Here is a 56,485-nt window from a genome sequence, read left to right on the forward strand (position 1 = left end):
TCAAACTATGCACGTCTCCCCGGCAAAGCCGGGGGATTTCCCAATAGATTAAACGCCTAGCCCCCTGGAAGAACGCTGATGTCAGCAAGGTGGTTTTTTTGCCCGCCCATCGGCTTCACGTTCGGCGGCCACTAGGCCATCCAACACGGTTTCCAGCAGGCTGGGCTGGTCGGCATGCGGCTTGGCCGCCCATTGCCGGAAAGTGGTGTGGACCGTGTGATGGGGCGGGAAATCATGTGGCAAGGCCCGCCACTGGCTGCCGGTCTTCAGGACATACAGCACGCCGCAGACAACATCGTACAGGTCATGGGTGCGCGGTTTGGTGCGGCGGCGAAAGCTTTCCAGGTGGCAACCGATGGCTTCAAATGGTTCCCGGCTGATGTCGCTGGGGTAGGGGTGGCGTTCGGTCATCGCTGGTGCTCAAAAATACCTTGAGTCTAACACCCAAAAAGATTATGAGCAGGTTCTTAGATATTATACAAACAGTTGCCCCCGTCCATGATCTAGCAGGACTTGGCAAAACTTAGCAGCTAATCAGGTTACTTAATTCCCTCATGGAGTCTATCACAGCATCCGGTTCATAGTGACGAATATCTTCACCATGATTGTAGCCGTAGGTCATGCAGATAATCTGGAAACCGGCTGCCCGCGCGGCTTTCACATCCGATTTGGAATCGCCAATCATGACGGATTCTGCCGGGGTCACGCCCAGCATTTCGGCGGCATGCAGCAATGGCAGCGGGTGCGGCTTCTTTTCGGGGAGGGTGTCACCGCTGATGATGATTTCAAAGCGGTCGAAAATGCCCAGGTCTTTCAGCAACGGGTGGGTGAACTGCGCTGCTTTGTTGGTCACACAACCGATTTTCAAGCCTTTGCAGCTGTGCAGAAAATCCAACCCTTCCAACACGCCGTCATACAGGCGGCTGCGTTTGGAGGTGTTTTCCGCATACAGCCCCATGAAAATGGGCATGGCCTGGGCAAATGCCCCGGCGTCTGGGTGGGCATCCATATCATTGGCCAACGCGCGTTCCACCAGCCGTTGCACACCGTTGCCGACCCACTGGCGTACAGCCGTTTCACCCCGTACCGGCATGTCCAGTTGCTGCATCATTTCATCAACACAAAACGCCAGGTCAGGAACACTGTCGACCAATGTGCCATCCACGTCGATCAGCACCATTTTCGGCTTGAACATGATCACTTGCTCCGTTGCTTGCACCCTTCCCCCATGCAAGGGAAGGGTAGGGATGGGGGTAAGAAAGGGTTTTAAACGTTGGCTTCCGCCAATTGTGCGCGGAATTCGGCCAATATACTGTTGTAGTGCTGTGGGTCAGCCGTTTTGGCGGCGCTAAAGATCGCTGAACCGGCGACGAAAGTGTCCGCACCCGCTTCCTTGATTTCACGGATATTGCCCGCTTTGACACCACCGTCAATTTCCAGGCGGATGTCGAGGCCGGATTCGTCAATCATCTTGCGCGCCTGCCGCAGTTTGTCCAGCGCGGAAGGGATGAAGCTCTGGCCGCCGAAACCGGGGTTGACCGACATCAGCAGGATCATGTCCACCTTATCCATCACGTATTCCAGATAAGTGAGCGGCGTGGCCGGGTTGAACACCAAGCCGGATTTGCAGCCTTCACTGCGGATCAATTGCAGGGTGCGGTCAACATGTTCGGAGGCTTCCGGGTGGAAAGTGATGTAGGTCGCGCCCGCTTTCGCAAAATCAGGGATGATGCGGTCTACCGGCTTCACCATCAGATGCACGTCGATAGGTGCAGTCACGCCATGCTTGCGCAGCGCCTCACACACCAGCGGGCCGATGGTCAGGTTGGGGACATAGTGGTTGTCCATGACATCAAAGTGCACAATGTCAGCACCGGATGTCAGCACATTGACGACTTCCTCCCCCAGGCGGGCAAAGTCGGCGGACAGGATGGATGGTGCAATGAAATCAACTTGACGCGCCATATTAATTTTCTCCTCAAAACTGTGGCATCAATATCGGAAGCCACTCTACCGGAAAGGCTGGGGTAATACAGCCCTTCCGGGGGAGATAGGTTTTCAGAGTGTGGAATAGCTCACGCCGACGGAATAAAGGTCGGCGTCCGTTTCATAGGCGGAATCGGAGCCGATATTGAACATGTGCTCCCATTCGCCGCGCAGGAACAGGTTGCTGTTGAGCTGGTACTGCGCGCCGCCGCCCAGCAAGGCGCTAGTCCCACTTTCGGCGGATTGGGATGCCGTGGTGCCGGAAAGCTTGCTGTGCTTCTGGTCCCAGGCGATGGCACCAGCCTTGCCAAATGCCTCAATCTGGGATGTCAGCGGCACATAGCCGACGCCAGTGATGGCGGTTCCGGTCGTGCTGGTTTCCAATTTGGCGGGGGCACCGCCAGTGGAGCCGTTCAGGCTGCTGTCGCCCAGGTCGTAATAACCAAGTTCCGCCCCGAACATTGGGTTGAACCGGACGCCGCCAAACGCTTTCCAGGCGAGGTCCTGATTATTGCAGCCGCCCTCGAAAAAAGGGTCGTTGCAGGTATCCCCCTGTTTGGAGCTGCCGACGCTGGTGCCGACATACATCTTGGGGCCAGTGCTGAAGTCGCCGCCCATCATCATGGCGTCATCCGCCTGCGCAGCCCCCATCAACCCCAGCAGCAGGCACAGGGCCAATCTGTTGTTCATGTTGTTACGCCATTATGTCAAAGGGTGGAGAAAACAGCTCCCAAGCTGTAAAGCCCCGCATCCGATTCGTAGGGGGTGTCTTTGGCTGTGCCGAAGACATGCTCGTATTCCCCGCGCACCGACAAGTTTTCATTGATCTTGTACTGTGCACCGCCGCCCAGCAGCAAGCCAGTCCCGCTGTTGGAGGTTTCGATGTTCAGGTCAGTGTCCTGCGGCACTTCGCGCTTGCCATTCTGCTTCCAGAACGCCACGCCCGCCTTGCCCAACAGTTCGGTGCGGGGCGCGACCTGCATATACCCCACCCCAGCCAGATAGCTGGCTGACAGGTCGCTGCTGGATTTTGCATCGTAAATGTTGGTGCGGCCTGCCTTGCCATCAGAAGAGCCGCCGCCCAGATCCATATACCCGGCTTCCACCCCCAATGTCGGCAAAGCGGCGGCTGGCATCACGACACCCGGTGTCACTATATAATTGCCCGTCTGGGGCGCTATCTTGGCTCCGGCGAACACCTTGTAGCCGCTGGCGGAATCGTCGCAATTGCTGGAAACATTGGCGGCGCTGCAAGCCCCGTCGTGATTGGCCATGCCAGCGCTGGCACCGGCGTACAGTGAAACATTGGATGGGATGCCGTAACCTTCCATCCCGCCTGCATTGGCGGCATTCGCCAATAGCGTAAGTCCTGCCAAAGAGCAGGAGATAATAGTTTTCATACAAGCCCCTTTATGTATGTTTTCCCGCTATGCGGGATAATTTATAACGATGAAAAAGTCAGTCCAAGACTCATCAGGTCTATATCGCCCCCCCGTCCTGTTTTGCCGCCCACATCCTTGAAACGCTCCCATTCCGCCCGCACCCCCATGTTGTCGCCCAGGTCGTAATTGGCGCCAACGCCGACCAGCACATCAGCGCTGCTGGTTTTGGCGGAGCCGGTGCTGTCGGCTTGCTCCACTGTCCAGCGCGCCAGCCCGGCCTTGCCGAACACCTCAATCTGGTCGCTGATGGGCACGCCTGCAACGCCTGCTACGGTGAATGCCGACGCCTGTTGGGAAACTTCGCCATTGGTGCCAGCGCCGGTCTGTTTGCCGAAATCAACATAGCCGCCTTCCAGCACCAAATTGTCGTTCATGCGTATGCCTGCATAGGCCTTCCAGCTCTTGTCACTATTGTCGCAATTGGCCAACCCATCGCAGAACCCGGCAGTGGTGGTGGAACCTAGGCTGGCTCCCAGGTAATTGGGTGCTTTTTCATTCTCCGACGCGCCGATGGGCGTCATGGGCTTGAGTTTGGAAAAAGGTGAAGCGGAGGATTCAGCCAGCGCAGCGCCTGTCAGCAATAACAGGAAACATCCAATCGCCATGGCTGTTCTGGAAGTGGTCATGATTGATAGCCCCTTTGTAATTATTTTCGTGATGGCTTTTATTATTGGTGACTGTAAAGGAGGGTGGGACTAACTGCCAGTATTAACCGATAACCGGAAGGCATGCATGAATTACGCACCCCTTTCTCTGGATGGAAGGGGTGCGAGGGAAGGTTTGGTCAGCGCAGCTCTGCTTTCAATGCCGCAGCGCGTTGGGGGAAGTTCAGCTCCAGCACCCGCATATTGTCGGCGGCCAAGTCAGGCTTGCCCAGGTTGTGGGCAGCCCTGACCTTGATTTCCAGCGCCTCGATAATGGCCGGGGAGCCTTCGTAATGTTTGATGGCGTATTCGGCGCGGTTGAAGGCGGCCAGCCATGCGCCCCGTTGTATGTAGTATTTCGCCACATTCACTTCGGATTCGGCCAAGCTGTTGCGCAGGTGTTGGATGCGTTCCTTGGCGTCCGGCGCATATTTGCTGTTGGGGTAACGGGTGATGACGTGGGAAAAGTCCTGGAAGGATTCCTTCTGCCGCACGGTGTCCAGGTCAGCGATGCTGCGCGGGAAAATCTGGTCGACAACGCTGTGGCCGCGGTTGAAGTTGACCAGCCCGCGCAAATACCACGCGTAATCGGCGTCTTCGCTGGTGGGGTTCATGCGCAGGTAACGGTCAATGGCGTCCAGTGCGGAATCCGGCTCGTCATACTTGTAGTAGGCATAGGCGGTTTCCAGTTGCGCCTGTTGGGCGAAGCGGCCCAAGGGGTAACGGGCTTCCAGCGATTCATACAGGCTGATGGCGCGTTCGTAATCACCCGAATTCAGCGCCTCCTTAGCTGTTGTATAAATCTTGTTGGCTGACCAGCCCTCAGTCATATCTTTTTCAGTCTGGGAAAAGATTGAGCAGCCACTGAATCCGGCGGAAAGCGCCATGCCAACAACCAGCAACAGGCTGGCGCGAAGTCTTTTTGTATTTATCGACATTGCTTAACAACACATGATGATAGAATGAGGTGCAAGTATAGCGTATTCAACCGGATTAAGAATGCCCCTGAACCAACAGATAATTAACACGGTTCCTCCCGAAATGGGAGGACAACGCCTTGATCAGGCCGCCGCCAGTTTGTACCCCCAATTTTCCCGCAGCCAAATCCAGAAGTGGATCAAGGCCGGGCATATTCGTGTCGATGATAAAATCCTCAAACCCAAGGAACGCTTAACCGGCGGTGAAGAAATTGTGCTGAATGCGGTGCAGGAGGCGCAGACCGAATTTGCGCCGGAAGACATCCCGCTCGACATCGTATACGAAGACAGCGCCATCTTGGTGCTCAACAAGCCTGCCGGACTGGTGGCGCACCCGGCGGCGGGCAACTGGACTGGCACCTTGGTCAACGCCTTGCTGCATTACCATCCTGGCCTGGAAATGTTGCCGCGCGCCGGGATCGTCCATCGCCTCGACAAGGACACCACCGGCCTGATGGTGGTGGCCAAAACGCTGGAGGCGCATACCCGGCTGGTCGGGTTGTTGCAGGAGCGCGCTGTCAGCCGCGAGTATCTGGCGCTGGTTTCCGGGCAGGTGGTGGCAGGTTCCACCATTGAGGCCAATATCGGCCGCCATCCTGTTGACCGCAAGAAACAGGCCGTCACCGATGGCGGCAAGGAAGCCATCACGCATTACCGTGTGGAGGAGCGCTTTCCCCATCACACCCTGCTGCGCGTCTCATTGGAAACCGGGCGTACCCACCAGATCCGCGTCCACCTGAGCTGGAAGCACCTGCCGATCGTGGGCGACCAGACCTATGGTGGCCGTCCGCGCGTGCCTGCCGGGATCAGCGAGGAACTGCGCACGGCGCTGCAAACCTTTCCGCGCCAGGCCTTGCATGCGACCCGGTTGGGGCTGGTGCATCCTGAAAGCGGCGAATACCTGGAATGGGCGCGGCCCATGCCGGAGGACATGACGACATTGCTGGATTTGTTGCGTAAGGAAGTTGCATGAACCCGAACTGGATTACCCCCGCTTGGCCCGCCCCTGCCAATGTACGCGCCGTTTTCACCACCCGCCATGGCGGCGTGAGCGAGGCACCGTTCGATAGCCTCAACCTCGGCGACCACGTTGGTGACAACCCCTATGCCGTCGCCCGCAACCGCATGATGGTCGGTGATGCCCTGCAATTGCCGAGCGAACCCTTGTGGCTCAAACAGGTGCATGGCACCGATGTGTGCGGCATGGATGTGGGAACCTGCTACCCGACCGGCGACGCCTCCACTGCTTTCCGCAAAGGCCAAGTGTGCGTGGTGATGACGGCGGATTGCCTGCCCGTTCTGTTCTGCGACAAGGCTGGAACCCGCGTGGCTGCTGCCCATGCGGGCTGGCGTGGCCTGGAAGCGGGCGTGCTGGAGCGCACCATCGGTTCCCTGCAATGCGCGCCTGACGAATTGCTGGCGTGGCTGGGGCCTGCGATCGGCCCGGATGCGTTTGAAGTCGGCCCGGAAGTGCGGGCAGCCTTCATGCAGCACGATCCGGCGGCGGCAACCGCGTTCAAGCCTTCCGCTAACGACGGCAAATGGATGGCTGACATCTACGCGTTGGCCCGCCAGCGTTTGAGTGTTGCGGGTGTCAGCGCTGTCTTTGGCGGCGAATTCTGCACCTATGCCGACGCTGGGCGCTTTTTTTCCTACCGCCGTGATGGGCAGACCGGGCGCATGGCGGCGCTGGTCTGGATGGTTTGATGGATTCGCCGCTGCTCGCCGTCAATCATCTGGGCGTGCGTTTCCGCCTGAAAACCGGGCAGACGTTGCAGGCGCTGACGGATGTTTCCTTGACATTGCAGGCGGGGGAAACCTTGGGGGTGGTGGGTGAATCCGGCTGCGGAAAGTCCACGCTGGCGCGCGCCATCCTGCAACTGGTTGCGCCTGCGCAAGGCGAAATCCACTGGCTTGGCAAGCTGCTTGACCCGCATGACAGGGTCGGGATGAAGGCGTTCCGCCGGGCAGTCCAATGCATTTTCCAGGACCCGCTGGACGCCCTGAACCCCCGCATGACGGTCGGGAATAGCATTCAGGAGCCGTTGCTGGCGTTGCGCCCGGAACTGGGCAAGGCGGCCATCCGCCAGCGCGCCGATGAACTGTTGCAGGCGGTCGGGCTGGAAAGCGGGATGCGCAACCGTTACCCGCACGAGTTTTCTGGCGGCCAGTGCCAGCGCATCGGCATCGCCCGCGCCCTCAGCGTGGAGCCGCAACTGATTTTGTGCGACGAGCCGGTCAGCGCGCTGGATGTGTCGATCCAGCGGCAGATTGTCAAACTGCTGGCAGGTTTGCAGCGGGAGCGCCAGCTGGCGTTGCTGTTCATCTCCCACGATCTCGGCGTGGTGCGGGAACTCAGCGACCGGGTGCTGGTGCTGTACCTGGGGCGCATTATGGAAGTGGCGGATGCGGAAAGCCTGTACGCCACGCCTTTGCACCCTTACACGCGCATGCTGCTGGCGGCGGTTCCGCTGGCTGACCCACAGCAGGAGCGGGAGCGGTTGGCGAAAGTGAAAGTGGGCGCAGGGGAATTGCCTTCACCGCTGAACCCGCCGTCCGGTTGCGTGTTTCATACCCGCTGCTTGCAAGCGCAAGGCGTGTGCCGGGAACAAGCGCCGCAGCTGCGTGAGGCAGGCGGGCGGCAGGTCGCCTGCCATTTCGCATAAGTGATGCTAGTATCGTTCCATGGCCATGATTGATGGAGAATGCCATGCCTTCCCTGGCTGCAAAGCTTGAATACGTCAGCGTCGAAGACTTCCTTGCCGGTGAGCGTGCCAGCGAGGTCAAACACGAATATGTGGATGGCCAGGTATATGCCATGGCCGGTGCAAGCGTCAGGCACAACCTGATTGCAGGCAATATGTATGCATTGTTGTGGAACCATTTGCGTGGTGCCGCCTGTTTCCCCCTTACCAATGACATGTTGCTGAAGACCAGCAAAAGCAAATTCCGCTATCCCGATTTGATGGTGGTGTGCGAAGGTGATTCCTCTGACGATGACTATATCCGTGAGCAACCCGTGCTGGTGGTGGAAGTGCTGTCCCGCAGCACCCGCCGCCAAGACAAGACCGAAAAACGCGCGGAGTATCTCGCCTTGCCGAGCCTACAGGAATACGTGCTGATCGAGCAGGAATATGCCGAGGTCGAAGTCCAACGTCGCCGCAACCAGTGGCAGCCGGAATTTTTCTACCTGGGGCAGGCGTTTATGCTGGAGTCGGTCAATGCCAACCTAAGCGTCGAAGAACTGTATCAACGTGTTGACAACGACGATGTGAAAGCGTACTTGGAACAAAAGCAGCTTCAATCTGAGGGGTGATAACCCAGTTGCGCTGAAATCGCTTTCCCGGCTTCCTGCATCGCCTGCACCCATTCCATCCGCCGCCGCTCGATGGGCGCGGAAACCGACAAACCTGCGGCGACATTGCCATTGCTGTCGTGGATCAACACCCCGATGCAGCCAACATCAATTTCCGCCTCTTCATTGTCCAGCGAATAGCCATGGGTGGCGGCAGTGCGGCAGTCCGCCAGCAAATCCGGCAGGTTCGACAAGGTGTTGCGGGTGTAGGCGGGCAGGTTGGTGCGTTGCGCATAGCCACGGATTTCGTCTTCACCACCCGCGCCCAGCATCAGTTTGCCGACAGCCGTCACATGCAGGGGCGCGCGGCTGCCGATGATCTGTTGCACATGCATCATGCGGTTGGGGGTGGCCTTTTCGATGTAAACCACCATGTCGCCTTCGCGGATGGTCAGGTTGACCGATTCATTCAACTGGTCACGCAGTTTTTCCATGTAGGGCAGGGCAATGGAGCGCAGGTCAATATTACGGTGCAGGCGCACCCCCAGTTGCAACAGGCGCATGCCTAGCTTGTAACGGCCTCCCGGTTCGCGCTCCACAAAGCGGTTGTCGATCAGCGAGGCGAGGATGCGGTGCGCTGTGGAAGCATGCAGCCCGGTTTCGGCGCTGAGGATTTTCAGGCTGACTGGTTCGGGGTAGCGGGCAATGGCGTCCAGCAGGGCGGCGGCGCGGTCAATGACCTGGATGCGGGAAGAATCAGTGTCTTGTTTCATGCTTACAGTATAGCAATAAATTTTTCACAATATGAAACCTAATGCCAAAAAACACCACCATACAAAAAATTGCTTGTAAGACAGTGGCTTAGTGAAAAGGTCGGCAATTATTGTGTGGATCAGATACAATTTACCACATTGTGAAAAATATCCTGTATTGCGGTAAGTCGGTGCGTCTCCTATTGTGGCTGGACGGCGGTTCAAAACCCGCCAAGTTGATCCAACCGCAGGAGAACCATTATGACCGCAGTGAGCCACAGCACCATTACCTACCCTGCCTTTTGTGAAGGCATTCTTCATTTCGGCGATACGCCGCAAGGTTTCGATGCATTGGGCAGTAGCCCGGTTATTGGCGAAGGGCAGTCATCCATTGCCAATATCGACGACAAAGCAGTGTTCCAGTGCCGTTTGCTGGTCGATGCGTTGCGTTACGCGACTTTGCAGTTGTGCGCTTCGAAAGAGTCCGGACACCCCGGTGGTTTCGCCAGTTCCGCTGATGCTTACGCCGCGCTGGTGATGCTGGGGCATACCAATATCGTGACGGAAGTCGGGCACCATGCACCGGGCTTTTACAGCGCGATGTTCCTGGATGGCTCGCTGGAAGACATGGGCATTTACACCATGAATGACCTTCAGGCGCGCTTCCGCGAACGGGACGGTTTGCTGGGGCATTTGTCCGGTGCGATTCCAGGTTTGCTGGCACCGGCAGGGCCGTTGGGGCAAGGGCAGCATTTCGCCATGGCAGGGGCCTATCTGAACCGGGATAAACTGTTCCCGTGCACCATTGGCGATGGCGGGTTGGGCGAGCCGTATATCCTTTCCGCGTTCAAGCATTTCCACACCAGCTACCCGGATGTCACCAACTTCCTGCCAGTCTTGGTCTGGAATGGTTTCAGCCAGGAACATCACTCGATGGTGTCGCTGATGAATAATCAGCAGATGCACGATTACTGGAAGGCGCATGATTTCGCAACGATTGTGCTGATTGACGCCAAAGATTTCGACGATGCCGGGCAAGATGGTGCCTATGTCGACAGCACCTTGTTCAGCGTTTCAGCGCGCACGGCTTTCACCCGGGCGGTGCTGGAAGGGGCGAAACAAGCCGCCGACGCAGCCATGAACGGCTCTATGTCCGTGCTCATCATCAAGCAGCTCAAGGGCGCAGGCGTCCATGCCAAGGGGGCGAAATCACACAACCTTTACCCCGGTGACACGTCGCAGAAAGACAATATTGCGGCGGCGCTGCAACGCGGCGCGCTGGCTCCGGAAGCCTGGGAACTGGTGCGCACCAATATGCAACGTGCAGGCGGTGGCACGGCCAGCCGCACCGTGGTCACCGAGTTCGAGCGGCCAGTGGCAGACATTGGCGCACTGCCCAAACAGGATTTCCAGGTTGGCGACAAAGCTGTACCTGCCACCAGCATGGCGCATATGGTCGCGGAATTGGGCAAGCGCGACCCGACTTTCGTCGTCACCAATGCGGATGGCAATGAAGCCTCCAATATGAAAGTGATCAATGACGTCCTGAAAATCCGCCATCCGACCGAAGACGCACTCTACAACCAAAGTCCCAATGGACAGGTATACGAGCCGCTCAACGAAGACGCCTGCGCCGGGTTTGCGGCGGGGCTGGCGCTGTTCGGCGGGCGTTCCCTATGGCTGTCGTATGAAAGTTTCGCCATCAATGGCTGGCCGATCATCCAGACGGTCGGGCAGGCAATGGCTGAATTGCGGCGCAAGACCCCGGCGATGGTTTCCATGTTCACTGCCGGTGCGTTGGAACAGGGCCGTAACGGCTGGACGCATCAGCGCCCTGAAATCGAAAACTACATCGGCGGGCAGATGCGTAATGGCAATGTTTACCTGCTGTATCCGGCGGACGCCAATATGATCCAGGCGGCTTACGGCTGGGCGGTCGGGCAACATAACAAGAACATCAGCATTATCGCCTCCAAGTCGGCGCTGCCGGTTTATACCACTCCGGCGCAGGCCAAGGCTGCCATTGAGCAGGGTGCTGTCACCTTGTATGAATCGCGTGATGGCAGTTGGGAAACCATCGTGTTCGCCGTCACTGGCGACATGATTTACCTGCCGGTGTTTGCAGCGAAAGATCAGTTGGAAGCCGCCGGTTACCGGGTGCGCATCGTCTGCGTCGCCAACCCGCGCAGGCTTTACCGGCCAACCGATGTGGCTTGGCAGCATGCCGCCGAAGCCGATGACAAGTTCATGCATGACGCCGATTTCCAGCGCCTGTTCGATGGCGATGCGCTGGTCTGTGTCAGCGGCGGCGGCACCATTGCACTGGAGCCGGTCATGTTGCGCAGCCGTGCGCCCGCCCGTGAACTGTTCGGCTGGCAACGGGGCGAAACGACCGCCAGCCCGGCGGAAATCATGGCCTACAACGGCATTACCGCTGCACAACTGGCAGCCCGCGCGTTGGGGATGCTGGAAAGTGAACCGTCAGAACTGAGTGAAGCCGCTTGAAGGAGTTTAGCCATGCACAATACAGTCCTGCCGTTTTCCGCCCTGTTTCCGCATGCCGGGGAAGGGCGCAGCCAGACGCTCACCAAGATTATCGCCATTGATGACGACCCGACCGGCTCGCAGACGGTGCATTCCTGCCTGTTGCTGACCCGCTGGGATGTCCCCACCCTGCGGGAGGCGCTGGCTGACGCATCGCCGCTGTTTTTCATCCTCAGCAATACGCGCGGGATGGACGCCGCCCGTGCCGCCGCCGTCACGCGGGAAATCTGCGTCAACCTGCGTGAGGCGCTGGCGCTGGCCGAAGGTGACGGCCTGGGCATCCTCCCCGTGATTGTCAGCCGCTCCGACTCCACCCTGCGCGGCCATTATCCGGTGGAAACCGATGTGATCGCGGCGGAACTGGGGCCGTTCGATGCGCATTTCCTGGTTCCGGCTTTTTTTGAGGGCGGGCGCATCACCCGTGATGGCGTGCACTACCTGCTGGTGGACGGCAAGCCGGTGCCGGTGCATGAAACCGAGTTTGCGCGCGACTCGGTGTTCGCTTTCAGCACCGCTTTCCTGCCGGATTATGTGGCGGAAAAGACCGGCGGGCGCATTCCGGCCAGCGCTGTCCAGCGTTTCAATCTGGCGGACGTGCGTGGCGATATGGGCGACCGGCTATGGCGCTTGCAGGGGAACGCCTGTTGTGTGGTGGACGCCGAACAGCAGTCTGACCTCGACAGCTTCACCCGGCAGGTGTTGGCGGCGGCGCAACGCGGCAAGCGTTTCCTGTTCCGCAGCGCCGCCAGCTTGTTGACGGCGTTTGCCGGGCTGCCGCCGCAGCCGGTTGCGCCAGAGGAAATGTCCCGTTTCGTGCGCAACGGCAAACCGGGCGTGATCCTGATGGGTTCGCACGTCGACAAGTCGACCCGGCAGTTGCATTACGTGAAGGAATTCACCAACGCGTTGCCGGTGCATATTGACCTCGACCGTATGTTGGAGAATGAAGATGCCTTGCTGGCTGGCGTCCTGCAGAAAGTCAGGCTGGCGGGTGGGCAGGGGCGCGGCGCGGTGTTGTTCACCAGCCGGGGGGAACGGCGGTTCGCCAGCAAGGAACAGCGGCTGGCCTTCGGCGAGCAGGTGGCCGCTTTTCTGGTGCGGATTGTGCAGAACCTGCCGGAAGACATCGGCTTCCTGATCAGCAAGGGCGGGATCACTTCCAACGATACGTTAAGCCGGGGGTTGGCGTTGCGCACCGCGCGGGTGCTGGGGCAGATTCACCCAGGGTGTTCGGTGGTGCGCTGCCCGGATGACCATCCGCGCTTTCCCGGCCTGCCGGTGGTGATTTTTCCCGGCAATGTGGGCGGGGATACCGCGCTGGGTGATGTGTACAAAATTTTGGCTATGTGATCGGGGCAAAGGTCACCCAGCCGCAGGGCACGCCGCCCCGTGCACAGTTTTACGCAGCGCCTCCACATCCGCCGCTTCGATGAATTCCGGGATATTGCTGAAAAATTCGTGGAACCCATAGCCGCCATTTTCCATTTCCGCGATTGCCTGCTGCTTGCTCCAGCCCTGGCAGACGATGCGGTACATGGCGACCACCAGCCCGGTGCGGTCGGAACCGTGCAGGCAATGCACCAGCACCGGCCCTTTGGCGTTGGCGATGGTTTGCAGGGCTTTGGTGAGATACCAGGGGTTGATATTGCCCGGCGACAACGGTGCCTGCTGTAAAACCAGGGCGGCGTCCGCCTCGGGTGCATCCCGGTGGTACAGGCGCAAATCCAGGACTTCGCTGACGCCACGCTGTTGCAGTTCGCGGAAATCTTCCGGCAGGGGCTGGGCGGAGCGGTACAGCATCGGGCTTACCTGATAAAAATTTTCCAGATGGCTGGCGGTGACCGGCTGCGCCCATTCCGGCGGGCGTTCAGGTGGTGCGGCGGCGGCCAGCCCCGGCACCAGCAGCAGGTAAAGGAGCATGTCACGCATATTTTGCATTTACCTCAATTTTATTGTTTCGTAATTGCTATGGTGCAGCATATTGGCCGATACTTCACGCCTCACGTTCAGCAAGGACTAGGCAGGATCATGAGCCAACCGGAGTCTACCCCCCCTTCCGCACCATCCAAACCCGGCAGTCGGCGGCTTAAGGCGCTGACCCTGCTGTTGCTGTTTTTTGGCAGCATCGGCGTCGTTTGGTTCATCTGGTGGTTTGCCATCGCCCAATGGCGGGAAGATACGGACAATGCCTACGTCGTCGGCAATGTTGTGCAGGTGACGCCGCAAACAACCGGCACGGTGGTGGCGGTGAACGTCAATAATACCGACCGTGTCGCCAAAGGCCAGTTGCTGGCGCAATTGGATGAAACGGACGCCAAGGTGGCGCTTCAGTCTGCGGAAGCGGCACTGGCGGATGCGGTGCGCAGCGTCCGTGGCCTTTACGCCAGCACCAGCCAAAGCGACGCCGGGATTGTGCAGGCCAACGCCGACCTCAACCGCGCCCGCCACCAAGCGGAACAGGCGGAAGCGCAACGCCGTAACGCCGAGGACGAATACAACCGCCTCGCCAATTTGCGCCAGCAGAAATTCGTCTCGGTGGAATCGCTGAACCAAGCGCAAACCGCCTTGCAAGCCGCTGAAGCCAGCTTGGCCGCCGCCCAGTCCGCCGTCAACGCCGCCAAGGCCGCCTTGCAGAAAGCGCAGGCGCAACAGGCGGGTGCCGCCGGGCAGACCGAAAACACCTCTATCGAAGGGCATCCGAAAGTGCAGGCCGCCGCTGCCCAGGTGCGGCAGGCGTATCTGGCGTTGGCGCGCACCCGCATCCTGGCCCCTGTCGGCGGCGACGTGGCGCAACGCTCGGCGCAAGTGGGGGCAAGGGTGGCTCCCGGCACGGCGCTGATGGCGATTGTCCCGCCCGAACAAATGTGGGTGGACGCCAATTTCAAGGAAACCCAACTGGATGATGTGCGTATCGGCCAGCCGGTTAAGCTGACCGCCGACCTGTATGGCGGATCGGTGCAATATCACGGCAAGGTCGCCGGGTTCGCTGCCGGGACTGGCAGCGCCTTCGCTTTGTTGCCTGCGCAGAATGCTTCCGGCAACTGGATCAAGATTGTGCAACGGGTGCCGGTGCGCATTGAGCTGGAGCCGGAAACGGTGCGGCAGCATCCTTTACGCATCGGGCTTTCCATGCGGGTGGTGGTGGACACGCATGACCGCAGCGGCCCCGTCATCGCCAGCGGCAGTGGTGAAGACAAGGCGACCCTCAGCAGCACGGACGTGTTCGCCCAGCAGGCGCAACAGGCGGATGCGGTGATTGCGCAAGTCATTGCGGACAATAGCGGCAAGGCAGTGCAGTGAGCGCCGCCGCGAACCCACCACAACCCCGCCCGATGAGCGCCGGTACGCTGGCGCTGTCGACCTTGGTGCTGGGGCTGGGGTCGTTCATGAACATCCTCGACCTGTCGATCGCCAATGTGTCGGTGCCGTCGATTGCGGGCGATCTGGCGGTCAGCTATACGCAAGGCACCTGGGTGATCACCTCCTATGCAGTGTCCGAGGCGATCATGCTGCCGCTGACCGGTTGGCTGGTGTTGCGGTTTGGGCAGGTGCGGATGTTCGTGATGGCGACGTTGCTGTTCACGCTGGCATCCATGCTGTGCGGGTTGGCGCCATCGTTCGAGGTGCTGGTGGCGGCGCGGGTGTTGCAGGGCATGGTCGGCGCGTCGATGATCCCGCTGTCGCAAACCTTGCTGACGGCCATTTACCCGCCGCATCAACGCGGGTTGGCGCTGGGCATGTGGTCGATGACAACCGTGCTGGCGCCGGTGGTGGGGCCGTTGGCTGGTGGCTGGCTGACGGAAAATTTATCCTGGCATTGGGTGTTCCTGGTCAACCTGCCGGTTGGCCTGAGCGTGGCGCTGCTGGCCAATATCCTGGTGAAGGATTACGAAAGCCCGCGCCGCACCTTGCCGGTGGATTATGTCGGGCTGGCGCTGCTGGCCTGTGGGGTTGGGGCGATGCAGATCGTGCTGGACAAAGGCAATGAGCTGGACTGGTTTGAATCGCCCTTCATTGTTGCGCTGGCCTGCGTTTCGGTGGTGGCGCTGTCATTGTTCATCGCCTGGGAGTTGACCGAGGAACATCCGATTGTGGATCTGCGCCTGTTTGCGCGGCGGAATTTTCTGGTCGGGGCGGTTTGCCTGATGGTGGGGTCGATGGCGTTTTTCGGCATTGTGGTGACGCTGCCGTTGTGGTTGCAGAGTTTCCAGGGGTATACGCCGCTGTGGGCAGGCAAAGTGGTGGCGTTCGGCGGAATGCTGGCGCTGCTGATGGGGCCTATCGTGGGGGCCAATATCCACCGTGTCGATGCGCGGGCGATCGCCACCTTTGGTTTCGTGGTGGCAGCAGGGGTGTCGGTGTGGAGTTCGTTTTTCACCCCGGATGTGGATTTCTGGTCGGTGGCACTGACCCGCCTGTTCATGGGGATCGGCATCAGCTGCTTTTTCTTGCCGCTGGTGACGATCAACTTGTCGGGGCTGGAAGGGCGGCAAATTGCGGCGGCTTCCGGGCTTTCCAGTTTCATGCGCAATCTTGGCTCCAGCTTCGGCACGGCGGTGATGGTGTCGCTTTGGAGCCACCGCGCCACCTTGCACCAGTCACAATTGGTGGAGCATATTACCGATTACAGCGCGCCGACACAGACGGCGCTGGATACCTTGGCGGGTCTTGGGTTGCCGCACCAGGGCGCGTTGCTGTGGATCAACAACCAGATCCAGGTGCAGGCGTATCTGCTGGCGACCAATGACACCATGTTGCTCAGTGGCTTGATGATGCTGTCGCTGACGTTGCTGATCTGGTGGGCGAAGCCGCCGTTTACGCTCAAACGGGCGGGCCGCTAACGTATTGGATCATTGCCGGAACCTATACCTCATGTCTGAAAAATTGCCGATTATTGATTGCCGTACTTTTGATGCCTTTTGCTGTGGGCATCTTGCAGGGGCAAGCTCCATCCCTGCGGCGGAAATGCCCGCACGCATGCACGAATTGCCCAAAACCACCCAGCCGGTCGCCTTGTGCGGGGACGCCGCCAGCCTGCGGGCGGCCAGGGAATTTCTTGCCCGCAAAGGCTATCAGGTGGCGGGGCAGACCGAATGGACGCCGCAACTGGCCGCTGGCCTGCAAGCGCAAGGGCTGCTGGAAAGTGGTGAAGCGTCCCCGCGTCTGTGGCGGCCTGCGCCGTTGATTGCCCGTTTCGTGGATGAAATCGCCCCCACCCACGGCGTCATACCCGGCCAAGGGCTGGACATCGGCTGCGGTTCGGGCCGTGACATGACGTACTTGGCCATCCACGGCTGGGAAATGACCGGCATCGACGCCAGTGCGGAGGCGTTGCAGCGTGCCCAGGCGCTGGCCGTGAGCCAAGGCGTCGTTATCCGGACGGAATGCCGTGACCTGGAAACCGGCGCCGACCCGTTTGCGGATGTCGCCGCCGCCAGTGTTGATTTGGTTTGCGTCGCCCGCTACCTGCACCGCCCGCTGTTCCCCTGGATGCAGCGCCTGCTCAAACCGGGCGGCGTGGTGATTTACCAGACCTTTATGCAAGGCTGCGAACACAGCGTGGTTGGCCGTCCGCGCAACCCCAATTTCCTGCTCAGGCCGGGGGAGCTGGCGGAACATTTCGCCGGGGCGGAAATCCTGCTGGATGAAGTGGAAATCCTCGCCGACGGGCGCCCGGTTTCCGCTTTCATTTGCCGTTGGCGGGGTTGAACGATGAAGCGTTTGCAATGGATGAAATTTTTGCCGCTCATCCTGCTGTGGGCAGCAGTGCAGACGCCAGCATGGGCGGCTGATGCTGGCATTGCCACCGCCCACCCGCTGGCGACCGCCGCCGCCAAGGAAACGCTCGGCCAAGGCGGCAACGCCTTTGATGCGGCAGTGGCGGCGGCTGCCGCCTTGAGCGTGGTTGAACCATCCGGTTCCGGGTTGGGCGGCGGCGGCTTCTGGCTGCTGCATCGCGCTGAAGATGGCTTTGAAACCATGCTGGACGGGCGTGAAACTGCCCCCGCCGCCGCTACCCGCGATATGTATCTGGACGCCAAAGGCGAACCCGTTCCCAATGCTTCCCTGGAAGGGCCGCTGTCCGCCGGGATTCCGGGCGTGCCTGCCGCATTGGATCACCTCGCCCGCCATTACGGCAAACTGCCGTTGTGCCAGTCGCTGGCTCCCGCCATCCGGTTGGCGCGGGACGGGTTTCCGGTGGACGAACCCATGCTTCGTCATCTGAGGTTCCGGGAGGAACTCCTGCGCCGTTACCCGGAAACCAGCCGTATCCTGCTGCCCGGCGGCAAACTGCCGGAAACCGGCCAGATTATCCGCCAGCCCGAGCTTGCCGCTACCCTGGAATTGCTGGCGGACAAAGGCCGCGCCGGGTTTTACGACGGTAAATTCGCAACAGAAATGGTTGCGGCGGTCAGGCAGGCGGGCGGCATTTGGTCGGTGGAGGATCTCAATCGCTACCAAGTGAAGGAGCGCGAACCCGTGCGCGGCGAATACCATGGTGTCAAGGTCACCAGCGCCGCGCCGCCTTCATCCGGCGGGGTGGTGTTGCTGGAAATGCTCAATATCCTTTCCGCCTACGACCTGCCAAAAGCGCCAGAGGCCCGGCGAGTGCATTGGGAAGCCGAAGCCATGCGCCGTGCCTACCGCGACCGCGCCGACTATCTCGGCGACCCGGATGTTGTCACCCTGCCGCTCAAGCGCTTGCTCAACCCGGATTACGCCGCCAGCCTGCGCGCCACCATCCAGGATGATGCCGCCACCCCCAGCGCCACGTTGCCGCTTGTGCCGGAAGCTGCCTCTGGCAAAGGCGTGGACACCACCCACTTTTCGGTTCTGGATCAGGACGGCAATCGCGTGGCCGCCACCTTGTCCATTAACTATCCGTTCGGTTCCGGCTTCATGCCGCCGGGAACGGGCGTGTTGCTGAACAATGAAATGGATGATTTCTCGATTCGCCCCGGTACGCCCAATGTCTACGGGCTGGTGGGGACGGAAGCCAACGCCATTGCGCCGGGCAAACGGATGCTGTCCAGCATGACGCCCACCTTCCTTGAGGACGGCAAGCGCGTCGCCATTCTCGGCACGCCAGGGGGCAGCCGCATCACCACCATGTTGCTGCTGGGGACGCTGGCGTTTGCTGAGGGGGAAAACGCCAGCCGCATCGTCAACCGCAGCCGTTTCCACCATCAGTACCTGCCCGATGTCATCCAGTATGAGCCGGATGCGCTGGACAGCGGCGTCCTGTCAGCCTTGCGGGGCATGGGGCATACGCTGGAGCCAAAGCAGGATGTCTGGGGCAATATGCAGGCAGTGATTCTGGACAAGCAGACCGGTGCCGTGGATGCCGCCTCTGACGCGCGCGGCATCGGGCAGGCGCTCAGTATTACGCATTAGGCCAAGGGGCGGGCGGCGGCGGAACATGCTATAACGGCGTCAACCCTCTAACCCCAATAGCGAGATTGGCCTGCCATGTCATTGCTCAACCTGCAAAGCCTGCTTGGATTTTTTGTTTTATTGTTGATCGCGTGGCTGTTCAGCGAAAACCGCCGGGTGGTGGATTGGCGTCTGTTGCTGGCCGGTTCGCTGCTGCAATTTGCGCTGGCGGCGTTGCTGCTGAAGTGGCAGGCGCTGCATCAGGTGTTGTCCGGCCTGAATGGTGCGGTGCTGGCGTTGCAGGCTGCGACGGAACAGGCGACTGCCTTCACGTTCGGATACCTGGGCGGTGCGCCGTTGCCGTTTGAGGAAACCCAGCCGGGGGCGAGTTTTATCCTGGCCTTCCACGCCTTGCCGCTGGTGATTGTGGTCAGCGCCCTGACATCCATCCTGACCTATTGGCGGGTGTTGCCGCGCATTATCCAGGTGTTTTCGCTGCTGTTGGAGCGGTCACTTGGCGTTTCCGGCAGCGTTGGCTTGAGCACGGCGGCCAATATTTTCGTCGGCATGGTGGAAGCGCCGCTGTTTATCCGCCCGTGGCTGGGGCGCTTGAGCCGCAGTGAGTTGTTCATTGTCATGACGGCGGGGATGGCGACCATCGCCGGTACGGTGCTGGTGCTGTACGCCAGCATTCTGGGGCAGGTTTTGCCGGATGCGGTCGGGCATCTGTTGATCGCCTCACTGATCAGCGCGCCCGCTGCGATTGTGGTGGCACGCCTGATGACGCCGGAAACCGGCATGGGCCATACGGTGGACATTGACATTCCCCAGACCGCCAGCAGCACCATGGATGCCTTGACCCAGGGCGCACAGAGCGGCCTGCAATTGTTCCTCAACATTATCGCTATGCTGTTGGTGTTGGTGGCGCTGGTGCATTTGGCCAACGGCATGCTGGGGTTGCTGCCGGAGGTGGGGGGAGCGGCAATTACCCTGGAGCGTTTGTTGGGGTATGTGATGGCTCCGGTGGTTTGGCTGATGGGTGTGCCGTGGTCAGAGGCGCAAGCCGCTGGCGCGCTGATGGGCGTCAAGACTGTGCTCAACGAACTCATCGCCTACCTGCAACTGGCGCAGTTGCCGCCGGATGCGCTCAGTCTGCGTTCGCGTCTGATCATGACTTATGCGCTGTGCGGGTTCGCCAATTTCGGCAGCCTTGGCATCATGATTGCGGGCCTGACCACCATGGCTCCCGAACGCCGGGATGAAGTGCTGGCGTTGGGGGGCAGGAGCATCATCGCCGGTACGCTGGCGACCTGCTGCACCGGTGCCGTGGTCGGGGCGCTTACCAGCGCTTGAAGCGGTGGGTCTAGCGGTTTTGTTTGCCTTTTGTCGAAAGCCCTTCGTCGATCACATCCAACGGCACCTCGATCAGGTTGGGCACGTCCGGTGTAAAGGTGTTGCCATTGCCGCTGGCGTTGGCAGGCACTTCAAAGGTGACGGTTTTCGGGGGCGCGGCGGGTGTGGGCGCAGGCGGGGTGTCGAGCCGTACCGGCGGCAATTCTGTCGTGACCGGCGCGGGGGTCACCCTTGTTCCTGGCGGAATCTCCCGTGCGCTTTGGACGGGGATGTCAGCGGGCACATGAATTTCCACTGGGGCAGCCTGTGCAGCGGCTTCGGCAGCTTCCGGGTTTTCCGTTTCATGCGTTGGCTCCGCCGCTGTTGGGGAACGCCTGATCGTGTTGGTTGCGGGTTCTGCGCTGGTTTCTGCGGGAGCCTGGGGGCGGCTGGTCACGCTATTGGAGGCGGCTCCCGAGGTGGTGGGCGCAGGTTTGCTGGCGGTTGCCGAGGCGGGTGTGCCTGCATCCTCCTCCGGTTCTGAGCCTGGTTTGAAAACGCCCATCGCCAGTGTGTCGCGGAAACGTTTTTCCAGGGCGATCTGTTCTTCCACCAAGCCTTCCAGCTTGTACTTGCTGATGAGGGACTGGCTGTGGTCCAGCCAAGTGCGGGCAGTGTCGGTGTCGCGCTTTTGCAGGGAGGAAACGGCTTTTTCCTGTTGCAGGGTGGCGACTTTCGTCATCAATGAGCGCGCTTCCGGCTGGTTGGGGGATTTGTCCAGCAGGGTGCTGAGGTAAGAGACAGCGCTTTCGCTGCGTTCATCGCTGTCGTTCAGGTTGCCCAGTTCAATGGCGTGCTGGGCGCGCTCCAGGTAGTCCGCGCTGTCTGCATCCACATTGTTTACGCCGGTGGTGGCGTTATCGGTGGCTTGCGCCGCCTCGCGTTGGGTTTGTTCCAGGCTGACTTGCCGTTTCAGGCTGTCGTTAAGGGTAAACTCGGTGATCAGCCGGTCGGTGGCGGCCAGCAATTTGCCCGCTTCTTCAGCTTTGCCAACCGCCAACTGGTTTTCGGCTTCCGTTTGCTGGTCGTTGACCATTTGCGCCAGCAGCTTGCGGGTTTTGATGTTGTCAGGTTCCAGCATCACGGCTTTGCGCAGGAAGTCAATGGCGGCGGGGCTGTTCGGGTCGGTGCTGGCCAGCTTGCCCTTGCGGATAGCGTCCGCTGCTTTTTCCTGTAGGCTGTTGAGGTCGTTGTCGCCATCAAGCGTTTGCCCGGCCACAGCGCTGTCAGCAGCAGGCTTGTCGCCATGCTGGGCGATGCTGGCTTGGTTTTCGGCGGTTCCAACCCCTTGTGTATTGAGTGGGGCAGTGTTTTCCGCGTCAGGGGAATGGCCCGTATTGCTTTCCTGCAACGGCAACGCTTGTTCCTCATGCTTGTTGGAGGGGCCAAGGCTGGATAGCAGGTGGTAGGTGCTGAAGGCGACAGCCCCAGCGGAAACCAGTGCAGCGATTGGCAGCAGCAGTTTGCGCTTTTGCTTGCGTTGCAGGGTGCGCAGCAGTGCCGCAGGATTTTTTTGCCGCGCACTGCGCTTCAGGTTTAGCCCCTGTTGCAGCGTCTGCCAGGCGTCAGGACGCAGTTTGCGGATGCTGACCGGCGAAATGTTGCGCACGGTGGCTTCCAATGTGCTTTGCTTGCCGAATGGTGTTTCGCCTTGTAACAGGTGGTAAGCGATACAGGCGATGGAAAAGGTGTCGTCTTCCGCCACCGGCAGGTCGCCCAGCAGCACTTCCGGGCTGATGTGGCCGGAATGCAGGGTGTGGCGGCTACGGTCAGTCGGGTTGCTGTTGTAAGCGGCCCGCAACGCCGCCACGACCGGGGCGGTCAGCAGGCAGGGGATTTTTCCGCCCAACAGCACGGAGCCTGGCTCCAGATAACCGTAGACGCCTTCCGGGCGCTGGTTGGCGATGGCGCTGGCAAGGCCGTCAAGCAATTCCATGGCGTCCGGCACCGGCATGCCGCGCTCATCCAGTTCGGACAGCCGCTCGGACAGCAGCATGCCGCCAATATTCCGCATCACCATCCAGCGGGAGCCATCAGCAGTTTTGCCATCATCGGTGACCTGCGGCATGGCGGGCATCGGTTTTTGGTAAGTTGGCAAAATGTGGCCGAACACTTGCTCAAACACCGGGTTTTGCGCCAGTGCGGGCAGCAAGATGAAAACCAATACATTGATCTGGTCGCCCTCATGGGCGGGTTTCAGATCCTGCGCCCAGTACAGTTTGCCAAGCGCTGTTTCCGCCATGCAGCGGCGTAGCGCATAGCGTTCCTGCAAGATTGGCAGATCCTGCGCCTTGCTGGTTTCCAAGGTGGGCTGGTTTGAGAATGGCATAATGCAAAAACTCCGCGATTCCGCCGCTGGTCATAAAAATTGGGTGATTATAGAGGATTACGCCGTTTGCGCACACTTTTATGACGCAATGCAGCAAATCCCTTGCCATGGTTTGGGAAGGGTTGTCATCAAAGCTTATACTAGATTATTTTTTATTCAAAACACTTTCATGGAATAGCTGCCCTACGGGTTCCAGCGCAATCAGTTCATCGGCACCACCACGGATGGTGGTGACCATATGGGGTGGGACGAACGCGCCTGCACCTTGCGCTTTCGGTGCCACGATCTGATGGGCGGCCTGTAATTCCGGAGCGATGGCGGCGCGGAACGCATCGTAGGTGGGGTAATTTTTGCGGATTTTTCCCACCAATGTATCAAACAGCATCACCAGTTGGGGGGGCGGCGGGTTGCTGCGGCTGAAACCCATCGAGTGGAAAATTCCCGGCCTCAACCACAGCAGCAGTTCCGCCTGTGCATTGGAGACATCCCAAGTTTCACGCCCTTGGCGCGGGATGGCGGTTTTGACGAAATGGTCGATCATGTCAGCCGTGTCCCATGGGCGGAACACCAACCCCCCGCCGGTCAGCGGCCTGCCCGGCAGGCGTTCCTTGAGCGGTTGCAGCCAATCAGGGGCAGGCTCCATCGCCACCAGCCGGTTCTGTTCGGCATTCTGCATATAGCCGTCAGGGCCGTTGCCGTAATAGTCCAGATGTTTGCCGTTTTTCCAGAAATCGGTGCCTTCGTTGAGCAGCGGTTTGACCTTGGCCCACTTGTCGGCCCCAAACAGCGCGTTGACGCCCGCTTGGTTCAGCGGTGCGTTCAGGCCGAGATTGAGGGAAAGGTGCATGCCTGCTTCGGAGCAATACACTTGTTCGGCTTGGCTGTGCAGCGTCGCCAGCGCATTGCGGTCGCCCAGCACGGCGTTGATGACGTGACCGCCGAATTCGACCACCTTGGCGTAGGTGTTGGTCATCAGATTGTCGTTGCCGTTGTAGTCGGGCGGGAATTTGGTCACTTTTTGCAGCAACATTGCCCAGGTGCGGATATTGTTGATATAGGCGCGCTGTTCGCCCGGCCCGAGGTCGCCGAGGAATTTCACCCGCCACAGCAGGGAAGGGTAATCCTGCGGGTTGACGTGCCCCGCCGAATGCTGGTTGGCGTAGCTGCGTGGGCTGTCGGTGGCAACCATGCCATCGTCCACGCCGATGTAGTTGCGGATGTGGGTGATGCTGAACTTGAGCATCTCCAGCCCTTTTTCCTCGTCCAGAAAAATGGGCTGGGCGATCTGCCGGTTGCCGGGGTTGTGGTGGGAGGAGCCGATATACCATTCGCCCGGCAGGATGAAGCGCAGCAGGTCGCGTTGCCGGGTTTTCCAGTCATTGTTGTAGGCGATCAGGCGCAGGTCGCTGTCGGTATGGATGTGGGTGGGGACTTCCTGCCACTGGCCGCCGACCTCGATCAGTTTGGTCACCAGGCTGCGGTTGGTCTTGAGGCCGCTGTCTTTCCACAGCGCCTGCGCCGCCGCCGGGTTGATGCCGTACAGGGATGGGGCCAGCGGACGGTCGTAACGTTCTTGCGGATGCTGGAGATACCAGTCATTGGCTTGCGCCAGGGTCATGGTGGTAAGTTGCGGGGCCATAGGAATCTCCCGTGTTTACTGTGGTTGCTGGGTGGCGGAATTGATGCGCTGATACTGGTTGACGTTGCCCGTGCCAGTCAGCAGGGACAGCTCCAGGGTTTCGCCGTCGGCGGTCAGGATGGCGTAGCACAGCATGTCTTTGCCCTGGACTTGCAGGCAAGGCGTTTCCTCCATTGTCTTGCCGCAGGCTTCAGGGCAGGAGGCCAGCACTTCATAGGCGCTGGAGTCGAGTTGCTTGCCGTCATAAATGTCGCGGTAACTGTTTTCATCAATGCTCAGATGGGCTTTGGGATCCTGGGTGGACTGCCAGTCGCCGATCAGGTTTTCACCCAGCATGGAAAGGTCGAGGCCATTGTCGCCATCACCGCTGCTGTTGCTTTGTTCGACGATGTCATTGGAGGTCTGTTCGGCGTTGGTGATCGCATCCTTGACATTGGCGCAGTCAGTTTCCTTTAAGACATCGGTAAATTGCAGGCTGGCGGGATCCTTGACCACCATGACGCCATTGTCTTCAACCAGTTCGCCGCTGCCTTGCAGGAGCCTGTCGCTTTCCAGTTTGAAGTAGGTTTCCTCGGTCTGGATGGTGCCTTCGATCATGTAGGTGTGGCTGGCCTTGATCAGGCCATCGCTGATTTCACCGTTGAGCACACCGTGGGAGCCATCTTTTTCAGATGGCTCCCACGCGTAATAGCCGGAAATGGCATTGCCGTCCTGCTGGATCTGGATGGCGGTGAGGTCTTTGCCCTCCAGCATGGAAAAGCAGCGGGTGCGCGCACTGGCTTCCTCCTTGTCCGGTGGCGCGCTGGCGGCAGGCTGTTCCGTCTTGCTGTCATCACAGGCGGCCAACAGGGCGGCTGCCCCCAATAGGATGGCGCGTATGGAATCTGTCATGGGTGTCTTCCTCACAATTTTGTTTGGTGGTTTTCAGCAATGCCAGGGGATCGAAAAGGTATCAGTCGTAATGATTGAGTATAGCGCAGAGTTGTTTATACGGGCCGCCAGCGGAAGCGTTTCAGGTTGATTTTGGCGTTGGCATCAAATTCCACGCCTTCCGCTTCCAGCAGGCGGCGCTGGTGCAGTTCACCACCGGGATAAGCGCGTCCGAGACTGATTGCACCCCGGGCGTTGATGACGCGCTGCCACGGCACATCGGAAAACTCCGTCAGGGCGTGCAGGGCGTAGCCAACCAGGCGGGCGTGGCCGGGCAAGCCCGCAAGGGCGGCCACATCGCCGTAAGTGGCGACATGGCCGGGAGGGATTTGCCGCACAATGGCGTAAATGCGCTGGTGTTTTCCGGGGAGCTCCATGCCTGCAATGTAGCATGAAGCCCTGTCACCAGCCAGTAAGGTGGGTTAGGGTCAGGCGGGCAAAGCTTCGGTTTCGCTTTCTTCCAGTGCATGCACCAGTTGGGGGATTTGGGAAAGGGCTGGCGCGCCATCCATCAACAGGGCGATGGGCATGACCTCGAAAATTTCTTCTGCGGTGGAGCCGAATTCACGCGCCGCCTTGACGTGCATCCTGATCAGATGGGCGTTTTGGTTCACCAGGGCGATGCCAAGGCCAACCAGTTCACGGCAACGGCGGTCGATGCAGCCTTTGCTCAGGGAAAATTCCCGCCAGGAGTCTGACCAAGCTTTCCACAATTCACCGGTATGGTGTTCCGGGCTGGCCTGCAAGTAGAGCGCCACCCGCCGGACTTGGCGCATCTCGGTTTCCGTGGCGCCCAGCTTGACAGCTGCTTCGGTGTGGATGTCAATGCAGCGGTGGCAGTCTTTGGCAAGCGCAATGCCCAAGGTGATCAGTTCTTTCTGTTTACGGTCAAGAACGCCTTTCTTGGTGCTTTCCTGCGAAAGTTCGCCAATAATTTCCAGAAACTCACCCAACCCATAGGTGCGGGCTTGTTTCAAGGAGTGGATAAAATCTGAATCTACCATGAAATTTTCCTTTTTGTTGCAGTGCAGCGAATGTTACCACAGCGTAAGGGCTTTACTGTGATTCCCCGCTGAACGTTATGCCATTAGCAGGCGTGAACATTCACTTTTGTGCGCGGCAAAAAACGTGCCGTATTTCGGAAGGAAGGGATGCGGTTATTGATTTTCCACACATTCGATAAAGCCATCATGCCGCCGTTGGGAAGGGCACCAATCCTGCATGGAGCGGATTTGGGCGTCCGGGCGGAACGTTTTGACGATTTCCAGGTATTTGTCCGCCAGTGTTTGGCTGTCCACAACGGCAATGCCAGCATAATAGCCCTTGCGCAAGTAGAGCCCTGTCGGTGAAATGCCCTTGCCAGCCGCCTGCCTGATGTCATCTTGTGCGGCCGCGATGTTTTTTTCATTGCCGAACAGCACCCCAAAATCACCGGCAGGGCCAGCACCGGAAGGCCGGACATGAACGACCCAATACCCACCCAGCACGATGGCCAAGACAAGCCCCGCCAGCATCAGCGGGAGCAGCAAGGGTTGCGGTTTCGCCCCGATGGATGCGCTGAGGTCGAAAGCATCCGCTGCTGCCATTATCGGTTCGGCAATGGGTTGGTCGGTGGTTGAGACGGAATTGGCGGCGAGTATTTCCCTGACATTGCTGATTAATTGCCCGAAATCCATGGGTTCAGCTGCTGGATTCCAACGGCTTAGATCAACTGCCGGAGTGTCGTGGAAGCCAGCCGGAGGCTCCACCGCATCCAGCAGGACGGGCACCAGGATGCCGCGTTGCTTGCCCTCGTCGGCCTCTTCATGCACCCAAGCTGACAGCGCGGAGCGTTGTGACCATGTCACAATAATGCAGCGCGCATCATTGAGGGCTTTGCCGATGTGGCTGCGCCAAGTTTTTCCGCTGGGAATGTGCTGATCCCAAAATACAGACCACCCTTCCTTTTCGAGGGCGCTGACCAAGGGCTGGATACGTTTTTCATCTTCCCGTGCATAGCTGATGAAAATTTGTGCCATTAACCGTTCTCTGCTGCTGATCGTCCGTTTTATTATAGGAAATGTCTATGAAAGTTTCAGTGGAAGGATTTTTGTCACTGTATCTTCATCCAGTGGAAGGCGGGTTTTCCGGGCTGGTTTTTTGCCGTTTGGCCGCTTTGGCGGTGCGTGATGGCAGGAAGCAGTCCGCATAGTCCCGCTGGATCTGGACGATCAGCTCTTCCAGTTTGTTGTTGCCCAGCAGCCTAACCAGATTCAGGGAAACCATCAGGGAAACGTAATTGGACGCCTTGATGGCCTGATGGATCAGGGCGGTAGGGTAACCCTGGCTGTGCCGGTGCATGACATGGATGCCGCCGTGGACATAGGAGCTGAGGGGTTTCCAGGAATGGTCCTTGAACTTGAGCAACAGGCGCATGTCTTCCGGCGGTGCCTTGCCTTCCAGTTCATTGAGCATTTCGGTCATCATGGGGAGGCGGTCGGCTTTTTTGGCAGTTTCCTGGTTGAACTCGCCCATCAGGCGGGCAGTCACTTTGTCGGGCGCGGCGTGCAGCAGCCACATCGCCCTCACCAGCGCTTCGAACTGCAAACGGAGCAGGCCGGTGGCGGAGGTGAAATTTCCACCTGTGATCAGCATCCTGATGCTTTCGGCGTGTTCGAAGGCGACGCCGCACATAATCCGGCTTGAGGCGGCCCGGTCTGAGCGGATGATGCGGCTTGCCTGCAGAAGCTTGAGCAGGTGCTCCTCCATTTCGACGGAGCGTTCCTGCAATTGTTGGAGTTCAGCGCTGATGGGCGTCATGTGTTTCCTTCCGATGCCTGGATTTGTGTATTTCACTGTTATAGGAAGGGATGGGCATGAACGCCAGCAATACCAGACCAGGCGCAGTCGCCCCGACGGACGCCGGGTTTAGACTTTTTTGACGAACTCCGACTTCAGGCTCATCGCGCCGATGCCGTCGATCTTGCAGTCAATGTCATGGTCGCCGTCAACCAGGCGGATGTTTTTGACCTTAGTCCCGACCTTGACAACCAGGGAGGAGCCTTTGACTTTGAGATCCTTGATCACGGTGATGGTGTCGCCATCCTGCAAGATGTTGCCGTTGGCGTCCTTGATGATGCGCTCATCGCTGTTGGCCGCTGCCGCTGTTTGCGGCCATTCGTGGCCACATTCGGGGCAGACGTACAGGTCACCATCTTCGTAGGTGTATTCGGAAGCGCATTGCGGGCATTTGGGAAGCGTGCTCATAAGCATTCCTGCGGGTGAAAACGGCGGATGTTAGCAGTTTATGCGGGTTTCCGCCTTCCCCTTGAACTTTCCGGGCTTGACGGGCATCAATCCGTTATGATGAAAACAAAATCATTGATGATGAGGTGTGCGCCATTTTCGCCCAATTCTTACGGCTTGCCAAAGGTGTCGACCCGCGTTATTACCAATTGGCGGTGCAATGCAGCCTGCTGTTGGTGGGGACGCTGACCCTGCAATTCACGGTTCCGTGGTGGAACATCGCCGCCGTGCTGGCGACGGCTCTGCTGACCCAATGGGGGTTCCTGCGCTGGTACGGTTTGCCGTTGCAAACCTTGAGCGCGCTCAACACCAGTTTTTCCATCATTATCCTGTTGTATGCCGCGCATTGGGGCTGGCTGGCGCTGGCGGCCGCTATCAGCATCGCCAGCAAGTTCCTGATCCGCATCCAGGGGCGGCATGTGTTCAACCCGTCGAATATCGGCATTGTCGCGGTGTTGCTGGCGACGGATTCCGCTTGGGTGGCGCATGGCAAGTGGGGGCATGCGCTGTGGCTGGGGTTGTTGCTGGCTGGTTTCGGGCTGGTGTGGCTGCTGGGTTGGCGGCAGATGCTGACCAGTCTGGCGTTCCTGGCGGCATACGCCGGTCTGCTGGCTGGCCGCGCGCTATGGCTGGGCGACCCGTGGGCGATTCCGCTGCATCAGTTGCAGAATGGGGCGTTGCTGATTTTCACATTCTTTATGCTGTCAGACCCGATGACCACGCCGCAGTCAACGGCGGGGCGTCTCCTGTTTGGCGTGTGGGTGGCGGTGCTGGGCTGGACGTTGCAGTTCCGGTTGTTCATTCCGAATGCGTTTTTGTACGCGCTGGCGGCGTCATCGCCACTGGTGCTGCTGATCAATGGGCGTTTTGCCGGTGCGCCGTTTCACTGGCCGGTCAGGAGTCAAACATGAAAAAAACAATGCTTGGGTTACTGGGGATGGCGGCGCTGCTGGGGGCGTCTTCCCAGGCCGCCGCCTTTTGCGGTTTTTATGTCGCCAAGGCGGACACCGGCTTGTTCAACGAGTCTTCACAAGTGGTGTATGTGCGTGATGAAAGCCGCAATGTGGTGACAATGGCCAGCGACTTCAAAGGCGACATGAAGGATTTCGCGCTGGTGGTGCCGGTGCCGACCGTGCTCCAGCGTGAGCAGATCAATGTCGCCAACAACGCCACCCTGAAACATCTGGATGATTATTCCGCCCCACGGCTGGTGGAGTATTTCGATGAAGACCCTTGTGCGCCGACGATGGACATGGCAATGCCTGCGCCCGCCATGATGGAAGCCGCGCCCATGCGGGGGCAGCAGCGCGCGACTGAACTGGGCGTCAAGATAGAAGCGCAATACACCGTGGCCGAGTATGACATCCTGCTGTTGTCGGCCAAGGAAAGCGGTGGCCTGATCACCTGGCTGACCGAACAGGGCTACAAACTGCCGCCCGGCGCGGAGCCTGTGGTCGGCAGTTACCTCAAGCAGAACATGAAATTCTTCGTCGCCAAGGTCAATTTGCAGGAATACAGCAAGTCCGGCTTTACCCGGCTGCGCCCGATCCAGATCGCCTACAACAACGACCGTTTCATGCTGCCGATCCGGCTCGGCACGGTCAACGCGCAGGGCAAGCAGGAACTGTTCGTCTACGCGCTGACCCGCAAGGGCCGGGTGGAAACCACCAACTACCGCACCGTCAAATTGCCCAGCGACCTGGACGTGCCCGAATACATCAAGGGCAAGGACGAATTCGCCAGTTTCTACCGCGACATGTTCCGCACCGCCGTCGACAAGGAAAACGGCAAGGCGGTGTTCCTCGAATACGCCTGGGACATGAACTGGTGCGACCCGTGCGCCGCCGACCCGCTGTCCGACAAGGAATTGCGTGAACTGGGCGTGTTCTGGGTGGGCGCTGATGGCGGCGCGCAGCCGCAAACGCGTGGGATCATGCCACCAGGGCAGGGGCGCGATGTGTACGTCACCCGCCTGCATGTGCGTTATGACCGCGCCAATTTCCCGGAAGACCTCATGTTCCAGGCCACGGGTGACCGCGAAAACTTCCAGGGGCGCTATATCATCCGCCATCCGTTCAAGGGCGAGGCGACCTGCGATGCCGGGAAGCAATATTTCCGCGAATTGCCCAAACGCCAAGGCAAGGTGGCGGAAACGCTGGCGCGCCTGACCAACCGCGATGTCAACGGCATCCGCACCAAAATGGGGTTGGGGCAAGGTGGTTCCGCTGGCAACAGCTCCGGTGGCGGCTCCAGCGGCGGCGGTGACGATGACTGGTGGAATTCCATGTGGGGTCAGCCAGTAAAGTGACATGAGGCAACGCAGCTGGGGCGTATGGCATGCGCCCCTGTCTGTGTATAATCCCGCTTTTGCCGCTTGCACACACCCCATGATACGCATCACCGAACTGCGCCTGCCGCTGGAGCAGGCCGCCGAAGCCCTGCCTGCCGCCATCGCGGAACGCTTGGGCATTGCGCCCACTGGACTGCTGGATTTCACCATTTTCAAACGCGGTTATGACGCCCGCAAGCGTGACGCCATTGTGCTGGTCTACACCATCGATGCCACTGTGGCGGATGAGGCTGCAATACTGGCGAAATTCAGCCAGGATCAGCATGTTAACCCCGCGCCGGATACCCGTTACAGGTTCGTTGCCCAGTTGCATGAGCCGCCTGCGGTGCGCCCGGTGGTGGTCGGGTTCGGCCCCTGCGGCATAATGGCCGGGCTGGTGCTGGCGCAAATGGGGTTTTGCCCCATCATCCTGGAGCGTGGCAAAAAAGTGCGCGAACGCACCAAGGACACCTGGGGCTTGTGGCGCAAGCATCAGCTCAACCCGGAATCCAACGTGCAGTTCGGCGAAGGCGGTGCCGGGACTTTCTCAGACGGCAAGCTCTACAGCCAGATCAAAGACCCGAAGCATTACGGGCGCAAGGTGCTGGCCGAATTCGTCAAGGCGGGCGCGCCGGAAGAGATCCTTTACGTCAGCAAGCCGCACATCGGCACGTTCCGGCTGGTCAAAATGGTGGAGAACATCCGCGCTGACATCGAGTCGTTGGGCGGCGAAATCCGTTTCCAGCAGCAGGTGGTGGATGTGTTGGTCGAAAATGGCCAGATGCGCGGCGTGGTGCTGGCGGATGGCGAACAAATCCGCACCGAGCATGTGATCCTGGCGTTGGGGCATAGTGCGCGCGACACTTTCCAGATGCTGTTTGAGCGTGGCGTGTTCATGGAGCCGAAGCCGTTCTCGGTCGGTTTCCGCATTGAACACCCGCAATCCCTGATCGATCAGGCGCGCTTCGGCCAATACGCGGGCAATAAGCTGCTGGGGGCGGCGGACTACAAGCTGGTGCACCATGCGGGCAATGGGCGTTCGGTGTACAGTTTCTGCATGTGCCCCGGCGGGCAGGTGGTGGCGGCGACTTCGGAACCGGGGCGGGTGGTCACCAACGGCATGAGCCAGTATTCACGCGCAGAACGCAACGCCAATGCTGGGATTGTGATCGGCGTCAGCCCACAGGACTACCCCGGCGGGCCGCTGGCGGGGATCGCCTTCCAGCGCCAGTGGGAGTCGCGCGCCTTCGAACTCGGCGGTGAAAACTACAACGCGCCCGCGCAATTGGCAGGGGATTTCATCAAGGGCATCCGCTCCACCCAGTTGGGGACGGTTGAGCCGTCCTACCAGCCGGGGGTGCGCCTGACGGACTTGTCGGCAGCCCTGCCTGCTTATGTGGTTGAAGCCATCCGTGAGGCGTTGCCCGCGTTTGAACGCCAGCTCAAGGGCTTTTCTTTATACGACGCCGTGCTGACCGGGGTGGAGACGCGCACCTCCTCACCCTTGCGCATCACCCGTGGGCAGGATTTGCAAAGCCTGAATGTGCAAGGGTTGTATCCGGCAGGGGAGGGCGCAGGCTACGCTGGCGGTATCCTGTCAGCGGGGGTGGATGGCGTCCGCGCTGCCGAAGCGGTGGCGGCGGCTTATAAACCCCGCATTCCGTAGGCGCACTATCAGCCGGATAGGCGAGCCGCTACACTTATTCCGACTAAATAACTTGGTATTTTGGGAGCGCAGGAATGACAGCCATCGTCCGCAGCAGTTGGGGCAACGCAGAAGTATTGCAGAATGATCAATGGAGCGAGCGCCTGTACAGCCTGCGCCTCAAGGTGGAGCTGATGCCGTTCCAGGCCGGGCAGTTCGTCACCCTGCGGCTGCCGGTGACGCTGGCGAATGGCGAAACCGAACTGGTGGCGAAATCCTATTCCCTGATTAATGCGCCGCATGAGCCGACCCCGGAAATTTTTTACAACATCGTGCCCAACGGCAAGCTCTCCAATGCGCTGGCGCGCCTGCGCCCCGGCGATAATCTGGAGATTTCCCAACCGGCCAAGGGCTTTTTTGTGCTGGATGAAGTGCCGGATGTTCCCAATCTGTGGTTGTTGGCGACCGGCACCGGCTTGGGGCCTTTTTTGTCGATCCTTAAAACGGAGCAGCCCTGGGCGCGTTTCGACAAGATTGTCCTGGCGCATGGCGTGCCGTTGCTGCGGGAGCTGGCTTACACCGACCTGATCCGGTCGTTTGCGGAGCGCTATCCGGCGCAATTCCGCTTCATTTCCTGCGTCACCCGCGAACCGAACCCGCAGGGGTTGGAAGGGCGCATCACCGGCAGTTTTGCGTCCGGCGCGCTGGAGGCGGCGGCGGGGGTGGAGATTGCCCCGGAAAACAGCCATGTCATGCTCTGCGGCAACCACAATATGCTGGATGAAATGAAGGCGTTGCTGGGGGAGCGTGGCATGCGCCGCCATCTGCGCCATAAGCCTGGCCATATCACGACGGAGCAGTATTTTTAAAGTCGTAATCTGGGGTCAAGCTATGTAAAATTAGCCGCTTCACTGGCACAGGGTGACGGATAAACAACAGGCATGAACCCGGATTTTCTTGATTTTGAACAACCTATCGCCGAGCTACAGGCGAAAATTGAAGAACTGCGCTATGTCGGCGACGCCGAAATCAACCTGAGCGAGGAAATCAGCAAGCTGGAGGAAAAGGCCAATTCGCTGACCCGCTCGATCTTTTCCAAGCTGACGCCCAGGCAGATTTCCCAGCTTGCCCGCCACCCCAAACGCCCGTATACGCTGGACTTGGTCAAGTACCTGTTCACCGATTTCCAGGAATTGCATGGCGACCGCGCCTTTGCCGATGACAAGGCCATTGTCGGCGGTTTGGCGCGTTTCCGCAGCCAGTCGGTGGTTGTGATCGGCCACCAGAAAGGCCGCGACACCAACGAAAACATCAAGCGCAATTTCGGCATGCCGCGCCCGGAAGGCTACCGCAAGGCGTTGCGCCTGATGCGGATGGCGGAGAAATTCCACCTGCCGGTCATCACCTTCATCGACACGCCCGGCGCCTACCCCGGCATCGGTGCCGAAGAGCGTGGCCAGAGCGAAGCCATCGCCCGCAACCTGTACGAAATGGCCCGGCTGCGCACCCCCGTCATCTGCACGGTGGTTGGCGAAGGCGGCTCCGGCGGCGCGCTGGCGATTGGCGTTGGCGACCGGGTGATGATGCTGCAATACGCCACCTATTCGGTCATTTCCCCGGAAGGCTGCGCCTCGATCCTGTGGAAAAGCGCCGACAAATCAGCGGACGCCGCCGACGCCATGGGCATCACCGCCGACCGCCTGAAATCCCTCGGCCTGATCGACCAGATCATCCCCGAACCGCTGGGCGGCGCGCACCGCGACATGGAAGCCACCGCCCATAACCTCGGCGTGGCGCTGGAAGCCAACCTGCGTGAACTGAATGCGATGAACATCGACAAGCTGCTGGACAAGCGTTACCAGCGCATCATGGGATTCGGCCAGTTCGAGGAATAAGGGCGGGCGGATGGGACACGCCCTTGCTGACCATCTGTTGACCTTCTTCCGGCACTATCCTGCCCCCGCTTACCTGATCGGCTACAGCGGCGGGATGGATTCCCACGTACTGCTGCACGCCTGTTCGCGGCTGCAACCGCAACTGCCGGACTTGCCATTCCGCGCCCTGCACATTGACCACGGGCTCCAGCCTGCTGCTGCGCAGTGGGCGCAGCATTGCCATGAAGTTTGCCAGCAATTGGGCGTGCCCCTGCTGACCGAGCGCCTGCAACTGGCGGTTCCGGCGGGGGAAAGCGTGGAGGCGGCGGCGCGCGATGCCCGTTACGCCGCCTTCAGCCGACATCTGCAAGCTGGGGAAATCCTGCTGACGGCGCACCACCAGCACGATCAGGCCGAAACTTTGCTGCTGCACCTGCTGCGTGGCAGCGGCGTGGATGGCCTGGCGGCGATGCCGCTGTTCAGGCCGTTGGCGCAGGGCGGTTTGGGGCGTCCGTTGTTGGCGTGCGGGCGGGCGGAGTTGCTGGATTACGCCGAACATCACCGGCTGGATTACATCGACGACCCCAGCAATCTGGATCGGCGTTTCGACCGCAATTTCCTGCGCCATCAGGTCATGCCTGTGTTGCAACAACGCTGGCCGTCGGCGCAGAAAACCCTGGCGCGCGCTGCCCGTTTGCAGGCCGAAAGCCGTGGGCTGCTGTCCGCTTTTCTGCAAGGCAAGCTGGCGGAGATGCGGGGCAGGCGGCCCGGCACCTTGTCAATCAGTCGCTTACTGGGGCAGGAAACCGCCCTGCAAAAGGCGCTGCTGCGCGAATGGTTGGCGGAGCGCGGCTTACGGGCACCGGAGGAACGGAGGCTGTTGCAGGTGTTGCATGACGTGCTGCTGTGCGCCCCTGACGCCATGCCCCGCGTGCAGTGGGAGGGCTGCGAAATCCGCCGCTACCGTGACGACCTGTATGCGCTGACGCCCTTGCCGCCGCACGATCCGGCACAGGTGCTGGCGTGGGATGTGCGTCAGCCGCTGTCCATTCCCTCGCTGCAACGCACCCTGTCGCCGGAACTGCTGGGCAGTTGGCGGGAATATTTACAGGCCAGCCCGGAACCCGTCACGGTGCGTTTCCGCCAAGGCGGGGAAAAAGTCTGGCTACGCCAGCGCGGCGGCCATCACAGCCTGAAAAAACTGTTGCAGGAAGCGGGCGTCGCGCCGTGGGAACGGGAGCGCCTGCCGTTGGTGTACGTGGGGACGCGGCTGGCCATCATTGCTGGCCTTTTGCATCTGGAGCCGGACGAATACATGGAAAAGCAGCATGGACGTGATTAAGGGCGGCTTGTGTGCAAGCCTGTTGACGGAATTATTGTGTGAGTGACGAATACTGGATGCGCCACGCCCTGACCCTGGCGGAAAACGCCTGGAGGCAGGGGGAAGTGCCGGTCGGGGCGGTGGTGGTGCGTGCTGGGCAAATCCTTGGCGAAGGCTGGAACCAGCCGATCACCTTGCACGACCCTTCCGCCCACGCCGAAATGCAGGCGTTGCGGGTGGCGGGAGCCACCACCGACAACTACCGGCTGCCCGGAGCCACCCTCTATGTCACGCTGGAGCCTTGCCTGATGTGCGTTGGCACCATGCTGCATGCACGGGTGGAACGGGTGGTGTTTGGCGCGTATGACCCGAAAACCGGCGCGGCGGGCAGCGCTTTCGACCTGCTGCAAGACCCGCGCCACTACCACAAGGTAGCGGCGGTGCAAGGGGGGGTGTTGCAGGCGGAATGCGCCGCGCTGTTGCAGGCGTTTTTCCGCGAACGGCGCGCCGCTGCTTCAGCCGCCAAACAAGGCGTTCAACAGGCGCCGCCACCAAGGCAGGGAAGCACTGGACGTTGATGCCGTCGTGCTGGGCGTGGTTGAACCAGACGCTGTTGTGCCGCCGGACGGTGCCGCCGTGCTGCCGCCTGTGGTTGAGGGGCTAGGCGTAGGTGTTGGTTGCGGCGTTGGCATTACGGCAGGTTCCGCGACTGGTGGTGGAACCGGGGTGGCAGGCTCGGGCGTCGCTGGGGTGGCTTCGCGCGCGGCGGTGTCCACTGCTGCCGCTGGGAAGGCGGTCTGTGTGCCGTTGGACAATTTGATGAGCTGTTCCACGATAACCGCCAGCGGTGCGCTCTGTTTGCTGGACGCCAGTTTCGCCGCCGCCCGCCAAGCGCTGGGGACTGCACCGCCCTGTGGCCAGGAGCCGGTCGCCTGTGGGTCGTAGGATGTTTTCGCAGTGGAGCCTTTGGCGGGCGTCCACAAGAAATCAGGGTGTTTGTTGTTGTACCACTCGCCGCCGACAATGTTGTTGGAAGCGTCCAGCTCCAGGTCGTAGTAGTAGGTCACCTGCTGGATGGCGTCACGGCTGGGGCTGTCGGTCTCATTCTGGCTGGGGCTGGTTTCCACCACATAGGAAACGTCCATGCGGACGCCCACCACCGACTTCGACTGCGCACCACGGAATGAGCGGAACTTGTCATTGGTGAACGCCGCCATGCTGACGGTCGCCGCCGCCAACGAACTGGCGTAAGTCATGGTCTGCGGGTTGAAGTAGCGGTATTCGTAAGCGTGGGTCGGTTGGTTCCAGACCTCATAGTCGAAGGTGACGTCCATCACCATGCTGCGTTTGGAAACGCCGATCTGGTTGACGATGGCGAGGTGCCAGGTGCCAGGGTTGGTGTCGAAGCACTGGCTGGACTTGACGCGCCCAGTGGTGGGGTCAGTCGCCGGTTCTTTGTCATTGCAGCGGCCACCGATGAAACGGTAGCGGCTGGGCGCTTTCGCCCACAGCAATGACCCCAGCGCCTTGATGTCGGAGGGGTAAAACTTGATGGAAACATTGTCCGGTGTTTTCAGCGTCACGCTTTTGGTCGGGCGCGCCAGCATATAGGCGGCGGGTGACCAGCCGTGGCAGATGCCCATCCAGGTTTCCACCGAGCCGTATTTGTCGTAGTAGCCTTTGCCTTCCTGCCACATGGCCAGGGTCAGGGAAAAGTTGCTGTCGCCGACCAGCGCGTCATATTTTTCTGCGGGCGACAACTGGTTGATCTTGGTGGCGTTGCCGCTGGCCAGGATGGTGGCGGCGAGATGGCTGCGGATGTAATCGGAATTTTCCTTCCAGTCAGGGGAGCTTGGGAAAGAGGGGTCGGCGTAACGCGCGCCCAGGATGCCTTTGTAAATGCCCCAGTAGTCGTCCGACCATGGCGACTCCGCCAACGACGCCTTCATCAGGTTGGCGCTTTCCATCTGGTCTAGCCGGGTGTATTTCAGCGTGTCCACCAAGTCGGCGGGTTTGTCGTTGGAGGCAATCGCCGCCCGGGTGGAGACGCCGCCCGGCTCGCCCTCGCCAGGTTGCAGGATGTGCATACGCTGTTCGTCATGGGCGTCAATAAAGCTTTTGTCGTCAATAGCCTCCTGTGAAAACAGGGTGGCACCCTCGACCGGGTTCCCTTGTGCATCTTTTTTTGGCGGTTGGCGGTCCATGAAGGTCTTCGGGTCAGCGGTGAACGCCGCCAGATCAGCATCTATCTGTTGTTCTATGGTGTTTGACATATAACGTCTCCTTGTTCCCTGGTGGGGTTGCCCTAGATTGATGGATGGATAATTTGATTGGAGGGAAATATTGTTCTTGGGCGGGTCATGACCCGCCCCCGCAGTTTAGGTCAGAAATTACCAGTTGTCGAAAAAGGCCGCCTGCCCACTGTAATTGCCTGCCGCGTCCCTGAGGTTCCAGACAATGGCGTTGCGGATCAGGAAGCGTTCGCCCGCGCTGGAGATGCGCACCCCGGAATAATGGCCGATATAGCCCTGGCGGTTGACGGTTTGCAGCAAATGTTCGCGTTCCTCGCGCGCCAGCGGTTCGGCGGAATAACGTGAAGGCAGGCGGGTCAGGGCGTTCCAGTCGAGGGCGAACAGCGCCAATGCCTGCCGGTTGCCATAGGTAAAGACGGGGTCGGCGGCAGTATTGTGTGACAGTAGGGCGAATGGTGCTTCCCACAGCGCCTGGGCGGTGGCGGTGCCTTCCCATTCCATATCGGCCAGATTGCGCCCGACATAATGGCGGAAGCTGCTGTGCAGCAGGTGCAGATGGTTTTCCAGGAAATGGTTGGCGCTATCAGGTGCAGGCAGCAAATTCATACGCTCGCCAGATTGCCTTTGGTTTCCAGCCAGTGCTTGCGGTCGGCGGCGCGTTTCTTCGCCAGCAGCATGTCCATCACCGCATCGGCGGCGTTGCTGTCGTCGATGCTCAGTTGCACCAGGCGGCGGGTGTCGGGGGAAATGGTGGTTTCGCGCAATTGCAGCGGGTTCATTTCCCCTAGCCCCTTGAAGCGGGTGACAGTCGGCGCGCCGCGTTTCTTTTCGGCGACGATAATGTCAAGGCGCGCCTGTTTTTCCGCTTCGTCCAGCGCGTAATAGACTTCCTTGCCGATGTCGATGCGGTACAGCGGCGGCATGGCGACGAAGACGTGCCCCGCCGCCACCAGTGGGCGGAAATGCTTCACAAACAGGGCGCACAACAAGGTGGCGATGTGCGCGCCGTCCGAATCCGCATCGGCCAGAATGCAGACTTTGCCGTAGCGCAACTGGCTCAAGTCCACATTGCCCGGCTCCACGCCAATGGCGACGGAAATGTCGTGCACTTCCTGCGAGGCCAGCACCTGTTCCGGGTCGACTTCCCAGGTGTTCAGGATTTTGCCGCGCAACGGCATGATGGCTTGGAATTCGCGGTCGCGCGCCTGCTTGGCCGAGCCGCCTGCGGAGTCGCCTTCCACCAGGAACAGTTCGGTGCGGGCGGTGTCCTGTGAGGAACAATCCGCCAGTTTGCCGGGCAGGGCGGGGCCTGCGGTGACTTTCTTGCGCACCACCTTTTTGCTGGCGCGCATGCGGCGGCCTGCGTTGCTGATCGCCATTTGCGCCAATTGTTCGCCGATGGCGGTGTGCTGGTTGAGGTAGAGGCTGAAGGCGTCCTTGATGGAGCCGCTGACGAAGCTGGCGGCTTCGCGTGAGGACAAACGTTCCTTGGTCTGCCCGGCGAACTGCGGCTCCTGCATCTTGAAGGAAAGCACGAAGGCGATGTTTTCCCACACGTCATCCGGCGTCAGCTTGAGGCCACGCGGCAGCAGGTTACGGAATTCACAGTATTCGCGTAATGCATCGGTCACGCCGGTGCGCAGGCCGTTGACATGCGTGCCGCCTTGCACGGTGGGGATCAGGTTGACGTAGCTTTCCTGCACTGTTTCGCCGCCTTCCGGCAGCCATGCCAACGCCCAGTCGAGGGCTTCACGCGGGCCTTTGAGCGCGCCGGTGAAGGGTTCTTCCGGCAGGGTGATGTATTCGTTGATGGCGTCGCGCAGATAGTCGCGCAGGCCGTTTTCGTAATACCACTCGGTAATGTCCGCTTCTGCCGCCGAAGCGTCGGCAAAGCGGATGCGCAAGCCAGGGCACAGCACGGCTTTGGCGCGCAACGTGTGCTTGAGGCGGTTGACGGCGAATTTCACCGTGTCGAAGTATTTGGCATCCGGCCAGAAATGCACGGTGGTGCCGGTGTCGCGTTTGCTGGTTTTGCCGCTGGCCACCAATTCACTGGCCTTGTCGCCGCCCGCGAACGCCATGTTGTAAACTTGGCCGTCGCGCTTGATGCTGACTTCCAGCCTGCGCGACAGGGCATTGACGACGGAGACGCCGACGCCATGCAAGCCGCCGGAGAACTGGTAGTTCTGGTCGGAAAACTTGCCGCCTGCGTGCAGGGTGCACAGGATCACTTCCACGCCCGGCTTGCCTTGCTGGGGGTGGATGTCAACCGGCATGCCGCGCCCGTTGTCCGCCACCGACAGTGAGCCATCTGCATACAAGGTGACATCGATCTGGTTGGCGTGCCCGGCGAGCGCTTCGTCCACACTGTTGTCGATCACTTCCTGCGCCAGATGATTGGGACGGGTGGTGTCGGTGTACATGCCGGGACGTTTGCGCACCGGGTCGAGGCCGGTGAGGACTTCAATGGCGGAGGCGTCGTAGGTGTTGTTGCTCATTGTCTCTTCTGTGTTGCTGGCTGCGCTATTGGTGCCGTTGCGGTTCATGCAAGCCCAATTGCGGGAACGCTTCGGCTATGCCTGCCCGCAATCACCACACCTTCTTGTAGGGTTTGACCGTGACCTGCCGGTATACACCCGCCGCCCGGTAAGGGTCGGCGTCGGCCCAGGTTTGCGCCGTTTCCAGCGAATCGAATTCGGCAATGATAATGCTGCCGCTAAAACCGGCTTCCCCTGGGTCGGCCGCATCAATGGCAGGGTTGGGGCCTGCTGTAAACAGGCGGCCTGCGTCACGCAGCGCCTGTAGGCGCTCCAGGTGTGCAGGGCGGGCGGCAAGCCGTTGCTCCAGGCTGTTTTCAACATCTTCGCCGATAATGACATACAACATGGCAATAGTGTCCTTAATGTTTTGTAACGGTTTCAGGTGGTTTCAATGGCGTGTTTTTGCAGGTAAACCACTTGGGCAATGATGAAGGCAAACGTCAGCCCCAATACCCCGAACAGTTTGAAGTCAACCCATATTTCCTCACTGAAGGAATAGGCCACGATCAGGTTGATGATGCCGATGGATGCAAAAAACACCGCCCACATCGTGTTGGTCTGCCGCCAGATATTGGCCGGAACCTGAATGGCGCTGGACATCATGCGTTCCGTCAGGGTTTTGCGTGAACCTACGTACTGGCTGATCAGGAAGGCGAGGGCAAAGCCCCAGTTGATGATGCTGACTTTCCACTTGATGAAAATTGGGTCTTTCATGAACAGCGTCAAGGTGCCGAACACCAGTAAGATAGCCAGCGTGATCAGGTGCATGCGCTCAAAACGCCGATGCATGAGGAAATATAATGCATTCTGGACAAGGGTCGCCAAGATGATCACCAACGTCGCCAGCAGGATGGCGTCCCGGGGTTCGCTTTGGTTCAGCGCCATCAGGGGAAGCTGGTTGGCGGCGTCGATCCAGCTTGCGGGTAGGTCACCGAAAAATTTGTAGACCAGGAAGAACAGCAAGACCGGGAAAAAATCAAACAGGAACTTCATACGTATTGGTATAATCCGCTAAAGTTAAACATTCTAAACGATAATTGAACAATGAGTCAGTATTTTCAAATTCACCCTGAAAACCCTCAAGTACGTTTAATCCGCCAGGCCGTCACCATCATCCGTGATGGCGGGGTCGTGGTGTTTCCAACGGATTCCAGCTACGCCATTGGTTGCCACCTGGGGGATAAATCGGCAATGGAACGTATCCAGCGCATCCGCCGGGTCGACAACAAACATAACTTCACCTTGGTTTGCCGTGATTTGTCAGAAATATCATTGTATGCGCAAGTGGACAACATCAATTACCGCCTGCTCAAGTCGCTGACGCCAGGGCCGTATACGTTTATCTTCCCTGCAACACGGGAAGTGCCGCGCCGTTTGCAAAACCCCAAGCGCAAGACCATTGGAATCCGGCTCCCTGACCATATTGTCACCCAGGCGCTTTTGCAAGAACTGAACGAGCCGTTAATGTCGAGCACCTTGATCCTGCCGGGCGAAGACCTACCGATGATTGACCCTTACCAAATACGTTTGTCGCTGGAGCACCAGGTGGATTTGATTATCGACGGCGGTTTTTGTGGACATGAACCCACCACTGTGGTGGATTTGATGGAAGAGCGGCCTGTTATCTTGCGCCAGGGCAAGGGCAGCATTGATTGGCTGGTGGAGCACTAAGCATGAGTTTTGACATCGACACATTTATGTACGGTTTGGCTACCTGGGCAATTCCGGTTCTGTTCGCCATCACTTTGCATGAAGTTGCGCATGGTTGGGTCGCCAATAAATTGGGCGACAGCACGGCCAAGATGCTCGGACGCTTGTCGCTGAACCCGATCAGGCATGTCGACCCGATTGGGACTGTCGCTGTGCCGGCCCTGTTGCTGCTGATAGGCTCCCCATACCTGTTTGGATGGGCGAAACCGGTGCCAGTTAATTTCCGCAACCTGAAACGTTACCGGCGCGACATGATTTTGGTGGCCGCCGCCGGGCCTGGTGCCAACCTGGTGATGGCGGTGATCTGGATCATGCTGCTGGTGATGTTCGCCAACCTCATTCCCGATGGCAATGTGGCGCGCGGTTTTATGACGATGAGCCAGCATGGCGTTGAAATCAACTTGGTGCTGTTGGTGTTCAATCTGTTGCCGATACCGCCGCTGGATGGCGGCAGAGTGTTGTCCGGGCTGTTGCCGCTGTCATTGTCACGTTATTTTGACCAGATTGAGCCGTATGGCCTGTTTATTGTGCTGGGTTTGCTATATTTTGGGGTGTTGAATCAGATCGTCATGCCCCTGGTAAGTATGCTGGCTCAAATACTGGGGCATATTTTCCTGTAGAATCCAACTCGAACCAACACATAACTCAAGGTATCCCGCGTGAGTACTTCGCCTTCGCAAAATCAGCGCGTTGTTTCTGGAATGCGCCCGACAGGATTGTTGCATCTGGGACATTATCACGGTGTCCTGAAAAACTGGGTGGAAATGCAGCTCAATTATGAGTGCTTCTTTTTTGTGGCCGATTGGCACGCCCTCACCACGCATTATGAAACGCCGGGTGGCATCGCCCAGTATGTGGAGGACATGGCCATCGATTGGCTGGCGGCGGGCATCAGCCCCAGTTCCGCCACGATTTTCACCCAGTCGCATGTGCCGGAGCACGCCGAGTTGCATCTGCTGCTGTCCATGATCACGCCGCTGGGTTGGCTGGAGCGCGTGCCAACTTACAAGGACCAGCAGGAAAAGCTGAAGGAACGTGACCTGTCAACCTACGGTTTTCTGGGTTACCCGCTATTGCAGTCGGCTGACATCCTGATCTACAAGGCTGACCGGGTGCCAGTGGGTGAAGATCAGGTGGCGCATATTGAGCTGACCCGCGAAGTGGCGCGCCGTTTCAACCACATCTATGGGCGTGAGCCGGATTTCGAGCAAAAAGCGGAACAGGCCGCCAATAAAATGGGCAAGAAACAGGCCAAGCTGTACCGCGAACTGCGCCGCAAGTATCAGGAGCAGGGCGACGGGGAAGCACTGGCGATAGGCCGCGCCTTGCTGGAGTCCCAGCAGAACCTTTCCCTCGGCGACCGTGAGCGCTTGTTTGGCTACCTGGAGGGTTCCGGCAAGATCATCCTGCCAGAGCCGCAGGCCGCATTGACCAAAGACTCCAAAATGCCGGGGCTAGATGGGCAAAAGATGTCCAAATCCTACCACAACACCATTTCCCTGCGCGAAAAGCCGGAAGATGTGGAAAAGAAAATCCGCACCATGCCGACCGACACCAACCGTGTGCGCCGCACTGACCCCGGCGATCCGGGGCGTTGCCCGGTCTGGCAGTTCCATGAAATCTATTCCAGCGACGCCACCCGGCAGTGGGTGCAGGAAGGTTGCCGCAGCGCGGGCATCGGTTGTCTCGAATGCAAGCAGCCGGTGATTGACGCCGTGCAGGCGGAACTGGCTCCGATCCAGCGCCGTGCCGCCGAGTTTGAGGACAATCGGGGGCGGGTGCGTGAAATCCTGCGGGAAGGCGCCGAAGCTGCCCGTCAGGTGGCGCGCGAAACGCTGGATGATGTCATGGAAGCGATGCGCTTTACGCATCACCTCTAAATGACCGCCATCCAGAAGGAAATCCCGCTGGCGATTGTGCGGGGCGAGAAATTCGTCGCCATGCCGGAGGATTTGTATATCCCGCCGGATGCCCTGGAAGTTTTTCTGGAAGCGTTTGAAGGGCCGCTGGATTTGCTGCTGTACCTGATCCGGCGGCAGAATTTCGACATCTGCGACATCCCGATTGCGCACATCACGGAGCAATACGTGGCCTATGTCGAACTGATGAAGGACTTCAAACTGGATTTGGCGGCGGAATACCTGCTGATGGCGGCGATGCTGGCGGAGATCAAATCACGCCTGTTGTTGCCGCGCCATGTGGCGGCGGAAGAGGAAGAAGACCCGCGCGCCCGGCTAATGCGCCAGTTGCAGGAATATGAGCAGTGCAAACAGGCTGCTGCTGACCTTGATGAGCTGCCGCGCCTGGGGCGTGAGCATCAGGTGGTGCAAACTGCCGCCGATTTTCCCAGCCCGCCGCGCCCACAGCCGCAAGTTTCCCTGCCGGAATTGTTGCTGGCATTCCAGAATGTGCTGAAACGCGCCGAGATGTTCAGCCATCACGAAATTCAGCGTGAACAGTTGTCCATCCGTGAACGCATGACGCAAGTGCTGGCGGTGTTGCAGACTTGCCGGTTTGCGCCGTTTGAAAACCTGTTCCGGCGGGAGGAAGGGCGGCGCGGCGCGGTGGTCACGCTGATGGCGGTGCTGGAGCTGCTGAAGGCGCATCTGGTGGATGTGACGCAAGGGGATGCGCCCTATACGCCTTTGTACATTCATCTGGCGGGCGGAATGGCGGAGGCGTGACCATGGAATTGGCGACCATTCTGCAAGCGATTCTGCTGACCGCTGACAAACCTTTGTCGGTTGAACAGTTGGAAACTTATTTCCTGCCGGAAGAAAAGGTTGCCCGCATGGCCATCCGCGTGGCCTTGCAGGATTTGCAGGACGTTTGCGCAGGGCAGAGTTTTGAACTCAAGGAAACGGCCAGCGGCTTCCGCCTGCAAACCCGGGCGGAATTCCAGCCATGGGTGCAACGTCACCATGAAGAAAAGCCGCAAAAATATTCCCGCGCCTTCCTCGAAACGCTGGCGTTGATTGCCTGGCGGCAACCGATTACCCGGGCGGAAATCGAGGAAATCCGCGGCGTTGCGGTTAACGCCAACATTATCAAAACCCTGCTGGAGCGGGATTGGGTGCGTGTGATCGGCCACAAGGAACTGCCCGGCAGGCCGGAAATGCTCGGCACCACCCGCCATTTCCTGGATCACTTCAACCTCAGGTCACTGGATGACCTGCCGAGCCTGGCGGCGGTGAAGGCGCTGGATATGGACAAGCTGCAACTGGAATTGCTGGGTTAAGATGGCCATGAGTTAACATTCTGTTTGTATTGTGTTTGTATTGTGTTAAAGCTCATCAGGGGTGTATAATCGCCGCCTTTTTAGCAACCCTTGAAATCTGGAGCTTTGGCGAATGTCTCTGAGTGCAGAAGAAAAGGCGGGTGTTGTAGCGCAATACCGCCAATCAGATACAGATACCGGGTCCCCGGAAGTGCAGGTTGCGCTGCTGACAGCGCGAATCAAGCATCTGACGGACCATTTTGCAACCCACAAACATGACCACCATTCCCGTCGTGGCATGCTGGCCATGGTAAACCAGCGCCGCAAACTGCTGGATTACCTCAAGCGCAAGGATCTGGGCCGTTACCAAGCCCTGATCAGCAGCCTCGGCCTGCGTCGCTAACCCGATGCAAGCCAGACAAGACACCGCCTTTGTGCGGTGTTTTGTTATCCGCCTCTTTAACTCTTAATGATATAGCTGTCACGCAGGAAGGTTGTTGAAAAGGGTTTTGCCTTCGCCTGCCGCCGAAAGCCTTTCTCAACAGCCTGCCCGTGACATTCCCACCATGAATAATCCTTACAAGGACATTGAACGTAATGGCTAAAATTAGCAAAACTTTCCAATACGGCTCCAACACCGTCACACTTGAACACGGCGAAATCGCCAAGCAGGCGACCGCCGCCGTCATGGTCAATATGGATGACACCTGTGTGCTGGTGTCGGTCGTGGGGCAGCGCACTGTCGAAGTCGCCCGTGATTTCTTTCCGCTGACGGTTGATTATCAGGAAAAATTCTACGCCGCCGGACGCATTCCGGGCGGTTTCTTCAAGCGTGAAGCCCGCGCCACCGAAGAGGAAACCCTGATTGCGCGCCTGATCGACCGCCCGCTGCGCCCGCTGTTCCCGGATGGCTTCACCAACGAAGTGCAGATCATCGCCCTGGTGGTGTCCATGAACCCTGCTGTTCCGGCGGACATCCCGGCCATGATCGGCGCATCCGCTGCGCTGGCGCTGTCCGGCATGCCGTTCCAGGGGCCGATTGGCGCTGCGCGTGTCGGCTACCGTGAAGGCCAGTACCTGCTGAACCCTTCTGCGGAAGATCTGAAAACCTCCAGCCTTGACTTGGTGATCGCGGGCACGGAAAGCGCCGTGCTGATGGTTGAATCAGAAGCCCGTGAGCTGAGTGAAGAGGTGATGCTGGGCGCGGTCATGTTCGGCCACGAACAGATGCAAGTCGCCATCAAGGCGATCAATGAAATGGCAGCGGAAGCGGGGACTGTTGCATGGGATTGGCAAGCACCGACCCCCGACGCAGCCTTGCAGGCGGCGGTGGCGGGTGCCTGTGAGGGCGATCTGCGCGAAGCGTTCCAGATTACCGAAAAGCAGAAGCGTTACGCCCGCATCGATGAAATCCTCAATGCCGCGCTGGAAAAATTGGCGGCGAAGGATGGCGAGGAAGGCGGCTTCAACCCTGAGCAGATCAAGGGCGAGTTCAAGAACGTCGAAAAGAAAGTGGTGCGTGGCAATATCCTCGACGGCAAGCCACGTATTGACGGGCGCGACCTGCAAACCGTGCGCCCGATCAGCGTGCGTCTGGGCGTGCTGCCGCGCGCCCATGGCTCCGCCCTGTTTACCCGTGGTGAAACCCAGGCGCTGGTTGTCACCACGCTGGGCACCGAACGCGATGCGCAGATCATTGACGCCATCACCGGCGAATACAAAGACCCATTCCTGTTCAACTACAACTTCCCGCCTTATTCCGTTGGCGAAGTGGGCCGTTTTGGCGCACCCAAACGCCGTGAAATCGGCCATGGCCGTTTGGCCAAACGCGGCGTGAAATCCATGTTGCCCAACATCGATGATTTCCCGTATGTCATCCGTTGCGTGTCCGAAATCACCGAGTCCAACGGCTCCAGCTCCATGGCGAGCGTGTGCGGCAGTTCATTGGCGATGATGGACGCTGGCGTCCCGTTGAAAGCGCCGGTGGCTGGCATCGCCATGGGCCTGATCAAAGAGGAAGGGCGTTTTGCTGTCCTGAGCGACATTCTGGGTGATGAAGACCACCTCGGCGATATGGATTTCAAAGTGGCGGGTTCCGCCAATGGCGTCACTGCGCTGCAAATGGACATCAAGATCACCGGCATCACCAAGGAAATCATGCAGCAGGCGTTGGTCCAGGCGCAAGCTGGCCGTCTGTATATCCTCGGCGAAATGGCCAAGGGCATCGAAGCGCCACGCGATGAGATTTCCCAGTATGCGCCGCGTTACGTCACCATGAAGATCAACCCGGAAAAAATCCGCGAAGTCATCGGCAAGGGCGGCGAAACCATCCGTGGCATTACTGAGAAAACAGGGTGCAGCATCGACATCAATGACGAAGGTTTCATCAAGATCGCAGCGGTTGACGCGAAAGCGGCTTATGAAGCGCGCAGCATGATCGAAGCCATCACTGCCGAGGTGGAACTGAACAAGGTTTATACCGGCAAGGTTGCCCGTATTATGGATTTCGGCGCATTCGTCACTATCCTGCCGGGCAAGGATGGTCTGCTGCACATTTCCCAGATCAGCAACGAACGTGTTGAAAATGTCACCGATCACCTGAATGTGGGCGACACGGTGCGCGTCAAGGTTATCGAGATTGACCGTCAGGGCCGTCTGCGCCTGAGCGCGAAGGCGATCCAGGAAGGGGAATAATCGGGGCGGAGGTTTTACCTCCCCCAATCCCTATCCCTTTCACGCTGGCGCGACGCTTTGACAGGCGTCGCGCCAGCGCTTTATCCGGCAGACGCCGAACTTTTCCCCTTCAGTGCAACGTCACTGCTCCAAGGGTTTCAACAAATCCATCAGGTCGTTGGAACTGAAGCGCACGCCTTCCGCTGTTTCACTGTCCGAATACAGGCTATCCGCCAACGCCTGCTTTTTTTCCTGAAGCTTGAGAATCTTTTCTTCCACCGTGTCTTCGGTGATCAGTTTGTAGACGAAGACGGGTTTGTCCTGGCCGATACGGTGGGCGCGGTCGGTGGCCTGCTGCTCCACTGCCGGGTTCCACCACGGGTCGTAATGGATCACGGTGTCGGCCGCCGTCAGGTTCAGGCCGGTGCCGCCCGCTTTCAGGCTGATCAGGAATACCTGGGCGTCGCCTTCCTGAAAGGCGGCAATGGCTTCATCGCGGTTTTTGGTCTGGCCGGTCAGCTTGCTGTAGGTGATGGCGGATTTGTTCAGTTCCTCCTCAATCAGCGCCAGCATGGAGGTGAACTGCGAAAACAACAGCACTTTGCGGCCTTCTTCCAGCATTTCCGGCAGCATGGTCATCAGCAGCTCCAGTTTGGCTGACTGTTTGACTTTCTGCGCTTTTTCCAGCTTGACCAGACGCGGGTCGCAGCAGACTTGGCGCAGCTTGAGCAGGGCGTCGAGGATGGCGATCTGGCTGCGGGCGAAACCTTTACGGCTGATTTCTTCCTGCACTTTCTTGTCCATCGCTAGGCGCACGGTTTCGTACAGGTCGCGCTGTTTGCCTTCCAGCGTAGCGCTGCGGATGATTTCGCTCTTGGGCGGCAATTCATGGGCAACCAGCTCCTTGGTGCGGCGCAGCATGAATGGCTGCACGCGCTTGCGCAGTTGCCACTGGCGTTCGCCGTCGCCCTGTTTTTCGATCGGTGTGCGGAACAGGCGGGTGAATTTGTCGTGCTGCCCCAGGAAACCGGGCATCAGGAAGTGGAACATTGACCACAGTTCGCCCAAGTGGTTTTCCAGCGGCGTGCCGGTCAGGCACAAACGGTTGCGCGCCTTGAGGGTGTAAATGATCTGGGTGGTGCGGGCGGCGGCGTTCTTGATCGCCTGCGCCTCATCCAGAATCAGGTAGTGGAAGGTGTGGCACAAGTATTGCTCCTCGTCACGCACCATCAGCGGATACGTGGTGAGGATCAGGTCGTAGTCGCCGAAGCTGTCAAAATATTGGTGCCGCTCAACCCCATGGATAACCTGTACGCGCAGGTCGGGGGTGAAGCGCGCCGCTTCCCGCCGCCAGTTGCCCATCAGGCTGGTGGGGGCGATGACCAGGGCAGGTTCCTGCATCCGCCCGGATTGTTTTTCCAGCAACAAGTGGGCGAGGGTTTGCAGGGTTTTGCCCAGCCCCATGTCATCGGCCAGGATGCCGTTGAACTGGTATTCGCGCAGGAATTGCAGCCAGTTCAGCCCTTCGTGTTGGTAGGGGCGCAGCTCGGCGTTCAGGCCCTGCGGCAGCGTCACCACCTGGATACCGTTGAAATCATGCAGTTTCTGGGTAAGGGCGAGCAATTCTTCCGCGCCTTTCCACTTCATGCCGGGGGCATTGAGCAGTTCGGCGAGTGCCGCGCCCTGATATTTGCTCAATTCCAGGTTACCGTCAGCATTCAGTGGCTGCTGGTCATACAGCTCCACCAAGGTGTCGAGGATGCCGCTAAGGCGCGTTGATTCCAGTTTGGCCCAACGGTTGCCGGACAGGGGCACGAACATGAAAGGCTGGCGTTGCAGCAGTTCCCGCAGCGCTTGCGGGCTTTCCATTTGTTGGAGCATGTCCACCAGGATCGGCAACAGGTTGATGCGCTGGCCTTCGATCTCGAAACCAAGGCTGATTTCAAACCAGTCGCTGCCGCTTTCGCTTTCCTCCCAGACAGCGTCGAGGTCGCCCACCACGTCAAATTGCAGGTCGAAATTGTCATCCAGGGTGACATTCCAACCCTCTTGCCGCAGCGCCTGGACGCCGTGGTCGAGAAAGTCATGCCAGCACAACGCCGTCAGGCTGGGGGTGTCGGGATGCATTAACAGCTCCAGCCGGTTGAGATTGGCGAAACGGTTGGCGGCAGGTTCAAAACCGTAGTCGGACAACAGGTCGAGCGCCTGTTGTTCAGCGGCGGTATCGCGGTGGATGCGGTAGCGCGTGCCCTGGTTTTTTCGCAGCGAGACGGATTTGTTCGGCTCGGGTTGCAGCAGATGCCCGCCGTAATTGAAGCGCAGGCTGGCGACCGGGGGGGTATGGTTGGTTTCCGGCAAGCTGGCGCTGCGCAGGTACAGGTCGGGGACCAGTTCTGCGTGCAGGTCTTCGGTCTGTTGCAGGATGTTCGGGGCGGGCGGTGGAATGTCCGCATCCGGCAAGACTTCCAACAGGCGTTCGCTGACAGACTCCGCCTGTTCGGCGGGGATCGGCGGCGCGCCCAGGAATTTTTCCACCTGTGCAGGCGTGAGGTCAGGGTGTTCCAGCAAACCGCAGGCGAGATTGAGGTTGTCGATGTACCAAAGTTTGCCATTCAGCCAGAAATGCTTGTCAACCGGGGTGTCCGGCTCCAGGGCAACTGTGTATTCGCCTTTTTCATTCTGCCGCCATTGGAACTGGAAACTGATCGGTTTGCCGGGGTGTAAGGGGTCGTTGTCTCGTCGCCAGGTTTCGATGCTGGCCCAGAAAGCGCGCCCGGTTTGCAGGACGGCACGCAAAGCCTGTTCACCTGCGCCGCCAGTCAGGGTTCCCTTGTTCCAATGGTGCAGGAAGCGCATGCCGGGCAGGGCCAACAACTGGGCAATCATCAGATCCTGCGGTTCGTAGTAGTAGTTGCGGGTACGGTAGGGCGTCAGCAGGGTTTCCAGTTGCACTTGTGCAGGTTTGCCGTAACCGCCTTTTTTCAACACCGTCGCCCGGTAGAGGCTCAGGGTCGGCAGTTCAGGATGGTGTGGGTCAGAACTCAGGAAGTAGAGCAGATGGGAATGCGCTTCTTCCATCCCCTCCGGCTCGGCAAATGGGGATTGCGGCTTTTCAGCCACGCCCAATGATTGCAGCCATAATTCAACGGGCGAGCGGGCGACCGCTTTGGCGGTGGCGGTCGGCATGGTGGCGGCCAGAAACGCGGGCACGGTTTTGCGTTGCGGCTCCCGCGCCTTTTGTTTGCGCGCATGTTCAAGGTATTCAAACAGGGCGGCGACTGCGTGTTTGCAGGCCATGGTGACAGAACAGGTGCATACGCCAGTGATCCAGTGGGGAGACCGCTCATTGTAGTTGACAATGGTTGCATAAGGGTTCTGGCTGCCACCCTGTACCTTGGCGCTGATCGAAACATTGCCGTTACTGCTTTTTTCAGCCCTGAAACTGTCGACTTTTCCGGCTTCAAAATACTCAATGCCATACTGGATGGTGGCGGTATCGAAGACATTGAACAGGACATTCTGAGGGAGGTTATTATCAGCAAGCAGGTCGATGTATTTTGTTTTAAGGTGCATTTCGTTCGGTTGTTTACCAGACTGGATTTTATTCGGGGAACATTTTGCAACGATAAGGCGGGTTTGTCACGGCAAGATATGGCCGTCAAATTGGGGCCTGACCCTTTGGGTGGAAATTAGGGTGGTTAGTTAGGCTGGGGCGTTTGCCATAGGGGTGCTGGCACCACGGCAGACGGGGCATGCTTGGTCTGGCTGTAATTGCATTTCCCGCCAACGCATGGTTTTGGCATCCAGCAGCAACAGCCGCCCACTTAGGGTGGGGAGGTCCAGCAGTGCTTTGAGGGCTTCAGCCGCCTGGATGCTGCCGATAATGCCCGCCACTGGTGCCAGGACGCCGGTGGTGCTGCAAGTGTCTTCTGTTTCGCCTTCCTCATCGTACAGGCAGCGGTAACAGGCGGTTTCCGGCTGGCGGAAATCGAACGTGGTGGCTTGCCCCTCCATGCGGATGACTGCCCCGGAAACCAATGGTTTGCCAAGGTTTTTACAGACACGGTTCAGTGTGAAGCGGGTTGGGAAATTATCGCTGCAATCAACGATGACATCGTGCGAAGAGGCAACCGCAAGCAGTTGGTCATACGATAATTGTTCATTGATGGTGTGGACTTGCACCGCCGGGTTCAGGCTTCTTGCTGCCTGCGCCGCCGATGCTGTTTTGAGTTGGCCAATGTTGGCGGTGCTGTGGATGATCTGGCGTTGCAGGTTGGTCAAATCCACCGTATCGAAGTCAACCAGGGTCAAATGGCCAACGCCCGCCGCCGCCAAGTAGAACGTTACCGGCGCCCCCAGGCCGCCTACGCCGATAACCAGTGCTTTGGACGCCAGCAAGCGTTCCTGACCGGCAATGTCAATCTCGGGCAATAAAATCTGGCGGCTGTAACGGAGCAGGAGTTCATCATTCATGCGCCTAGTCTAGGCGAGTTTGGTCGGCTTCGGAAATTTTTTGCAATTCATCGGAAAAGCCCCAATTGTTCATCCCTGGTTAGGCCGTTTGTGCGTATAACCTGCCTCAATAATTGCTGATAACCATTGAAAAACTACAGTCATAGAGTTTTATCGTAGAGCGGGGCCGCCATGACAAAAACAACAGTAAAGCGTTGGATTTTTTCGCTATTCCCTTCCCCAACATTGTTGTTGGGTGTCGCTTGTTCCCTGTTGTCCACGCACACAGTGGCCGCCAGTAACGACATTGCCCAAGCAATACCTGTCAGTATGAATGAAGCGCCACCGCCTTGGTCTGGGCCTGGTGCGGGCGCGGCGGTGCCAACAGGGCTGCCGCCAATTGCAAGTGTGGCTGCTCCGGCTTCCGGAGGTGTGGAAAACTGGTACCGCAACCGCCGCCGTTCGATGGAAAAGCCAACCGATGAACTGGGTAGCTTGCAAGCCGCCGCCCAGGCAGGAGACGCCAACGCCCAATACCGGCTGGCGATGCTGTTGCGCAGTAGCGATAATCCTCAGGCCAATATCGCACAGTCCATCAAGTGGCAGCAAAGCGCCGCTGAGGCTGGCAATGCTGAAGCGCAATATGGGTTGGGACTGTTATACGCCAATGGCCAGTATGTTGCTTCCGACAGCAACAAGGCGCGTGAATGGTTCCAAAAAGCTGCTGATCAGGGCTATGTGGCGGCGCGTTTGGCCATGTTGTCGCTGAATAATGGCGCGCCAGCTTTGGCGGTCGCAACTTCCGGACGCTTGCGTAATGCCGCAGCAGAGGAGCAACTGGCGAGTGCTCCAGCGCCTACGCCTGTGCTACCAGCGCCGCCGGAAAGCGCCCCCGTGCCTATGCCTATGCCACCAGCGCCGCCAGAGAATGTTCCCCCACCTGCAAGAAGCCCAGATACGGAACAGCTCGCCGCATTACAGTTGGAAGCAGAACCGGAGCCTGCCACGCCAGCCGGACTCCCGAGCCTAACGCCGAAATTTGCGCCAACTGTTGATCCGGCCAGCCGTCCGGAACCCGTGGCGATGACTGCTTCCCTGCAAACGCCAAATAATGCCGGGGCTTCCAGCAATATGGACATGACCGGCATTGAACCCGCCGTGTTGCGCCAGTCGGCGGAGGCTGGTGACAAACAGGCGCAACTGATGCTGGGGACGATGTACGAAGACGGCGTCAACGGCCTGCCATCCGACTTGCGCGAGGCGGCTTACTGGTATGAACAGGCGGCCCGGCAGGATTATCCGAAAGCCCAGTACAACCTAGGCCTGCTGTATGAAGATGGCCGTGGCGTGACGCAAAATTTCAAGCAAGCTGCTTATTGGTATGACAAGGCGGCCAAGGCTGGTTTCAGTGAGGCACAAAATAACCTTGGGGTATTGTTTGTGCTAGGGAACGGGGTGAAAAAAGACCCCAAGCGCGCTGCCAAGCTGTTCACAGACTCAGCCAGCCAAGGCAACGCGGATGCGCAACGTAATCTGGATATGCTGCGCAACAACTGATTTCCGCTGTTTCTGCACGATTGATACTGCGTTGATGTGCATAAAGTCGCCGATATTGCGGCTTTGTGGCAATGGCTTCCTGACGATCCCTTGTTTTTTATTGTTCGATTTTTTCGAGTTTTTAATCTAAAAAATTCGACTTTTTCTTATCATTGTGGCGTCGTATAGTGATTGTCAATGATTCATGAGATGAATTTCAGGAGACAGACATGAAACTATCCACACAAGGCCAACATGCCATCATGGGGATGCTGGCGTTGGCTGTCCACGAAGATGAAGGTGCCGTGCGCCTGGGCGATCTGGCTGAAAAGCAGGGGATTTCACTGTCCTATCTGGAGCAGGTTTTCGCTAGGCTGCGTAATGAAGGGCTGGTGGAGGGCATTCGCGGGCCGGGCGGTGGTTACCGTTTGAGCCGCCATGCTGACGCAATCACGCTGGCGGATATTGTGCTGGCGGTGGAAGATGAACCGGCGATTGAGCAGCGCCGCCAACCTGCCGACACACCGGAGCAGGATTTGGTGCAAGCGATGTGGTCTGACCTCAGCAAGCAGTTTTACCGCTTCATGGAGGACATTACCCTGGAAAGCCTGCTGGAAGGGCATGAGCTGCCGCGCAAGACCTTCAAAATGGGGGAAACCGCCAGCATGATCGCCAGAATGTTCCCCGCACGGGAACCAAAACCTGCGTTTGCTGTTCAAATGGCGATGTAGGCTAAACACTTGAAGTTGCTCTCAATGCCGCCCACGACTCCTCCGGGCGGCATCCCTCGGCGGGATTGCCTTGAGCCAGCAATCCCGCTTTTTTATCCTTTTCCGCCACCCATGCATAAGGGCGAATCCGCTACCTTGCCTGCCTTCTGGAAATATTCTTCCGGCGTCAACGTGTGCAGCGCCAGGGCATGAATCCTGTTGCTGAGTTCTTCCGCCAGAATGCCATTGATCTGCCGGTGGCGCGCAATCAGCATCTTTCCATTGAACTGCTCACTGACAATGGTCACCTTGAAATGCGATTCGGAGCCGGGCGGCACATTGTGCATGTGGCTTTCGTTGACGACTTCGAGGAAATCCGGTTGCATGGCTTGCTGAATTTTCTGTTCAATCTGCGTTTGCATATTCATTGGGTACGGCTCTGGACGGGCTGGTGATTAACGATGATTAACTTGAAACGACCGGAACAGGACGCGTATATTTCGCCCTACATCCACGTAAAACTACCCGAGAACATGAACCAAAAACAAAACTTTGACAAGTTGTCCCAATATTTGCAGAGCAAAATTATCGGGCAGAAATCGCTGGTTAACCGTTTGATGATTGCTTTGCTGGCGGATGGGCATTTGCTGGTGGAGGGTGCGCCAGGCTTGGCCAAAACCCGCGCCATCCAGGTGTTGGGGCAGGGCATTGAGGGGGATTTTCATCGGGTGCAGTTCACCCCGGATCTATTGCCAGCGGATATTACCGGCACGGAAGTCTTCCACCCCAACGACGGCGCTTTTCATTTCCAGCAGGGGCCGCTGTTCCACAACCTGATTCTGGCGGATGAAATCAACCGTGCGCCTGCCAAGGTGCAGTCCGCCTTGTTGGAGGCGATGGCCGAACGCCAGATCACGGTGGCGGGCAGGACTTGGCGTCTGCCAGAGCCATTCTTGGTCATGGCGACCCAGAACCCGATTGAGCAGGAAGGCACCTACCATTTGCCGGAAGCCCAGCTTGACCGTTTCCTCATGCATGTGGTGGTCGATTACCCGACTCCAGCGGAAGAAAAGGTCATCCTGCACTTGGGGCGCAAGGAAGCCATGCAGCAGGTGCGGCGCGAGCAGGAAACCGTGGCGCCGCTGGTCAGCCGTGAAGATGTCCGTTTGGCGCGCCAGGATGTGCTCAACGTCTACATGACGGAGAAAGTGGAGACCTATCTGCTGCAACTGGTGTTGGCAACCCGCAATCCGGAGCGCTATGGCCGGTCACTGACTGGCAGCATTGCTTACGGCGGCAGTCCGCGCGCCACACTGGCGCTTGACCGCTGTTCCCGCGCCTACGCTTGGCTGGCCGGACGGGATTTCGTCAGCCCCGAAGATGTGCAGGCTGTCGCCCACGATGTCTTGCGCCATCGCCTATTGTTGACCTTTGAGGCGGAAGCTGATGGCATGACTGCCAACCATATCATTGATGAATTGTTGGCGTTAGTGGCGGTTCCCTGATGGGCGGGCCGTTTTCCGGACGCCAAATCCAGGACAAGCATGACCGGGGCAGGGAAGGGGAAGGCATTGTCTTCAGTTCCCTGCAATCCCTGCTGCGTTTGCAAGGACAGGTCAGCACCCTGTATTTGGCGA

At 59.1% G+C, this 56,485-nt stretch carries 54 protein-coding genes (1 of these 54 cut by a window edge); 29 read left to right on the forward strand and 25 right to left on the reverse strand.

Annotated features, from left to right (window positions below):
- Window positions 1-81 precede the first annotated feature (81 nt).
- The 7 genes from VSS37_RS17740 to VSS37_RS17770 all read right to left on the reverse strand — a co-directional run bounded on the left by VSS37_RS17740 (window position 82) and on the right by VSS37_RS17770 (window position 5,010).
- Window positions 82-411 (reverse strand): transposase, encoded by a 330-nt coding sequence (locus tag VSS37_RS17740; RefSeq protein ID WP_375339150.1) that lies wholly within the window; start codon window positions 409-411, stop codon window positions 82-84.
- Between the two features lie 112 nt (window positions 412-523).
- Window positions 524-1,195, reverse strand: a complete 672-nt coding sequence (locus VSS37_RS17745) for a phosphoglycolate phosphatase (RefSeq protein ID WP_324697347.1) — start codon at window positions 1,193-1,195, stop codon at window positions 524-526.
- A 71-nt stretch (window positions 1,196-1,266) separates the two neighbouring features.
- Window positions 1,267-1,965: a ribulose-phosphate 3-epimerase gene (gene rpe, locus VSS37_RS17750; protein WP_324697349.1), complete on the reverse strand. Its 699-nt coding sequence runs from the start codon at window positions 1,963-1,965 to the stop codon at window positions 1,267-1,269.
- 93 nt (window positions 1,966-2,058) lie between these two features.
- Entirely contained in the window at window positions 2,059-2,676 is a 618-nt protein-coding gene (locus VSS37_RS17755) for an outer membrane beta-barrel protein (RefSeq protein WP_324697351.1), read from the reverse strand.
- Between the two features lie 17 nt (window positions 2,677-2,693).
- Window positions 2,694-3,386 (reverse strand): outer membrane beta-barrel protein, encoded by a 693-nt coding sequence (locus VSS37_RS17760; protein ID WP_324697352.1) that lies wholly within the window; start codon window positions 3,384-3,386, stop codon window positions 2,694-2,696.
- A 41-nt stretch (window positions 3,387-3,427) separates the two neighbouring features.
- A complete protein-coding gene (locus tag VSS37_RS17765) occupies window positions 3,428-4,054 on the reverse strand; it encodes an outer membrane beta-barrel protein (RefSeq protein ID WP_324697354.1) in 627 nt (208 codons plus the stop codon).
- A gap of 158 nt (window positions 4,055-4,212) precedes the next feature.
- Window positions 4,213-5,010, reverse strand: coding sequence for an outer membrane protein assembly factor BamD (locus tag VSS37_RS17770; RefSeq protein WP_324697355.1), 798 nt, complete (start codon window positions 5,008-5,010; stop codon window positions 4,213-4,215).
- A gap of 103 nt (window positions 5,011-5,113) precedes the next feature.
- Here VSS37_RS17770 and rluD point away from each other — a divergent pair, with 103 nt between their 5' ends.
- Genes rluD through VSS37_RS17790 form a run of 4 tightly spaced genes read left to right on the forward strand, consistent with a single transcriptional unit; the run spans window position 5,114 to window position 8,365 of the window.
- On the forward strand, window positions 5,114-6,022 hold the full coding sequence (rluD, locus tag VSS37_RS17775) for a 23S rRNA pseudouridine(1911/1915/1917) synthase RluD (RefSeq protein WP_445971499.1): 909 nt from the start codon (window positions 5,114-5,116) through the stop codon (window positions 6,020-6,022).
- A complete protein-coding gene (pgeF, locus tag VSS37_RS17780) occupies window positions 6,019-6,756 on the forward strand; it encodes a peptidoglycan editing factor PgeF (RefSeq protein WP_324697358.1) in 738 nt (245 codons plus the stop codon). Before rluD ends, pgeF begins: the two co-directional genes overlap by 4 nt.
- Window positions 6,756-7,715 (forward strand): ABC transporter ATP-binding protein, encoded by a 960-nt coding sequence (locus VSS37_RS17785; RefSeq protein WP_324697360.1) that lies wholly within the window; start codon window positions 6,756-6,758, stop codon window positions 7,713-7,715. Before pgeF ends, VSS37_RS17785 begins: the two co-directional genes overlap by 1 nt.
- Window positions 7,716-7,759: 44 nt before the next feature.
- Complete coding sequence (locus VSS37_RS17790; protein ID WP_324697362.1) at window positions 7,760-8,365, forward strand: Uma2 family endonuclease; 606 nt, start codon at window positions 7,760-7,762, stop codon at window positions 8,363-8,365.
- Here the strand turns inward: VSS37_RS17790 and VSS37_RS17795 are convergent.
- A complete protein-coding gene (locus VSS37_RS17795; protein ID WP_324697363.1) occupies window positions 8,350-9,117 on the reverse strand; it encodes an IclR family transcriptional regulator in 768 nt (255 codons plus the stop codon). The genes VSS37_RS17790 and VSS37_RS17795 overlap by 16 nt on opposite strands.
- A gap of 240 nt (window positions 9,118-9,357) precedes the next feature.
- On the opposite strand from VSS37_RS17795, the gene VSS37_RS17800 reads away from it, so the two are divergent.
- Complete coding sequence (locus tag VSS37_RS17800; protein WP_324697364.1) at window positions 9,358-11,601, forward strand: phosphoketolase family protein; 2,244 nt, start codon at window positions 9,358-9,360, stop codon at window positions 11,599-11,601.
- A 12-nt stretch (window positions 11,602-11,613) separates the two neighbouring features.
- Window positions 11,614-12,990 carry a four-carbon acid sugar kinase family protein gene (locus tag VSS37_RS17805; RefSeq protein WP_324697365.1) on the forward strand — a complete coding sequence of 459 codons (1,377 nt, stop codon included), beginning with the start codon at window positions 11,614-11,616 and terminating at the stop codon, window positions 12,988-12,990.
- A 12-nt stretch (window positions 12,991-13,002) separates the two neighbouring features.
- On the opposite strand, the gene VSS37_RS17810 is transcribed toward VSS37_RS17805, so the two are convergent.
- Window positions 13,003-13,569 (reverse strand): tyrosine-protein phosphatase, encoded by a 567-nt coding sequence (locus tag VSS37_RS17810; protein ID WP_324697367.1) that lies wholly within the window; start codon window positions 13,567-13,569, stop codon window positions 13,003-13,005.
- 99 nt (window positions 13,570-13,668) lie between these two features.
- On the opposite strand from VSS37_RS17810, the gene VSS37_RS17815 reads away from it, so the two are divergent.
- The 5 genes from VSS37_RS17815 (at window position 13,669) to VSS37_RS17835 (ending at window position 20,367) form a co-directional block, all read left to right on the forward strand.
- On the forward strand, window positions 13,669-14,940 hold the full coding sequence (locus VSS37_RS17815; RefSeq protein WP_324697369.1) for an HlyD family secretion protein: 1,272 nt from the start codon (window positions 13,669-13,671) through the stop codon (window positions 14,938-14,940).
- The gene (locus tag VSS37_RS17820; protein ID WP_324697370.1) at window positions 14,937-16,481 is read left to right on the forward strand and encodes a DHA2 family efflux MFS transporter permease subunit; all 1,545 of its coding nucleotides are present in this window, start codon (window positions 14,937-14,939) and stop codon (window positions 16,479-16,481) included. The genes VSS37_RS17815 and VSS37_RS17820 overlap by 4 nt, the downstream gene beginning before the upstream one ends.
- Window positions 16,482-16,512: 31 nt before the next feature.
- A complete protein-coding gene (locus VSS37_RS17825; RefSeq protein WP_324697371.1) occupies window positions 16,513-17,349 on the forward strand; it encodes a methyltransferase domain-containing protein in 837 nt (278 codons plus the stop codon).
- Window positions 17,350-17,352: 3 nt separating this feature from the next.
- Entirely contained in the window at window positions 17,353-19,035 is a 1,683-nt protein-coding gene (ggt, locus tag VSS37_RS17830; RefSeq protein WP_324697373.1) for a gamma-glutamyltransferase, read from the forward strand.
- A gap of 75 nt (window positions 19,036-19,110) precedes the next feature.
- Complete coding sequence (locus tag VSS37_RS17835; RefSeq protein WP_324697374.1) at window positions 19,111-20,367, forward strand: NupC/NupG family nucleoside CNT transporter; 1,257 nt, start codon at window positions 19,111-19,113, stop codon at window positions 20,365-20,367.
- 10 nt (window positions 20,368-20,377) lie between these two features.
- Here VSS37_RS17835 and VSS37_RS17840 read toward each other — a convergent pair whose 3' ends face one another.
- The 8 genes from VSS37_RS17840 to VSS37_RS17875 all read right to left on the reverse strand — a co-directional run bounded on the left by VSS37_RS17840 (window position 20,378) and on the right by VSS37_RS17875 (window position 28,550).
- Window positions 20,378-22,735, reverse strand: a complete 2,358-nt coding sequence (locus tag VSS37_RS17840; protein ID WP_324697376.1) for a hypothetical protein — start codon at window positions 22,733-22,735, stop codon at window positions 20,378-20,380.
- Window positions 22,736-22,880: 145 nt separating this feature from the next.
- A complete protein-coding gene (locus VSS37_RS17845; RefSeq protein ID WP_324697378.1) occupies window positions 22,881-24,374 on the reverse strand; it encodes a hypothetical protein in 1,494 nt (497 codons plus the stop codon).
- Between the two features lie 15 nt (window positions 24,375-24,389).
- On the reverse strand, window positions 24,390-25,265 hold the full coding sequence (locus VSS37_RS17850; protein ID WP_324697379.1) for a hypothetical protein: 876 nt from the start codon (window positions 25,263-25,265) through the stop codon (window positions 24,390-24,392).
- Between the two features lie 95 nt (window positions 25,266-25,360).
- Complete coding sequence (locus VSS37_RS17855; protein WP_324697380.1) at window positions 25,361-25,681, reverse strand: MGMT family protein; 321 nt, start codon at window positions 25,679-25,681, stop codon at window positions 25,361-25,363.
- Between the two features lie 51 nt (window positions 25,682-25,732).
- Window positions 25,733-26,308: a carboxymuconolactone decarboxylase family protein gene (locus tag VSS37_RS17860; RefSeq protein ID WP_324697381.1), complete on the reverse strand. Its 576-nt coding sequence runs from the start codon at window positions 26,306-26,308 to the stop codon at window positions 25,733-25,735.
- Window positions 26,309-26,461: 153 nt separating this feature from the next.
- A complete protein-coding gene (locus VSS37_RS17865; protein ID WP_324697382.1) occupies window positions 26,462-27,322 on the reverse strand; it encodes a toll/interleukin-1 receptor domain-containing protein in 861 nt (286 codons plus the stop codon).
- 85 nt (window positions 27,323-27,407) lie between these two features.
- On the reverse strand, window positions 27,408-28,103 hold the full coding sequence (locus VSS37_RS17870; protein WP_324697384.1) for a DUF6988 family protein: 696 nt from the start codon (window positions 28,101-28,103) through the stop codon (window positions 27,408-27,410).
- A 108-nt stretch (window positions 28,104-28,211) separates the two neighbouring features.
- A complete protein-coding gene (locus VSS37_RS17875; RefSeq protein ID WP_324697385.1) occupies window positions 28,212-28,550 on the reverse strand; it encodes a zinc ribbon domain-containing protein YjdM in 339 nt (112 codons plus the stop codon).
- 125 nt (window positions 28,551-28,675) lie between these two features.
- On the opposite strand from VSS37_RS17875, the gene VSS37_RS17880 reads away from it, so the two are divergent.
- The 7 genes from VSS37_RS17880 (at window position 28,676) to tadA (ending at window position 36,336) form a co-directional block, all read left to right on the forward strand.
- Complete coding sequence (locus VSS37_RS17880; RefSeq protein WP_324697387.1) at window positions 28,676-29,500, forward strand: RnfABCDGE type electron transport complex subunit D; 825 nt, start codon at window positions 28,676-28,678, stop codon at window positions 29,498-29,500.
- The gene (locus VSS37_RS17885) at window positions 29,497-30,897 is read left to right on the forward strand and encodes a DUF2330 domain-containing protein (RefSeq protein WP_324697389.1); all 1,401 of its coding nucleotides are present in this window, start codon (window positions 29,497-29,499) and stop codon (window positions 30,895-30,897) included. The genes VSS37_RS17880 and VSS37_RS17885 overlap by 4 nt, the downstream gene beginning before the upstream one ends.
- A gap of 79 nt (window positions 30,898-30,976) precedes the next feature.
- Window positions 30,977-32,584 carry an NAD(P)/FAD-dependent oxidoreductase gene (locus tag VSS37_RS17890; RefSeq protein ID WP_324697391.1) on the forward strand — a complete coding sequence of 536 codons (1,608 nt, stop codon included), beginning with the start codon at window positions 30,977-30,979 and terminating at the stop codon, window positions 32,582-32,584.
- A gap of 74 nt (window positions 32,585-32,658) precedes the next feature.
- Window positions 32,659-33,432 (forward strand): ferredoxin--NADP reductase, encoded by a 774-nt coding sequence (locus tag VSS37_RS17895; protein ID WP_324697393.1) that lies wholly within the window; start codon window positions 32,659-32,661, stop codon window positions 33,430-33,432.
- Between the two features lie 72 nt (window positions 33,433-33,504).
- Window positions 33,505-34,458 (forward strand): acetyl-CoA carboxylase carboxyltransferase subunit alpha, encoded by a 954-nt coding sequence (locus tag VSS37_RS17900; RefSeq protein WP_324697395.1) that lies wholly within the window; start codon window positions 33,505-33,507, stop codon window positions 34,456-34,458.
- 10 nt (window positions 34,459-34,468) lie between these two features.
- Window positions 34,469-35,779, forward strand: coding sequence for a tRNA lysidine(34) synthetase TilS (gene tilS, locus VSS37_RS17905; protein ID WP_324697396.1), 1,311 nt, complete (start codon window positions 34,469-34,471; stop codon window positions 35,777-35,779).
- 38 nt (window positions 35,780-35,817) lie between these two features.
- The gene (gene tadA, locus VSS37_RS17910) at window positions 35,818-36,336 is read left to right on the forward strand and encodes a tRNA adenosine(34) deaminase TadA (RefSeq protein ID WP_324697397.1); all 519 of its coding nucleotides are present in this window, start codon (window positions 35,818-35,820) and stop codon (window positions 36,334-36,336) included.
- On the opposite strand, the gene VSS37_RS17915 is transcribed toward tadA, so the two are convergent.
- From VSS37_RS17915 to VSS37_RS17935, 5 genes are all read right to left on the reverse strand, one after another.
- Complete coding sequence (locus VSS37_RS17915) at window positions 36,274-38,031, reverse strand: hypothetical protein (protein WP_324697398.1); 1,758 nt, start codon at window positions 38,029-38,031, stop codon at window positions 36,274-36,276. The two genes, tadA and VSS37_RS17915, sit on opposite strands and share 63 nt — an antisense overlap.
- A gap of 117 nt (window positions 38,032-38,148) precedes the next feature.
- Complete coding sequence (locus VSS37_RS17920) at window positions 38,149-38,616, reverse strand: MEKHLA domain-containing protein (RefSeq protein WP_324697399.1); 468 nt, start codon at window positions 38,614-38,616, stop codon at window positions 38,149-38,151.
- Window positions 38,613-40,508 (reverse strand): DNA topoisomerase IV subunit B, encoded by a 1,896-nt coding sequence (parE, locus tag VSS37_RS17925; RefSeq protein WP_324697401.1) that lies wholly within the window; start codon window positions 40,506-40,508, stop codon window positions 38,613-38,615. Before parE ends, VSS37_RS17920 begins: the two co-directional genes overlap by 4 nt.
- Window positions 40,509-40,599: 91 nt before the next feature.
- Window positions 40,600-40,896, reverse strand: coding sequence for a YciI family protein (locus VSS37_RS17930; RefSeq protein WP_324697402.1), 297 nt, complete (start codon window positions 40,894-40,896; stop codon window positions 40,600-40,602).
- A gap of 32 nt (window positions 40,897-40,928) precedes the next feature.
- Complete coding sequence (locus VSS37_RS17935; RefSeq protein ID WP_324697404.1) at window positions 40,929-41,543, reverse strand: septation protein A; 615 nt, start codon at window positions 41,541-41,543, stop codon at window positions 40,929-40,931.
- A 51-nt stretch (window positions 41,544-41,594) separates the two neighbouring features.
- On the opposite strand from VSS37_RS17935, the gene VSS37_RS17940 reads away from it, so the two are divergent.
- From VSS37_RS17940 to pnp, 7 genes are all read left to right on the forward strand, one after another.
- Entirely contained in the window at window positions 41,595-42,221 is a 627-nt protein-coding gene (locus tag VSS37_RS17940; RefSeq protein ID WP_324697405.1) for an L-threonylcarbamoyladenylate synthase, read from the forward strand.
- Window positions 42,222-42,223: 2 nt separating this feature from the next.
- Entirely contained in the window at window positions 42,224-42,880 is a 657-nt protein-coding gene (locus VSS37_RS17945; protein ID WP_324697406.1) for a site-2 protease family protein, read from the forward strand.
- A 39-nt stretch (window positions 42,881-42,919) separates the two neighbouring features.
- On the forward strand, window positions 42,920-44,140 hold the full coding sequence (locus VSS37_RS17950) for a tryptophan--tRNA ligase (protein WP_324697408.1): 1,221 nt from the start codon (window positions 42,920-42,922) through the stop codon (window positions 44,138-44,140).
- A complete protein-coding gene (locus VSS37_RS17955; protein ID WP_324697409.1) occupies window positions 44,141-44,944 on the forward strand; it encodes a segregation and condensation protein A in 804 nt (267 codons plus the stop codon).
- A gap of 2 nt (window positions 44,945-44,946) precedes the next feature.
- Entirely contained in the window at window positions 44,947-45,498 is a 552-nt protein-coding gene (scpB, locus tag VSS37_RS17960) for an SMC-Scp complex subunit ScpB (RefSeq protein ID WP_324697410.1), read from the forward strand.
- A gap of 112 nt (window positions 45,499-45,610) precedes the next feature.
- Complete coding sequence (gene rpsO / locus VSS37_RS17965) at window positions 45,611-45,880, forward strand: 30S ribosomal protein S15 (protein WP_324697412.1); 270 nt, start codon at window positions 45,611-45,613, stop codon at window positions 45,878-45,880.
- Between the two features lie 194 nt (window positions 45,881-46,074).
- Window positions 46,075-48,171, forward strand: a complete 2,097-nt coding sequence (gene pnp, locus VSS37_RS17970; RefSeq protein WP_324697414.1) for a polyribonucleotide nucleotidyltransferase — start codon at window positions 46,075-46,077, stop codon at window positions 48,169-48,171.
- 120 nt (window positions 48,172-48,291) lie between these two features.
- Here pnp and VSS37_RS17975 read toward each other — a convergent pair whose 3' ends face one another.
- Window positions 48,292-51,723, reverse strand: coding sequence for a DEAD/DEAH box helicase (locus VSS37_RS17975; protein WP_324697415.1), 3,432 nt, complete (start codon window positions 51,721-51,723; stop codon window positions 48,292-48,294).
- Between the two features lie 129 nt (window positions 51,724-51,852).
- On the reverse strand, window positions 51,853-52,623 hold the full coding sequence (locus tag VSS37_RS17980) for a HesA/MoeB/ThiF family protein (RefSeq protein ID WP_324697417.1): 771 nt from the start codon (window positions 52,621-52,623) through the stop codon (window positions 51,853-51,855).
- 171 nt (window positions 52,624-52,794) lie between these two features.
- On the opposite strand from VSS37_RS17980, the gene VSS37_RS17985 reads away from it, so the two are divergent.
- Entirely contained in the window at window positions 52,795-54,159 is a 1,365-nt protein-coding gene (locus VSS37_RS17985) for an SEL1-like repeat protein (protein WP_324697419.1), read from the forward strand.
- Window positions 54,160-54,368: 209 nt separating this feature from the next.
- Window positions 54,369-54,869 carry an Rrf2 family transcriptional regulator gene (locus VSS37_RS17990; RefSeq protein WP_324697421.1) on the forward strand — a complete coding sequence of 167 codons (501 nt, stop codon included), beginning with the start codon at window positions 54,369-54,371 and terminating at the stop codon, window positions 54,867-54,869.
- A 92-nt stretch (window positions 54,870-54,961) separates the two neighbouring features.
- On the opposite strand, the gene VSS37_RS17995 is transcribed toward VSS37_RS17990, so the two are convergent.
- Entirely contained in the window at window positions 54,962-55,276 is a 315-nt protein-coding gene (locus tag VSS37_RS17995) for a BolA family protein (protein WP_324697423.1), read from the reverse strand.
- 105 nt (window positions 55,277-55,381) lie between these two features.
- Here VSS37_RS17995 and VSS37_RS18000 point away from each other — a divergent pair, with 105 nt between their 5' ends.
- The gene (locus tag VSS37_RS18000) at window positions 55,382-56,353 is read left to right on the forward strand and encodes an AAA family ATPase (protein WP_324697597.1); all 972 of its coding nucleotides are present in this window, start codon (window positions 55,382-55,384) and stop codon (window positions 56,351-56,353) included.
- Window positions 56,353-56,485 carry the 5' portion of a DUF58 domain-containing protein gene (locus tag VSS37_RS18005; protein ID WP_324697425.1) on the forward strand. It continues 839 nt past the right edge of the window, so the window shows 133 of its 972 coding nt (coding positions 1-133); its start codon is at window positions 56,353-56,355; its stop codon lies off the right edge, out of view. The genes VSS37_RS18000 and VSS37_RS18005 overlap by 1 nt, the downstream gene beginning before the upstream one ends.

The organism is Candidatus Thiothrix phosphatis (genome assembly GCF_035668035.1).
Taxonomy (GTDB): Bacteria; Pseudomonadota; Gammaproteobacteria; order Thiotrichales; family Thiotrichaceae; genus Thiothrix; species Thiothrix phosphatis.

What these genes read in the sequence shown, in the direction of transcription:
- VSS37_RS17975 (WP_324697415.1), bottom strand. Translation starts at nt 51,723, where the DNA reads ATGCACCTTAAAACAAAATACATCGACCTGCTTGCTGATAATAACCTC.
- VSS37_RS17935 (WP_324697404.1), bottom strand. Translation starts at nt 41,543, where the DNA reads ATGAAGTTCCTGTTTGATTTTTTCCCGGTCTTGCTGTTCTTCCTGGTC.
- VSS37_RS17895 (WP_324697393.1), top strand. Translation starts at nt 32,659, where the DNA reads ATGACAGCCATCGTCCGCAGCAGTTGGGGCAACGCAGAAGTATTGCAG.
- VSS37_RS17835 (WP_324697374.1), top strand. Translation starts at nt 19,111, where the DNA reads ATGTCATTGCTCAACCTGCAAAGCCTGCTTGGATTTTTTGTTTTATTG.
- VSS37_RS17770 (WP_324697355.1), bottom strand. Translation starts at nt 5,010, where the DNA reads ATGTCGATAAATACAAAAAGACTTCGCGCCAGCCTGTTGCTGGTTGTT.
- VSS37_RS17825 (WP_324697371.1), top strand. Translation starts at nt 16,513, where the DNA reads ATGTCTGAAAAATTGCCGATTATTGATTGCCGTACTTTTGATGCCTTT.
- pgeF (WP_324697358.1), top strand. Translation starts at nt 6,019, where the DNA reads ATGAACCCGAACTGGATTACCCCCGCTTGGCCCGCCCCTGCCAATGTA.
- VSS37_RS17850 (WP_324697379.1), bottom strand. Translation starts at nt 25,265, where the DNA reads ATGACAGATTCCATACGCGCCATCCTATTGGGGGCAGCCGCCCTGTTG.
- VSS37_RS17800 (WP_324697364.1), top strand. Translation starts at nt 9,358, where the DNA reads ATGACCGCAGTGAGCCACAGCACCATTACCTACCCTGCCTTTTGTGAA.
- VSS37_RS17900 (WP_324697395.1), top strand. Translation starts at nt 33,505, where the DNA reads ATGAACCCGGATTTTCTTGATTTTGAACAACCTATCGCCGAGCTACAG.
- VSS37_RS17855 (WP_324697380.1), bottom strand. Translation starts at nt 25,681, where the DNA reads ATGGAGCTCCCCGGAAAACACCAGCGCATTTACGCCATTGTGCGGCAA.
- VSS37_RS17845 (WP_324697378.1), bottom strand. Translation starts at nt 24,374, where the DNA reads ATGGCCCCGCAACTTACCACCATGACCCTGGCGCAAGCCAATGACTGG.
- VSS37_RS17875 (WP_324697385.1), bottom strand. Translation starts at nt 28,550, where the DNA reads ATGAGCACGCTTCCCAAATGCCCGCAATGCGCTTCCGAATACACCTAC.
- VSS37_RS17995 (WP_324697423.1), bottom strand. Translation starts at nt 55,276, where the DNA reads ATGAATATGCAAACGCAGATTGAACAGAAAATTCAGCAAGCCATGCAA.
- VSS37_RS17885 (WP_324697389.1), top strand. Translation starts at nt 29,497, where the DNA reads ATGAAAAAAACAATGCTTGGGTTACTGGGGATGGCGGCGCTGCTGGGG.
- VSS37_RS17840 (WP_324697376.1), bottom strand. Translation starts at nt 22,735, where the DNA reads ATGCCATTCTCAAACCAGCCCACCTTGGAAACCAGCAAGGCGCAGGAT.
- VSS37_RS17955 (WP_324697409.1), top strand. Translation starts at nt 44,141, where the DNA reads ATGACCGCCATCCAGAAGGAAATCCCGCTGGCGATTGTGCGGGGCGAG.
- tilS (WP_324697396.1), top strand. Translation starts at nt 34,469, where the DNA reads ATGGGACACGCCCTTGCTGACCATCTGTTGACCTTCTTCCGGCACTAT.
- VSS37_RS17790 (WP_324697362.1), top strand. Translation starts at nt 7,760, where the DNA reads ATGCCTTCCCTGGCTGCAAAGCTTGAATACGTCAGCGTCGAAGACTTC.
- VSS37_RS17795 (WP_324697363.1), bottom strand. Translation starts at nt 9,117, where the DNA reads ATGAAACAAGACACTGATTCTTCCCGCATCCAGGTCATTGACCGCGCC.
- VSS37_RS17785 (WP_324697360.1), top strand. Translation starts at nt 6,756, where the DNA reads ATGGATTCGCCGCTGCTCGCCGTCAATCATCTGGGCGTGCGTTTCCGC.
- VSS37_RS17920 (WP_324697399.1), bottom strand. Translation starts at nt 38,616, where the DNA reads ATGAATTTGCTGCCTGCACCTGATAGCGCCAACCATTTCCTGGAAAAC.
- VSS37_RS18000 (WP_324697597.1), top strand. Translation starts at nt 55,382, where the DNA reads ATGAACCAAAAACAAAACTTTGACAAGTTGTCCCAATATTTGCAGAGC.
- VSS37_RS17765 (WP_324697354.1), bottom strand. Translation starts at nt 4,054, where the DNA reads ATGACCACTTCCAGAACAGCCATGGCGATTGGATGTTTCCTGTTATTG.
- VSS37_RS17945 (WP_324697406.1), top strand. Translation starts at nt 42,224, where the DNA reads ATGAGTTTTGACATCGACACATTTATGTACGGTTTGGCTACCTGGGCA.
- VSS37_RS17990 (WP_324697421.1), top strand. Translation starts at nt 54,369, where the DNA reads ATGAAACTATCCACACAAGGCCAACATGCCATCATGGGGATGCTGGCG.
- VSS37_RS17985 (WP_324697419.1), top strand. Translation starts at nt 52,795, where the DNA reads ATGACAAAAACAACAGTAAAGCGTTGGATTTTTTCGCTATTCCCTTCC.
- VSS37_RS17815 (WP_324697369.1), top strand. Translation starts at nt 13,669, where the DNA reads ATGAGCCAACCGGAGTCTACCCCCCCTTCCGCACCATCCAAACCCGGC.
- pnp (WP_324697414.1), top strand. Translation starts at nt 46,075, where the DNA reads ATGGCTAAAATTAGCAAAACTTTCCAATACGGCTCCAACACCGTCACA.
- VSS37_RS17890 (WP_324697391.1), top strand. Translation starts at nt 30,977, where the DNA reads ATGATACGCATCACCGAACTGCGCCTGCCGCTGGAGCAGGCCGCCGAA.
- VSS37_RS17740 (WP_375339150.1), bottom strand. Translation starts at nt 411, where the DNA reads ATGACCGAACGCCACCCCTACCCCAGCGACATCAGCCGGGAACCATTT.
- VSS37_RS17980 (WP_324697417.1), bottom strand. Translation starts at nt 52,623, where the DNA reads ATGAATGATGAACTCCTGCTCCGTTACAGCCGCCAGATTTTATTGCCC.
- VSS37_RS17915 (WP_324697398.1), bottom strand. Translation starts at nt 38,031, where the DNA reads ATGTCAAACACCATAGAACAACAGATAGATGCTGATCTGGCGGCGTTC.
- VSS37_RS17755 (WP_324697351.1), bottom strand. Translation starts at nt 2,676, where the DNA reads ATGAACAACAGATTGGCCCTGTGCCTGCTGCTGGGGTTGATGGGGGCT.
- rluD (WP_445971499.1), top strand. Translation starts at nt 5,114, where the DNA reads ATGGGAGGACAACGCCTTGATCAGGCCGCCGCCAGTTTGTACCCCCAA.
- VSS37_RS17865 (WP_324697382.1), bottom strand. Translation starts at nt 27,322, where the DNA reads ATGGCACAAATTTTCATCAGCTATGCACGGGAAGATGAAAAACGTATC.
- scpB (WP_324697410.1), top strand. Translation starts at nt 44,947, where the DNA reads ATGGAATTGGCGACCATTCTGCAAGCGATTCTGCTGACCGCTGACAAA.
- rpe (WP_324697349.1), bottom strand. Translation starts at nt 1,965, where the DNA reads ATGGCGCGTCAAGTTGATTTCATTGCACCATCCATCCTGTCCGCCGAC.
- parE (WP_324697401.1), bottom strand. Translation starts at nt 40,508, where the DNA reads ATGAGCAACAACACCTACGACGCCTCCGCCATTGAAGTCCTCACCGGC.
- ggt (WP_324697373.1), top strand. Translation starts at nt 17,353, where the DNA reads ATGAAGCGTTTGCAATGGATGAAATTTTTGCCGCTCATCCTGCTGTGG.
- VSS37_RS17760 (WP_324697352.1), bottom strand. Translation starts at nt 3,386, where the DNA reads ATGAAAACTATTATCTCCTGCTCTTTGGCAGGACTTACGCTATTGGCG.
- VSS37_RS17930 (WP_324697402.1), bottom strand. Translation starts at nt 40,896, where the DNA reads ATGTTGTATGTCATTATCGGCGAAGATGTTGAAAACAGCCTGGAGCAA.
- VSS37_RS17745 (WP_324697347.1), bottom strand. Translation starts at nt 1,195, where the DNA reads ATGTTCAAGCCGAAAATGGTGCTGATCGACGTGGATGGCACATTGGTC.
- VSS37_RS17805 (WP_324697365.1), top strand. Translation starts at nt 11,614, where the DNA reads ATGCACAATACAGTCCTGCCGTTTTCCGCCCTGTTTCCGCATGCCGGG.
- VSS37_RS17860 (WP_324697381.1), bottom strand. Translation starts at nt 26,308, where the DNA reads ATGGTAGATTCAGATTTTATCCACTCCTTGAAACAAGCCCGCACCTAT.
- VSS37_RS17940 (WP_324697405.1), top strand. Translation starts at nt 41,595, where the DNA reads ATGAGTCAGTATTTTCAAATTCACCCTGAAAACCCTCAAGTACGTTTA.
- VSS37_RS17870 (WP_324697384.1), bottom strand. Translation starts at nt 28,103, where the DNA reads ATGACGCCCATCAGCGCTGAACTCCAACAATTGCAGGAACGCTCCGTC.
- VSS37_RS17810 (WP_324697367.1), bottom strand. Translation starts at nt 13,569, where the DNA reads ATGCGTGACATGCTCCTTTACCTGCTGCTGGTGCCGGGGCTGGCCGCC.
- rpsO (WP_324697412.1), top strand. Translation starts at nt 45,611, where the DNA reads ATGTCTCTGAGTGCAGAAGAAAAGGCGGGTGTTGTAGCGCAATACCGC.